The organism is Dolichospermum sp. UHCC 0352 (assembly GCF_009711925.1).
Taxonomy (GTDB): domain Bacteria; phylum Cyanobacteriota; class Cyanobacteriia; order Cyanobacteriales; family Nostocaceae; genus Dolichospermum; species Dolichospermum lemmermannii.
This window is the reverse complement of the sequence record NZ_VIKY01000233.1, coordinates 1-57,671: the sequence shown is the minus strand read 5'-3', so window position 1 is coordinate 57,671 and position 57,671 is coordinate 1. Positions and strand designations below refer to the sequence as shown.

The following is a 57,671-nucleotide window of genomic DNA, read 5'->3' as shown; positions in this document are numbered from 1 at the left end:
GTTGGGTTACTGGTAGTAGTTTAACTTCAGTTTTTGATAAAATAAATAAATGTGGTTTGACATTATTACCTCATTTTATTGCTAGTAGTTTAGGGACTGAACTAATCTACTTCAATCAAAACCAATACGCTGAAAAAGATAAAATATGGGAAAACAATCTTATGAAAACTGGATTCTCTGAGAATTTAGTTAATAACTTAGTTAGTTTTCTAAAATTAGATAATATACATTTGACACCACAACCTCAAATAGCAGATTGTCCTTTTTTAAAAAATTACTATTACCATCAACAAAATGATCTAATTGATAATCAGGCAATTTTGAAGATAAAAGAGTTAGTGAAAAAAGCTGGTATTCAAGTAAATATTAGTCAAGCAAATCCTTTATCTGGAGATCCAAACAATTGCTATGATGTTGATTTTATCCCATCAGGGACAGGTAAAAAACATATAGTTAATTTTATTTTACAGCAGACAAATGTAAGCTATCAAAACTCCATAGCCTTTGGTGAAAGTGGTAATGATATTGAAATGCTGCAAACTGTTAGACATGGTTATTTAGTTGGAAATGCAACCAGCGAAGCTAGGAAATTACATTTTCAAATAGCAGAAAATGAATATGCTAAAGGAATATTATCTGTATTAAAAACACTTATTAAATAATCAAGAGTCATGAGTCAGAATGTTTGATATATTACATCCCACATTCCGCAATTATGAAACGCCATATTTTTGGTATTTTTTGTGTAATCCTGAAAAAGCTGAATTGTTTATAACTCAATCAGTCTTAACCATATTTACATAAGAGTAAAGCCACCGTTAATACATAAATATTGCCCTGTAACAAATCTGGACTCATGACTGGCGAAATAAAGCACTGCTTCAGTAATATCCTGTGGAGTACCCCATTGCTGCATGGGAATTCTGACTTGGTAAGCGTCTTTTTTTTCTTGAGGAACGTTTTCATGGCGTTCTACGGGTATCCAACCGGGAGCAACTGCATTAACTGTAATACCAAAAGGCGCTAATTCGGTGGCCATGCTGCGTGTAAATCCCAGTTGTCCATTTTTGGCAGTAACGTAAGCACTGAAGTTATTAACTGAGCGGAAACAAACGTCACTACTAATATTAATAATTCGTCCCCATTGTTTTTGTTTCATGGAGGGTAAACAAATACGAGTTAATAAGTAGGGACTTTTGATAAAAAAATCCAGCATGGTTTGGAAATCTTGCCAGGTGTATTCCTCAAAGGGGATCTGGGGTTGGTTTCCTGTGGCATTTAACACCAAAATATCTACTGCACCCAGTTGAGAGGCGATCGCTTCATAAATTGCTGCTACATCTTCTTCTTGGGTAACATCCCCACGAACCAAAATAGCTTGGCAACCTTGTTGTTCAAGTTCAGCTAAAGCCTGTTTAGCCCGTGATTCGTTATTGCTGTAATTGATTGCTACCTTAGCACCTGCTTGTCCCAATTTGAGAGCGATCGCTTTCCCTAAACCAGCGGAACTTCCTGTAACTAAGGCCACATGACCATCTAAAGAAAATGACATTTAATTGCTAACCCCTGATGAAAATAATGAAATAAACTTAGACAACGGCAAATTTTTGTAATACTTGAGACAAGTTATTTAAACTCTCTTTCGTTCCCTGCTCAACATCTGATGTTTCTTCATATTCAACCACCCAATATCCCTGATAACCTGCATTTAATAGTTCTTTAATAATCGGTTCCCAGACAATTTCTCCCTCTCCAAAAGCACAGAATTGAGGACTACCATTAACCCATTGCACATCTTTCCAATGACTATAATTTACCCAAGGAAGAATATAGCGGAGTGCCATCAAAGGATCAGTTCCCTGATTCAAAAAATTAGCGGGATCATAGTTAATACCAACAGCAGGACTTTTAATACCTTTCATCATTCTGGCCACTCTTTGTCCGGTTGCAGTTGGTCCACCATGATTTTCAATCGTTATTTGAATTCCTCGTTCTTCGGCGTAATCACCGATTTTATTAAAAGCATAATGCAACAGAGGAAAAACATCTGGGAGAATATAATCATTTCTGTGATCACCAGACAATAATCTGACAAATTTTGCCCCTAATTTTTCAGCACTATCAACAAAACGCTCTACTCTTTTAATTTCTGTTTCTAACTCATTTGCATCTGAGAGTGTAAAATTATTTCTTCCTGCTATACAAATAATATCTACTCCTGCTTCTTTAGCCCAATCAGCAATTTTAGATACTGCTTGATCATCACCATCATGTAAAAGATGTTTGGGTGCTTGGGGATGAGCATTCACTTCTACTGAACGAATGCCTTGGTTAGCTATCCAGTGGAAATATTCAGGTATTTCCACTTCTCTCCAGCCCCAAGCAGCACAGCCAATATTTAGTGAATTAATGTTAGACTTTAGCATATTTTTGATTTTGGATTTTAGAAATGATGTGTATAGCTTAGAGGGTAAGCTGTCGTGCATTCAAAATGCACAACAGCAAGTCAAAAGTGAAGAAAATTTGAGGCTTATTTATTGATAGAATAACTTAATGTTTTCACAAACTTGCTCAAGTTCCTGAACGGTTAGTCCTGGATAAATAGGTAAACTCAGGATGCGGCTTGCTTGCATTTCTGCGACAGGAAAACTCCCTGCTGGATAGCTTAATTCTTTACCTGCTGTAGATAGATGAATTGGCACTGGATAATGAATTGCTGTACCGATACCGCGATCGCTCAAAAATTGACGCAATTGATCACGCCGTTCAGCTTGAATCACAAAGGTGTGGTAAACGCATTTTTCCCACTCTCGTTCCCATGGCATTATGATTTGGGGAATACCCGCAAGTTGACTTTGGTAATAGTGAGCATTTTCTTGACGTTGCTGTGTCCATTCCTGGAGGTAACGCAATTTAACTAACAGAATAGCTGCCTGTAGAGTATCTAAGCGAGAATTATGAGACCACATCACACAGTCATCACGAGTTCGTAAACCAATATTCCGCATAATTTTTAACTGGTCATACAGTTCGGAATCATCCGTTACTATTACTCCTCCATCTCCACAAGCATTTAAGTTTTTCAGGGGGTGTAAACTGAAACAACCCACTATTCCCAAAGAACCTACTCGTTGACCTTGATACTCAGCCAGTACAGATTGGGCGGCATCCTCCACTACAGCTATTCCATTTTCCTGGGCAATATCTAAAATTGGTTTCATGTTACAAGGTCTTCCCGTCAGATGTACAGGGATAATTGCCTTTGTTTTGGGAGTAATAGCTGCGGCGATTTTAGTTGGATCAATATTGTAATCATCGCCCACATCAACGAATACAGGTTTAGCACCAAGTATGCGAATACAGGTAGCTGAAGCCACGAAAGAATTAGGGACAGTAATAACTTCATCACCAGAACGAATACCAAGTGCTTTGAGTGCAAAAATTAAGGCATCTGTCCCAGAATTAACACCAACTGCATAACGAACGCCACACAATTGAGCAAACTGACGCTCAAACTCTGCAACTTGCTCGCCTAAAATAAAGTTGCCATCATCAAGGACTTCACCCATTGCTGCTAGTAACTCAGACTTTATGGCAGCGTGTTGACTTTTAAGATTAACGAAGGGTATTTGATTAATGGTTAATAGTTGTGACATTTTTAATATCCCAATATATTGATAACGACTTCACGGATGTAACCAGACTGACGATGTTCCCAGATATAAATATCTTGTAAACGTCCTAGCTGCAAAAGACCTTGAGCAATCGGAACTTGTTCAGAGGTATGGGTAAGGGCAGAGCGAATATGTGCCGGCATATCATCTAAACCTTGTCCGGCTAAAAGATATTGACCATTTTCGGGAACTAACTTCGCAAAAAAGGTTTCCACGTCGGGTTTGGCATCTTCTTCTTGAATCAATAAACTGGCGGAAGTATGACGGATAAAAAGGTTACAAATTCCTGCTGTAATTCCTGATTCTGTAATGACTGCTTGGACTTGGGGCGTAATTTGACATAGAGATTTACCAGTAGTTTGTACCTTGATTGATTGTTGGTCAAGTCTTATAGATGAGTTGGTCATTTTTATTCCTTTCCTAAATGCTCAAACCACGATTTTGTCTCTTGCTGAATTGTTTCTGGTGTCCAAACTGGAGCATCTCGCCAAAGTTCAATATTGGCTAACATTTCACTTACACCTTGACTTAAAGGTACTTGAGGTTGCCATTTTAAAAGAGTCGTAGCTTTAGTAATATCAGCCCAAGTACAATCCGGTTCTCCTGGGCGTTTGGGAATGTGAGTAATTTCTCCTGCTAATAATTTCACCAGTGTTAAAACGCTTTCAGATTTACCAGAACCAATATTAATAATTTCCCCGGTAATATCCGATTCAGCAGCTTTGATAAAGGCTGCTACTACATCACTAACGAAGGTAAAATCTCTCGTTTGCATTCCATCTCCAACAACAGTAAAAGGGGTTTTCGCTAGTTTTTGAGCTAAAAATACGCCAAATACTGCACCATAAGCTCCTGTGGTTCTGGATCTTGGTCCATACACATTAAACAATCGTAAAGAAAGGGCTGGAAGTTGATAAACTTGCGCCCAGTGCATGACTAATTGTTCACCTAAATATTTTGTTAAGCCGTATGGATGTTTAGGATGACAAGGATAGGTTTCTGATGTGGGATATTGATTAGGAATACCATAGCAAGTGGAAGAAGCTGTGTAGATAAATTTTTGGATTTTAGCAGTACGACAAGCTTCTAAAAGGACGAATGTACTATGTAAATTGGCATGATAATATGCTCCTGGATTTTGGATTGAGGGAACTAAATCAGCTAATCCTGCTAAATGAAATACCCAGTCAATATCTGTTAATATGGATGGGGAAATATCAGCAACATCTTGCTCAATAAATGTAAATGTGGAATAGGTTTGAGCCACTTTTAAATTAGCTGTTCTTCCTGTCACCAGATTATCTAAACCAACGACACTATGACCTGATTTGAGGAGGAGATCACACAAGTGGCTACCAATAAAACCAGCAGCACCAGTGACTAAGCAATGTTTAGGAGAATTTAATTTACTGTTCATACAAAATTAATAATCTGTTAGTCAAAATTTAAATTTTCATCAAGCTTTATGATCATCTAATTTACATTATCAAATTCTATTTTTTGTCATTTTATCAACCATTCTACTTAATTCTTCACAATTGACAATGATATCTTCATTCTTTACCTCACAAAACATACAAGCATAATCGAATCCTAATCCTTTAGCAACTGTATAATAGAAATGGCTAATTTTCTGACCAAAAAGTTCAATTAAATTTAAATTTTGGGAGAAAATAATATTTGTTACTCCACCACCATGAGGAGCAATAATAAATTTAGCTTGAGCAAACAATTTTACTTGGTCAGCAAAATCTAAATCTTCTATAACATAAGGTACAAAATCCATTTTATCGAGAGTATTGCTTACTTCTTCTTCATTCAAAATGCGGCGAGCATTTGCTTTTTTACGAGAAATAAAAATATTGGGACTCAAAACCAGATTTGGATTTGCATAACTATCTACGTTACTAAGAATACGTTCTCTTACCCAATGACAAGCTTTGATAGAAATACGTCCTCCTTCACGTCTTTTAGAGCAAATAACTAATTCATTAACTTTAGCTCTATATCCATTCCATTGGATATAATTTTCTAGACCATAACCCATCAATTCTAAAGAGCGAATTTTCCAACTAGGAATATCTTTATCAATTATTAAGACTGGTTTTTTACCTGTTTTTTGAGAATAATATTCAATGGCTTCTAATCGAGTTAAAGCTTCATATATCCAATGAGCATATAAATGACTCCAATAATTAACAAATGAACAAGCTAAATCAAAATGTTCTATATTAGCTATAGGGGCAATATATTGAGAATTGAAACCAGCCTTCATTGTAGAAATAGCAGTGTGTTCTAAAACATCTACTCTATCTAAAACTGTTTCTAAAATAATATTTTTATCCTCAGTAAAACCAATCCCATAAATTCCCAATAACTCAACGTTTTTGACAACCGCAGCAAAAGGATTAGTAAATTCAAAGCTACCTTCTTTTTCTCTAAATGCTGCGGGAATTTCTTGATAACTTATAGCTGGTTCAATTTGAATAATTTCATCATATTTTAACTGATAAAGATTATTCTCTGCTTGACATTGCTGGAGTAAATCTACTCTAGTAATTAAATTGCTGTGTAGATAGTTAAATAAAATTGAATAAATCAATTTGAGAATAGGTAATTGTTCATATTCCGCTTCTAACTTAGGAATATTATTCTCCATTTTATCTTTCTCCATCTCCTCAGTCATCGTGATGAGATTTTCGTCAATGTATCTCAATAAAATAGGATATATGAGTTTAAATATTAGCAATTCTTGAACATAACGCCCAACTTTATTCATCTGCTTGTAAATCTCTCTGTTTTGTATGGGACAGCAAAATAATTTGCTGGTTTTTTAGTAAAAGTTTAGTAAAATTTAATGAATATTTAATAAACATATTCTCAAATTCATTAAATAAAAAACTTTAGTGCTTCCAGGTTATCCAACCGAGCAGAAACTTGTAATTCTTTAGGAATAAAAATTTCTGGACTGAGTAAATAAAATTTACCGATTCCTGCGGCTTTAGCAGCTTGCATATCCGATATTCTATCACCAATTAGGATTGAGCTTTGCAAGTCTATAGGATATTTCTGACAAGCTTGTTCAATCATTCCTGGTAACGGTTTACGACATCGGCAGTTTTGACGGTAATTAGATATAGTTGATTGGGGATGATGTGGGCAGTAAAACACATCCAGTATTGTTATATCTTGGTTATTAAATTGCTCATACATCCAGACAGTAAGACTTAAAAAATCTTGTTCAGAATAGTAACCACGAGCAATACCTGATTGATTTGTGATCACAATTAGCTTATAACCTAAATCTTGTAGTAGACGACAAGTAGCAAAAATGCCATCATTAAATTCAAACTGCTCACATCTAAAAACATAGTGATGATCAATATTAATTACTCCATCTCGATCAAGAAAAGCCACTTTAATCACTGGTAATTATTCTCCTTTAGATTCAGATCCCCGACTTCTGATATCATCTGATAATTTATGGTGATGATCACAGAAGAATTCGGGGATTTTTTTCTTATTTTAACATTTCCTCAACTTTGTTCATGATGCCAATAGTATCAATACCTTGATGGGGGAGTTGTTCCCAAATTCCGCTACAACCTTCTTGATGAGTTCCCATATAGGCATATTTGGGAGAAAACCCTCTTTCTAGTAACCATGAACCAAAACGGATACCTAAACCTGTACGCCGATTTAAGGATTCAACTACTAAAACAAAGGGTGTTGAACCAATTTTTGCCATGATTTCTTCATCTACTAGATTCAATGTGGATTTATTGATTAAACCGACATTAATTCCCTGTTTTTTCAGGATTTCTACTACTTCTAAGGCGCGGTAAAGTACCTCTCCAAAGCTAACGATATAGCCGGCTGTTCCTTCTCGTATTACGTCATCTTTTCCAGGAATAAATGTATAACCATCTGCAAATAAAGGTTTACTATTTGTATCCAGAATATCGGGTACTGGGGAACGGCTAGAAAAGAGAAATCTTAACCCTGGTTGATCAAATACAGTTTCCACACAAGCTTTCATTTGATGTCCGTCGGCGGGATAATAGAGACGGGTTTGATAAGCGTCTTCTAAACCGTTATCGGCAAACATATTATTTAACCCAAAATGGCAGGTGTTATCTCCTAATTCATCTATCCCACTATGGGAAAATTGACAAAGAACGTTGGATTTATTAAGCCGTGCCATTGTAATTTCAGAAATACACATTTCCAAAAAGGCACTATAAGTGCTGAAAATGCCTTGTTTTCCTGCTTCCATGCCAAATCCTGCCGCCGCAGAGAAGTTTCCTCTTTCCATGATGCCGCCATGATAGAAAATCTCTGGATAGGCTTGACTAATTTTATTGATACCACAGGATTCTCCTAAATCACTGTCAATACACATTACCTTTTCTCGCCGTTCTGTGGGTGTCATTTGACTGAGAAGAGAGACAACGGTAGCATCAAAAATATGGCGTGTTTTGCTGCTAGAACCCGTAAAAGAGTAGGTATGTGTGAGGGGAATAACTTTTTTGAGGTAATTGACGGCTGATGTATGTCCGCGAGTTTCTAAATAGGCGATCGCTAACTCTGGTGATAGGGCATCATGTCCTAAAGGTGTGCCTTCTACTCCAACAATACCGGGAGTCATAGGACGTTTATTAATTACTGCTACTGGTCCATTAATAGTGACAGCTTGACAGAGACGAGTATATAAATCATCTAAATCTTCCCCTGCTCCAGTTAATACAGTTAATCCATGTCCAGCTAAAGTTTGACCGACGTTATAACCCTTGAGATAATCTGTTGGATATCCGCTACAGGTGGAATTGTTATCATCAATAATTAATTTGATATTGAGATTTTTAGCCACAGCTAAACGGGCGGCTTCGGCATTATTTCCTTCTTGCTGTGAACCATCTGAACCCAAACAGAATACTACTTGATGAGGATGTGCGATCGCTACTCCATTCACATAAGCCCAGAGGTGTCCTAATCTTCCCGAACTAAATTTTACACCAGGAGTGCGTCCTCGTTCTGGATGTGCAAGTAGTAATGAATAGGCTTCTCGATAATGCAGGAGATTTTCTGCATCAAGATCACCCTGTAAAGTTGCCATTAAATATTGTGTAGCAACGCGGTGTCCTGCTTCATCAAAGAAAATTGGCACAAATTTATCTGCTACTCCCCGAAAGAAAGCATCTAAAATCATCACTTCGGGAACTGTATCATAAGCTCCTCCTGTATGACCGCCCACACCTTTGGCTGCTGCTACAGCGGTAAAAAAAACAATAGTATCTCGACAAAGTTGAATATTAGCTTTCAGAATTTCTCTTTGTTCATTAGTCAAAGTTGAATTAGTCGGGTCTAACTTCAAAGACTTGTAAACATCCAAATCAATAGGAAAGCGAAGAGTTGTTAAAGTCATTTTTTTGTTCCTTTTGATTGTTGAAATTATATCTAGGGTAGGCATTGTACAAACAATACCTTGTCCACATTGAAAAAAGCCTTGATTCGTAGATGGGTTGCGCTGTCGTTTAAGCCAACAAAGCATAAAATGGCTAAGGTATTGATATAGGAATCCGGTTTGATTCTTGAATTTTCCTGCGTAGGAGGGCAAGAGGATTCCAGAATATTAAGGTGTACCGAGTTTTGTATGGCTACGCCACGCAAGCCATCAAAAATCAAATAGGAGTCCTATATATTTGACATTTAATCCTTGCCGTAAAATTTCAAACCATCCCAAATACCCATCACACCAGGATAAGGACTATGGTAAACATTATCCATTGTCTGAATTTTATCAACTAAGTTGGGATGAGAATTTCCCACAGCAATTCCCTTTAATCCTGTTTCAAATAGGGATAAATCATTGAGAGTATCTCCACAAGCTATGGTTTCATCTGCATTAAACTTTATTTCCTCCAAAAATTTCAAGAGAGTTGGTCCTTTAGAAACTCCTTTGGGCATGACATCAAAATAAAAATAGATATTATTATAAGATGAGATAATGCAATCAAATCCGGCATTGATTACTTTTTGGATGGTGTTAGGTTGCAATTTTTCAGAATCATAATAGTAAGATACACGATACTTAGGATTGACTGCCTGTAGTTTTAATCCTGGTTCATTTGCTAATAGGGTTTTAATTTTTTCGTTAGCATTATTCCATTGTTTAATTATCCAATATTGTACAGGATAAATTGGCTCAAATGTTTCACCATGTACAATAGTTGTTCCCACATCACCAATGATATAGTCAGGTTTAGGAATATGAGGATTTTCTATTAATAAGTTGCTGATCCAGTCCAGTTCTCTGCCGGTGACATATACTAAAAGTAGGCGATCGCGTTGTTTTTCAATATATTGATAAAATTCAGATTGTTGTTGTTGAGAACCACCTAAAAAAGTGCCGTCTAAATCAGTTGCTAAAAGTAGTGATTGTTGATATTTCATGACTTAATTAACCAATAATTAATCCGCTACGGGGTGGAAGTTTAAAGTTAATAAATTCGGCTTCTTTAGTCCAGTTTTCTTGACTGGAATGATATGTAAATAATGTTTGTTTGAGTTGATTTTGCCATGATGGTTGAATACTCGCCATTGCTATTTCATTACCAGCATTTACCGCAATTAATAAAATTTCTGTTTCTAACCTTCTAGCGAAAATATAAACTTGTCCTTGAGCGGACAAGGTATGATATTCACCTATTCTTAATGCTGGATGAGAAAGACGGAGTTTAATTAATTGACGATGATATTCAAGAATATCTTGATCCCACTGTTTTTTATCAGGAAATCCTTTACGACATTCTGGATCATAACCACCGTTTAAACCGACTTCATCGCCGTAATATATGCAAGGTGCGCCGGGAAAAGTCAATAATAGTAATGTTGATAAATATAAACTGGGGCGATCGCCTCCAGCTACATCAATTAACCTAGCTGTATCATGATTATTAATACCATTAAGTTGAGTTAGTTGAATTTCCCAAGGATAAAGTTGCAGTAATTGATTAATTTCCTCCCCATATTTAGCCGCATCCGCAGGTGGTGGTGGTGCATATTCAGCAAAATGACCTTTTACCTGGCGATCGCCGACAATAAAGGCAGTGGTAGCATTAAGAAAGGGTAAACTTGACACGCCATCAAATTGTGTGCCATCTAACCACTCAGTTGCATTCATAGGAATTTCTCCCACAATATAGGCTTCAGGATTAATTGCTTTGATTCTTTCCCGAAACTCTTGCCAAAAACCAGGAGTCTTAATGTAATCTGCTGAATCTAAACGCCAACCATCTGCACCTAATTCAATCCAATATTCAGCTACACGCATAATATATTCGCGTACTGTTGGATTATTGGTATTTAACTCTGGTAAAGCTCTAATTCCGTTCCATGAATCATAATTAGCAGGCAGAGATTCATCATAAGGTGAAAGAGGCCATCCTTGAATTTTAAACCAATCTAACCAAGGGGAATTTTGACCATTTTCTATAACATCATTGAAAAAATAAAAGCCCCTACTAGCATGATTAAAAGTTCCATCCAAAACGATTTTAATACTACGATTATGAGCAGCTTTTAATAAACTTGTAAATGCCTCCTCTCCTCCCAATAAAGGATCAACTTGATAATAATCAAGGGTATGATAACGATGATTACTAGCTGAGGTAAAGATAGGATTTAGGTAAATTGCATTAATACCCAAATATTGTAAATAATCGAGATTTTCAATCACTCCCCACAGATTTCCTCCTTTATAGCCATGAAATGTCGGAGGAGCATTCCAATCTTCTAAAGGCAGATTGAGTAACCAATTTTGATCTACTGGAACGCTCCTAGCAAAGCGATCAGGAAATATTTGATAAAAAACTGCGTGTTTCACCCAATCAGGTGTATGAATCTGCATAAGTAACTTGATGATTATGGTTTAATTGCGGTGAAAATAAAGCTCCTAAGTAGCCATCATGAACTGCGTACACCACGAGGAATGAAAATAAGCCCTTTCACCTTCCCCAATTTTCAAGTCAGATGGGCATGAATATTTATCTTTAGGATGAGGCAGGAGCTATGAGAAAAAAGGGTTAAAGTATCGTTAATCTTTCTTCACATAGTTTGGTTTTTTCGTACCTACTCAACTTATTTATGAATCATGGTTACACATAACACACCGGAATGGCATCAGTATGCTTTTCTCCCGGAGTTGGTGGACGCAGAGGACAAGGTTCATTAGGCCATATAGTTCGATCTTCATAGATAAAGATTTGATTGACATCAGAAAAATCTTGAGAAGTATATTGTTTAACAACAGAGAAGAAATCTAAATAGCGATCATAATAATCTTCTCCCGGACATCTCACATGATCCCATTCATTAGGATTAGCTTCTGGATATTCTATAGTCTTTTTACCCAAAATAGGAACCGGTAAAATCGCAATACCATTTGGTTTAAGGACTCTTCTGATTTCTGAAAGTGCTTTATAGTCATCTGTAATATGTTCAAGAACATGACAAGCAGCAACAAAATCAAAGGTTGCATCTTCAAAAGGTAAGTTAGTCATATCGCATTTAACATCTACACCTTCCATCATTAAATCCGCACTAACATACTCCTTAAATAAGATTTGGAAAGTTTTCCGAAAAAATCTTTCTGGTGCAAAATGTAAGATCTTTTTGGTTGAGGGATCATAGTCTTTAAATAATTCGTCTAACACTAGCTTCTGTAAACGGTGTCTTGTCCAAGAGCGACACCTAATACATCTTTCATGCTTTGCTGTTGAACCTGTTGACATTGCTAAATCTCGAAAAGGTCCATAATAACCACAAACAGGACATTTGAATTTTTGTTTGCTAAAATTTTCTATGCGGAACTTGAGTATATTAAATTCTAACTCGGTTTGTTGTTTAAAATTTTCCAGGAAAGATACTGTCATTATTCCCACCTTAATATCATAGTTTTTGATGGCTAATTATTATTATTTTTGTGATTCCCAGTTTAACGAAAGATGGTTAGGGAGAGAAGTCTCAGTTGATCATCCCTCCTTTAGTTTGAATTAGTTTATCAATGGTTTCTTGAAAGAGTTCATCCGTCACCATGATGCCTTTATGAGATTGATTTCTAAAGGATAGACATAAATTAGCCGCATAAATAGGAGATTTTAAAGTTTGTTGATACAGTTGAATAATCTCCCTTTTATCTTCCACTATGGCGTGCATCAGAATAGGACTAAAAAGCCCCATATTCATAAATAGTGGTAATTCGATAATTTCATGAAGTTTGCTTAAAAATTTGGTGCTAACCGCTAATCTGGATAATCTCCCTTGTTGATTTTTTACCAGGGATTTAGTCCCATATATGTAAAAATCTAAAAAGCTATTCTTTTGCGTAAAGTAAACTAATGAATTGGTGACTTTTTCAGTACAAAATATCTCTCCTTCTCCAAAGTTTTTATCATCTTCTGTATCCAACCAAACTTCACGACAAACTAAATATTCTTCTGTCGTTTCAATGTTTAAATTATCGGGATCAAATACTACCACATCAGCATCCATCCAAATAGTTTGCTCATATCCCTGTTCTAAAAATTTTTTCGCTATTTCTAATCTAGCTAAATCAGCAATAACGTTAATTTTACCTTGAGATTTATCTATATACCAATCGGGAACGTAGTTAAAAAAGTTATCTTCTCTTCGGTAGTCAAAGCCTTTTAATTCTGCCCAATTTTTGACTGTTTGCATACAAGTTTCCAGCCAATTTGGTGTTTCGTTTCCCCGATAGGATTGATAAACAATGGTTTTCATATCAATTATTCTCTGTAAAATCCAAAATATTTTAATCCTTCTAAAATGCCATTTGCAAAGTGACTTTTTGCCAGATAGCGATTCCCCGGTGGGGAATTTTCATGCCACTCTAATATTTCTGGCTGGGCATTACCAACGATAATAGCAGGACAAAGCATATTTTCAAACATCGCCAGATCGTTACTTGAATCTCCGCAAATAACAGTTTGTTCATTGGTAAAACCTAAACGTTGTTGCACAAAAACAGCAGATGCAGCTTTATTAGCTGACTCAGGCAATATATCTAAAAATGCACCACCAAAAGCGTCGATCATTTGTACTGCTAAACCATGATTTTGCCAAATAGCTTTTAATCGCGGAAGTGTTACTGATAATCCTTTAGTATTAGTATAATAACTAACCTTAAAGTCCGTTTGTTCTAAGGGAGATTGGGGGACTAGGCAAGGAAATCGGCTGGTTATTTCTATTACTTGTTCTCTATCCCAACCCAGGGAGATTTTGTTTGTCCACTCAGAATCGGGGGTTTCACTACCTGGGTAGTAAATTTCTGTACCCGTTGCCAGGACGAGTATATCAGGTTCTAAGAGTTCTTTTTGAGCGATCAGTTGTTGATAGAGCGGGAGAGATCGCCCTGTGGTGTAACAGATAACTGTACCGTCAATGCGGCGCTGTTTACTTAACCACTGATTTAACTTCTTTAAAGCTAGATCATCACCAACTAAAGTCTGATCTAAATCAGTCACAAATAAAAATTTTGCCACCTTTATTATTGTTATTAATATTTTAAACTGTACATTTAAGTAGGTGAAGACAATAAAACCAAACTGTGTAAAGAAACGTAAAATCGCCCAAAACCTCTTTACTCTTGCGTTTTGCCTTGCTATAACGACAATTTTCAACGCCAACCTACTTATTTAAAATTTACTCGTTGATCATACAAAAATATTACTACTTTATTGCTTTCTTAATATTCTTTAAAGATTTTCTGAAAATAATGTTAATTGGCATTAATTGAGTAAGTCATAAAAATTTATTCTTTAGATATTCTTTATATTTTCTTTAGATTTCAAAAATAGAAAAAATAGTATACATGAACAATACCTTTTCCAAATTAGAAAAAGTCTTGATTCGTAGGTTGGGTTGTGGAGCGTTAGCATTGCGAAGCAATAGAATGAAACCCAACAAATCCGTTGGGTTGCGCTGTCGCTTAACCCAACCTTGTATCTTAGAGATATGTGAGAAGAAGTGGTAGACCGTCCCAACCTGGGTCAGAAAAGACCGCTTTGTAGCAAGGCTTAGGTATACATAAAACAATGACATTAATTACTTGATAGTGTTTATGAATAAAGTACAGCAGCGACTTCATCCATTTTCTAATGATTACTTCCAGCAACTATCTACCCTGGGTGAGAAATTTCAAGTCACAGATCATCAAGGTAAATCTTTTGCTAATTCAGAAGGAATTGATATGGCTGCGGCTTTAGTAGAAAAGCAAAATCAGCAGTGTCGAAAAGTGATATTTATCGGTAATGGAGGAAGTGCAGCCGTAGCTAGTCATCAGGCTATTGACTACTGGCGTAATGGTAATATTCCCGCGATTTGCTTTAACGATGGTGCTTTGGTGACCTGTATTAGTAATGACTTTGGCTACGAACAAGTTTTTAGCAAACCCATTTCTACATTTGCTCAGTCTGGAGATGTTTTGTTTGCAATTAGTAGTTCTGGACAATCACAAAATATTCTTGCTGGTGTTTACCAAGCACTAAAAATGAATTGTCATGTGATTACACTTTCAGCCTTTCAACCTAACAACCCCTTACGTCAACTTGGACATCTAAATTTTTATGTTCCCACGATGTCCTATGGTTTTGCAGAAATCATGCACTTATGTATTTGTCACTGCATTATTGATGGCTTGGTAGAAGGTGCTTTACCTAGTGCAAATGTGAATAACTATCTCAGTTTAAATGAACTAAAAGTATCCTAAAATATTCATCCCATTTATATATAGAAGAAATTCTATCTGTGGTAAACAACAAGATTTAATGATTGCATATTAAATATATGTGACAAGAACTAGAATTGTAGACCTCTTTCTTCAAAAATTGTCAGATATCTAAACCTAGAATCATCAAGTAAATAATGATGTTCTAGTTCTGAATTGTTCGATTTTTCTGTGAACTTTTGTACCAAGATTAGCAATGAAATAAAGATGCAATTAGAAATATATAGAGAAAAAATTATTGACTTTGAAACTTGTGCAGAAGTATTCACTATCTACCATCAAAAAGGACGGAAAATCGTTCTCTGTAATGGGGTATTTGACTTACTACATCCCGGACACATTGCTCATTTACAAGCGGCTAAAGCAATGGGAGACTTATTAGTAATTTCCCTAACTGCTACTCCTTATATTAACCGAGGACCAGGAAGACCAATATTTTCTGATGAGTTGCGTGTTAATTCTATAGCTGCTTTAGCTTGTGTTGATTATGTAATTTTAACTCCCGCCGTCACAGCTTTGGAAGTAATTGAGAAAGTGCGTCCTCATATTTACTGCAAGGGAGATGAATATGCGGAAACAGAGAAAGATGTAACCCACAATATTGATAAAGAAATCGCTCAAGTAAGAGCTTACGGAGGTGACATTCGCTATACTCAAGAAATTACTTTTAGCTCTACACGACTGATTAATAATTATCTTGATGTTATCCCTCCAGAATTAAAACGTTATGCCAATGATTTTAGTCAACAATATGCTTTTGAGGATATTAGAAATGCGATAGAAGCAATGCAGGATCTCAATGTTTTGGTGTTGGGGGATATTATTATTGATGAGTTTGTTCACTGTACAGTTCAGGGATTAACCTCAAAAGGAAGAGCGCCATCAACCCGCTTTGTGAAAAAAGAACAACATTTGGGGGGAGTTTTTGCGATCGCTAACCATCTCAGTAGTTTTGCCAAATCTGTCACCCTAGCTAGTACCATTGGTGATGAACCAAATGTACATCATTTGATTGCTAATCATATTGATGGTACGCTGCATCTTAATTTACATTGTGTAGAAAACTATTCTACAGTAACAAAGTGTCGTTATATTGAACAACAAGGGAAAACCAAGGGTTATACCCAATTATTTGCGATTAATTCCATAGACGAAGAAGGACTAGCACCCCAAGAACGAGAAAAACTTTTAGATGCTTGGGAAAAACTGTTAAAAAACTGCGATTTAGTGGTTTTGGCGGATTATGGTCATGGATTAATTGATGCTGAAGCAATTGAATTAATTCAATCACAAGCACCATTTTTAGCCTTAAACTGTCAAACTAATAGTGCTAATTACGGTTATAACCTAATTAGTAAATATAAGCGAGCCGATACATTTTGTGTAGATGAACAGGAAATTCGTCTGGCATTTTCTAATCGTTATGGTAATCGAGAAGAGTTACTAAAACGGTTGCAATATCATTTAGGAGCGCAACAAGGTTGGTTAACTTTAGGATCTGCTGGTTCTTTGGGAATTAATACTCATGGAGAGATGGAAATTACTCCGGCCATGACACAACAAGTCAAAGATACCACCGGGGCTGGAGATGCCTTTTTTGCCCTAGCCAGTTTGAGTGCTAAGTTAGATTTGCCTGTGCAGTTAGGATCATTTTTAGGAAATTTGGCCGGAGCGATCGCTGCCAATGTTTTAGGAAATGAAAAGCCTGTAGACAAGGGACGCTTATTAAAGTTTGCTAAAACAATTTCCACATTTTAAAAGATAATTAAGGAGTAAATCAATGAATCCAATTCAACAAGTTTTAGTGACCGGTGGTGCTGGTTATGTAGGAGCTATTTTAGTTCCTAAACTTCTGCAAGCTGGATATGGAGTTAAGGTAATAGACTTGTATCTTTATGGCAAAGATGTATTAAATGCCGTTAAAGATCATCCTCATTTAGAAGAGATTGAAGGCGATATCCGCGATCGCCAACTTCTAGAAAAAATCATGCCAGGATGTGATGCTGTCATTCATTTAGCTTGTATTTCCAACGATCCCAGCTTTGAATTAGATCCAGACTTAGGCCGTTCGATTAATTATGATGCCTTTTTTGACTTAGTAGACGTTGCCAAAGATGCCGGAGTGAAGCGGTTTATTTATGCTTCTTCCTCCAGTGTTTACGGCATCAAAGAAATAGAAAATGTCACAGAAGACTTACCCTTAATGCCTTTAACAGACTATTCTCGTTATAAGGCTTTATGCGAAGAAGTCTTATTGAGTAAACGAGAACCAGGTTTTGTTACCTTAGTTTTGCGTCCTGCTACAGTCTGCGGTTATTCCCCCCGTCAGCGACTAGATTTAGTGGTGAATATTCTCACTAACCACGCAATTAATAATGGTAAAATTACAGTTTTTGGTGGTCAGCAAAAACGTCCCAATATCCATATTGAAGATATGACCGATCTGTATCTAAAATCTCTACAATGGTCAGATGAAGCGATTGACGGTAAAATATTTAACGCTGGCTATGAAAATCATACCTTGATGGAAATTGCCGAGATGACCCGTCAAGTAGTGGGAGAATCTGTAGAAATTATGACTACACCCACCGACGATCTGCGTTCATACCATATTTCTTCAGAAAAAATTAAGCAAGAACTGGGATTTGTCCCTGCACATACTATAAAGGAAGCGATCGAAGATTTAGCTTCAGCATTTAAAGCTAATCAGATTCCCAATTCTCTCACAGATACTCGTTACTATAACGTGAAAGTAATGAAAGAAATTAATTTCCGGTAAAACTTACCCCAAACAATCATCTGTAGGGAGGGAACAGGCCGTTTAACCCTACAGATAATGTGTAACGTTAAGGTTGGGAAAAGACCTGTTTTTAAGTATAAATCCTTCTACAAGAGATCGTATGTTAGCGATCAATGTAGAACCCGGTGTTGTCGCTTTTTATGAAGGAGAAAATACCTTTGATGAAGTACATAGAGGATTAATTGAAGAAGGATTTTGGCTATTAAGTCTCAACTTACAGAACCATTCTCGAATTAAGCAAAGCACCCGAAAAGCACTCTCTGATAAATTTGATCAGCAGCAGATTCCACCCATTCAATTTGATCAATTACCAGGGAGTCCTATAGTAGTGTGTTAATTCTGAATCCCTTATCCCATAAGACTTCATGCACAAAATGTGTCGCATATTTTTATGAGAAAGTGCCTGGAACAGATGCTTTCGGTGTAAACTACGGTAACACCAATAATTTCCCAGGAAATCGCTCCAAAACACACAAAATTAACATACTAGCTATGAACCCTATTTTGCAACAAATTCAACACCATGCTGCCGCTCTACCGATATCATCGCAAGCGGAGTTACTGAATTATGCTGTTTACTTAGAACAAAAAGCACGAGAAAAAACGCCTATCACTTCAAACCAAGCAAGGCGCGAAGGTTTGGCGCAAGCATTGACGCAGGCGGTGGCGTTAAATCCTTTTGCAGAAATTGCTGATCCAGTTGTTTGGCAGCGTGAACAACGTCAAGATCGCAATTTATTCGGGAGAGACAATGCTGATTGATAGCAATTTAATTATTTACGCCACTCAGCCGCCATATACGCAGTTGCGTAGCTGGTTGGTGAATTATGCCACGCATTATTCTGCGATTAGGGAACACCAAAAAATAAATTACCCAATTTTGTGGGATGGTCATCCTGCCCGTCCTTGATGATTAGCGGGCAATTCGTCCCGCACCACAAGAAATTTTTGGGTATTTTTTTAATTGGAAGTCCCTTAATCAGCTTCAGTAAACATCGCAATCAAGCGATTCGCTGGTTTAGCCATTGCCACATACAAACTTTTTGGTAAAGACCATTGATTACCGGGCTTATTGGGGTCAAGATAAAACTTGCATAAACCTTCAATAAATTGTTTCATTTTGGAGATTTCATAACCCCATGCTTTTAATGATGGTAAAACTTCCGTTTCTACTATTGTTAATAATTCATCTCGTTTGCTAGTTACTCTCATGGCATTAAAAATAGTCCATGCCATTTCTAATGCTTCCAGAGTACCATCATTACCTCCTTGATAAAACCATTCAATATCAAAATCAATCATTCGCACATTTCCCTGGGTATCAATCATTTCATTCCCAGTCCAGCGATCAGCATAAATAATTCCCTGTCTGTGAGCTAAATTCATTTCTTGTAGAACCTTCGGCAAAAATTTGACTTCTCCAGTTTCTAGAAATTCCAACAAAGTTTTCCCTGTTACATATTCAATCAGCATCCAATCTTGATCTGCATGGATTAATTTAGGAACTGGTAAGCCGACAGCTAATGCCCGTTTGATAAAATCAACTTCATCTCCAATATTTCTGAGTTTAAAAGAACCGCCATTTTGGATAAAGCCAGTGGCTTCATACATATACTGCATATAAGCATCACCAGCTTCAGTGGAAATATCCCGTCTGGCACGAAAAACGCAGCGATCTGTGGCTGTTGTAATCAATAAGATATGATTAAATAATCCTTCTGATTGGGGTTTTTCTATTGTTGCTGTTTTACCTCCAGGTAAATAAGCTAAAGCACTTTCCAATCCCTGAGCGATATTTGTTGGTAGTGTATTCTTTAAATTTTCTGCAATTGAATTTTTCATTAGCTTTAACCAATACTTAATTTTAAACTAATTGCTAAGAAATCAAAAAACTCAGCCAGAATTTGATCATAGTGAGAGGCAAATTCAAGCTGATTAATTTCCTCTCGACTAAAATAGGCTAATTTTTGTCCTTCGTGTAGGGTTATTTGAGAAATATCTAAATCCAGCCGAGTCCAAAAAATGTGTTCATCACATTCTTGCCAAAAATAAGACTTAAAGAATTTAATTTCGCCTAATTCCAGTTCCATTTCTTCAACTAATTCTCGGCGAATAGCTGCTTCTGCAGATTCATTTTTCTCTATATATCCTCCCAGGAATGCCCAAGTGTTAGGAAAAGGAATAGAGCTTTTATTATCTCGAAGTACAAGTAAAACTTGCTGCTGACTGTTGAGAATAATTATGTCAGCCCCTGGCGCTTCTCTCATTTTAACTCTAATTTAATAAACTTTAATTATTATATGATCAAGAACTAAAATTAGAAAAATAATCTTTATTCTTTAATGTTTTCATCAAAGGTCAAAAAGAAGGACAGCAAGTGGTAATTAACTCACTAATACCAAATTAAGATGAAACTGCATAGAATAAGATTTCAAGAATAATTGACCGCAGATAAACGCAGATGTAACCGCGTTAGCGGCTTCCCGTAGCTTGCGTGGCGTTCGCGGTAGCGTGCCGGAGGCATCAGCCATAGGGTATGCAGATAAATACGGATGAATTAATGGATTTCATGATTCTGTGCAGCCTTACATAAAATTGGTATAACTCACTTCCCTCTTTAAGCCGATTTAATTTTCAACAGTTGTCAGAGAAACTGCATTAACTTCAGTATCACTACTCAAAGATTTTGGTAAATACACTAGCATTGTCACCATTTTGGCAAACATAAATAATATAATGGATAGCCACAAAAGATAGTTGTTGTGAAAATACCAAGCTGCTATAGCTGATGGGATAAATCCCAAAGTAGCAGAGATCAAACTGACATTACGAACAATTTTCCCTTCTGCTAATCCTAAGAAATATCCTTCCAGCATTGAGGCAACAGAATTGAATATAAGTATGAAGCATAAACACCAAATATAGGTATCAATATGTTCAGTAATTTCCGTATGGTTGGTTAATATGCCAAAGACAGCCTGGGGAAAGAAAACACAAATTGTAGCTACAGTGAGTCCTATCAATAAGCTGCTGGCAACTGAAACTTTCAGCAAGGGTAACAATTTCTCTTTTGAATCTTTACCTTTCAAGTTTCCGCTTAAGGTTTCGGTAGCAAATCCCATTCCGTTAGTTAAGTAAACATTTAGATGTGTTATCTGTCCTAATAAAGAATTTTGGGTAAAGAGTATCGTTCCCATCATGGCACTCAGATTACTAAAAATAGTAAAGACAGACATCTCACTTATAGTTCTAATCAAGATATCTCTATTGAGAGCCAACATAGTTTTCAACTCTGAAAAATCCATGATTTGTGGGCTAACTGCGCGGATTTCTTGCCACTGAACTTTCCGACTAGCTAAGAGGATGCCGATAAACAACATTAAGTATTGGCTAGATGCTTGAGATACTCCAGCCCCTACACTATTCCAACCCCATTGAATAATAAATAAGTAGTTTAAAATTATATTGGCTGCATTGCCAATAACTGAAAGTACCACAACCTTACTATTCTCCTCTCGTCCCAGTAACCAACCAATGAGAACGAAGTTCAGTAAAACAGCAGGCGCTCCCCAAATGCGAGCATTGAAATAGTCAATGCCGGCAGCTTTAACATCAATATCAGCACTCAAGAGCGAAAAACCTACCTCTCGCAAAGGATACTGCAAAATTAACAGTACGATACCTAATCCCAAGGCGATTAAGCCATTGCGTAGTCCCACTAGCAGTGCAGCCTCTTGATCATCTGCTCCCACAGCTTGAGCGGTTAACCCAGTGGTTCCCATACGTAAGAACTCAAGAATCAAATAGACGAGGTTAAACAAGATATTAGCTATGCAAACCCCTGCTAAGGCATCAATTTCTTGCAGATGACCCAAAAAAGCTACACTGATTAAACCCGCTAGAGGAATCATCAGGTTTGAAAGAATATTAGCGATCGCAAGACGGTAGAAACGAGGGAGAAAGTCATACTGTTCTGTTCGTGTTAAGTTCATGAGTTAATTCAGTATTTAGCTTACTGGTTGGATTTTAGACCGAGTTGAGTCGAGATATAGACGAATTTGTTACCCGCTTGAGTTCCTCGATTCTTAAGTCCTCATCAGCAGTAGAATTGTCAACAAAGGTATTTTCTTGCCCATAATTAACACTTAGGAGTGCAGGTTCTGGTATTTCAGTATCCGGTATTAAATTATCAACAGAGCCACTTATCTACCCATTATTACTACCTTGAAGCAGTGGTTCTCCTGAAACTGGATCTAGCTGTGTGCCATTCCCAACAAACGCGCTCTGTAACGCGTTGTTAACAACTTCCTCTGCTGGTTCTGGTGTTACCATAGCTGGTGTGCCATCCTCAACAGAATCTATTTGCCCCCCGTTATTGCCATTTGGGGTTGATGTTTCTGGTAAAACAGGGGATTGTTAATCGCCAAAAGCCTGAAACGACGGATTTTCGTTCATGCACATCATGGTTAATTTGTACAGTGCGTAAGTCCTAGTAACAATCTTTTTCCCCATAAATCTGGTTTTCCATAAATCTGGTTAGTTGGGTTTCTGGTTTCATATCTAGCATACTGGAAATTGGTGTAGGAAAATCTATTTGGTATAAAGCTAGTTCCCATTCAAACTAACTTTTTGAGCATTCAAACTAAATAGACTGTTGAGGAACTGTAAGATCCACCAATTTGATAGCCTCTACAATTTCCCTGACAGGAGGACAAGATAGCTAGAAGGTAGATAAGGCAAGCTCCATAGCTCTTTGCCCTTTGATGTAATCCTTCAAACGATAGCGGCTAAATCGCATTAGTTCTTCTATACTTTTTTGGAACATTTGATGTACCCCACGTCAAAAATCTCAACTTACTGATGGGGATGTAGAAACCCCATCTTCAACGAAGTAAGATGGGGTAGTTTATGTAATGTTACGCATTTATGGCCAAAATAGCAAAAGTTTTGATTGGAGTTAATTGATTGTCGGAATTGCTCTTATCAACGAGTCCCAAGCCATTTATAGTTGAAATTATCTGTTAATGCTTAAAAAATTGTGAAAGCTATTACTTTACTGGGTTCTACTGGCTCAATTGGGACGCAAACCTTAGATATCGTCTCTGAACACCCCGATAAATTCCGCATCGTTGGATTGTCCGCTGGACGGAATGTGGAGCTATTCGCGGCGCAAATTCGCCAGTTTCGTCCCCAAATTGCCGCCATTTCTGCTGCTGAAAAGTTACCGGAACTCAAAGAAGCCATTAAAGACTTAAATCCTCAGCCCATTTTACTGGCTGGGGAAGCGGGAGTCATAGAAGTTGCTCGTTATGGCGATTCTCAAACAGTAGTTACTGGTATTGTTGGTTGTGCTGGCTTATTACCGACCATTGCAGCTATTGAAGCGGGGAAAGATATTGCTTTAGCCAATAAAGAAACTATCATTGCTGGCGCTCCTGTGGTGTTACCTTTGGTGAAAAAACACGGGGTGAAACTATTACCAGCAGATTCCGAACATTCTGCTATTTTTCAATGTTTGCAAGGTGTTCCTAAAGATGGTTTACGGAAAATATTACTTACTGCTTCCGGTGGTGCTTTTCGAGATTGGCCTGTGGAAAAGTTACCAGAGGTAAAGGTTGCTGATGCTATTAAACATCCTAACTGGTCAATGGGGCGAAAAATCACGGTAGATTCGGCAACTTTGATGAATAAGGGTTTAGAAGTAATTGAAGCTCATTATTTATTTGGAGTAGATTACGATAACATCGAAATTGTCATTCATCCTCAAAGTATTATTCACTCGTTAATAGAATTACAAGATACGTCTGTTTTAGCTCAACTTGGTTGGCCAGATATGCGTTTACCTTTGCTTTATGCTTTATCTTGGCCGGAGCGAATTTACACTAATTGGGAAAGATTGAATTTAGTTAAATCTGGTGATTTAACTTTCCGTGAACCAGATCATCACAAATATCCTTGTATGGGTTTGGCTTATGCTGCGGGTAAGGCTGGTGGTTCTATGCCGGCGGTGTTGAATGCGGCTAATGAACAAGCTGTGGCGTTATTTTTAGAAGAGAAAATTCACTATTTGGATATTGCTCGCTGTATTGAATTTGTCTGCGATCGCCATCAAAATGATAACACACAAAATCCCTCTTTAGATGACATTTTAAATGCTGATAAATGGGCTAGACAAGAAGTTTTCACAGCTATGAAAAAGGTAGCAACTCAACCACAGATAATTTCTGTTGGTTAAAAGTTAGCATAATCCTACACTGTACCGAATAGGATTAGTGTAGGATTATATTTTATCTATTTTCTTGGGTTACTCTAGAGATACACCTTATTGTTTATCAAAAAAATGCCAATATAGTTTTGTAGTTGTAATTTTTAGCTTTTCGTCTACCGTTAATTAACCCTTGCACCTAATAAATGTTTGCTGCGTCAAATCAACTGCTATGGTCTATGATAGGCTTGCTCCTCACAATGGGTGGTACTTTTCTAGAAGCCTATGGTATTACCGCACCTTGGAACTGGAGTCAGCACGGAATTGGGACCTTTTCATTAGGTGTCAGCTATCAAATTGGTGCAGTGCTGTTAGTAGGCTGTTTAGGAGGTCAAAATGCTGGTGCGCTCTCGCAAATTGCCTATTTAGTCATGGGATTAACCTTACTGCCAGTATTTGCCGAAGGCGGCGGTATCGGTTATGTTAAGCTATCTCAGTTTGGCTATTTGTTGGGTTTTATTCCCGGAGCTTGGATTTGTGGTTATTTAGCCTTTAAAGCTAGACCTCGGCTAGAAACTCTGGCTTTTAGTTGTTTTTGTGGCTTATTCACTGTTCACATCTGCGGTATTGCTTATTTAATTATTAGTTATATTCTGCCTTGGAAAGGAACAGAAAATTTATCCCTAATTCAAGCTATCCTCAAATACTCCTGCTTTGCACTACCAGGGCAACTAGTAGTTGTTTGTGCTGTCACCATAGTAGCTTATCTGCTACGACATATAATGTTTTATTAGTCATTGGCCATTGGTCATTGGTCATTGGTTATTGGTCATTGGTCAGTAGCAAAGAAGAACAACTGACAACTAACAAAGAACAACTGACAAATTTATTATGCGGATAAAAAATCGCTTCTTCTGGATTGCTGCTTTGATAGCATTTTTATTAGACCAATTGACAAAATACTGGGTAGTGCAAACCTTTAACCCAGGACAAACACTGCCCTTACTCCGGGGGATATTTCATTTCACTTATGTTACTAATACAGGTGCAGCTTTTAGTTTATTAAGTGGCAAGGTAGAGTGGTTACGGTGGCTATCTTTAGGTGTAAGTTTAGTATTAATGACCATTGCATTATCGGGACCATTGTTAAGTTTTTGGGAGCAATTGGGTTATGGTTTGATTTTAGGAGGAGCAATGGGCAATGGTATTGATAGATTTGCCTTAGGGTACGTCGTTGATTTTCTCGATTTTCGATTAATTAATTTTGCCGTATTTAATTTGGCTGATTCTTTTATTAGTATTGGCATTGTCTGTCTGTTAATTGCTTCATGGCAACAAACACCAAGTAATTAAAATTTTTTATGAGTTCCCCCCAACCTCCTCAAAAACCAACAACTCTACTTGGTCAAGTGACTCAAGCAGTAAGTACTATTCAAGCTAGAGTAAGTTCTTCCATAAAGCTCAAACCCAACGCTAAAGTACCAAAACTGTTAGTACATGATGCCGGGGCAAATACAAGGGAAGAACATAATCTGTTAGGCGATCGCCATATTCTCGGACGTAGTTCTAAATCTTGTGATTTCGTCGTCCGTAACCAAGTTGTCAGCGCAATTCACCTCTCACTCTCGCGGGATTCCACCCAAAACACTTCCGCTTTCACCATCAAGGATGAAAACTCCACCAACGGTATTTATCTGGGCAAAAGGCGGATAAATGCTCTAGAACTGCGTCATGGTGATGTTATTACCTTGGGACCCCCTCAACTAGCTGCTTCTGTGAGTGTGCAATACATAGACCCACCAGATTGGTATGTGAAAGCTGCTACTTGGACAGCCTATGGGATCGGTGGTGTTACAGTTTTGATTGCCTTGTCCATAGGTGTAGAATGGATGAAATTTTCTGTCAGACCCTTACCTACAGCGACTAAAGCCCCTGTGGTTGTTTATGCCCGTGATGGCTCAACCCCACTGCGTGAGCCGCGAAATATCGCTCACACAGACCTGAAAAAAATATCTGACTTTGGACCATATTTGGCCTCTGCTGTTGTAGCTTCCGAGGACAGTCGTTATTATTGGCACTTTGGGGTAGATCCCTTGGGTGTGTTGCGAGCCTTACTGATTAACAGTCGTAGCGGCGATGTCCAACAGGGAGCAAGTACAGTTACCCAGCAAGTAGCTCGGAGTTTATTCCGTGAATATGTAGGTAGTCAAGACTCTTTAGGACGGAAAGTAAAAGAAGCTGTCGTCTCCCTCAAGTTAGAAACTTTTTACAGTAAAGATGATATTTTACTAACTTACTTAAATCGAGTCTTTTTAGGCGCAGATACTTCCGGTTTTGAAGATGCAGCTAAATATTATTTCAACAAATCAGCCAAAGAATTAACTCTGGCCGAAGCAGCAACCTTAGTAGGGATTTTACCTGCTCCCAATGCCTTTGATTTTTGTGGCAGTGGTCCGCGGAAACTCGGAGCAGCCGATTATCGGAATCGAGTCATTAAGCGACTGCTGGAAATGGGTAAAATCACCCAAGAAGAAGCCAACCGCGCCCGTCGTTCTACCGTCCAAATTAGCCCTAAAGTTTGTGAAAGACAAGCCAAAACCATTGCGCCCTATTTTTATGATTACGTCTTTCAAGAACTGACATTAAGACTAGGTCCGGCAGCAGCAAGAGAAGGTAACTATATCATTGAAACCCAACTTGATCCAGCTATCCAAGCCAAAGCGGAAACAGAGTTAAAAAATTCCATCACCAAAGACGGCTCGAATTTTGGTTTTTCCCAAGGGGGAATGGTGACTCTCAACGCGAAAACTGGGGGTATTGTCGCGATGGTAGGAGGGACTGATTACAGAAAAAGCCAGTTCAATCGCTCTGTGCAAGCCCAACGTCAGCCAGGTTCTACGTTTAAAATTTTTGCTTACACTGCGGCCATGGAAAAAGGGATTTCCCCATATAGAAGTTATTCTTGTAGTCCTTTAACTTGGCAAGGTTTTACTTATAGACCCTGCCGATCTGGTGCTGGTGGTAGTTTAGATATAGCAACTGGCTTGGCACTTTCAGAAAACCCCATTGCTTTGCGGGTAGCAAAAGAAATTGGCTTGAATAAAGTAGTAGATATGGCGCAGCGGTTGGGTGTGAAATCTGATCTGGAGGCAGTTCCAGGCTTGATATTAGGTCAAAGTGTCGTTAATGTTTTAGAAATGACCGGGGCATTTGGAGCAATTAGCAATCGTGGAGTGTGGAATCCTCCTCATGCTATTAGTAAAATTCGAGACAGTAGTGATTGTAAGGATCTTAAAGATCTACAAACCTGTCGGGTAATTTACTCTTTCGATACCGATCCAAATGGTAACAAACGAGTTATCAAAAAAGAAGTTGCCAATCAAATGACTACTTTGATGCGGGGAGTAATTACTAATGGTACAGGTCGTAGCGCCGCTATTGGTTTAGGGGAAGCAGGTAAAACCGGGACAACGAATAATAATGTTGATCTCTGGTTCATTGGTTTTATTCCCAGTCGTCAACTTGTCACCGGCATTTGGCTAGGAAATGATAATAATTCCCCTACATCTGGCAGCAGCGCCCAAGCGGCACAACTTTGGGGTAATTATATGGGGAAAATTACTAAATAATTAAAAATTAATAATTAAAAATTAAAAAATTGGATTCTTCTTTTTTAATTTTTAATTTTGCATTTTTAATTACTTATACTTATATCCTTTCCAAGGTTTGACTTCTAATTCACCTTTAGGGGTAAAGACTACTCGAAAATGAGCTAGTGCTTCTTTATTATCGGGTGCAGCTACATTTGAGCCATAAACTGATTGGAACATCTGGGGTAAAGGTGTCTCCCGGAAGTAGTCAAAAGCAACTTGGTTGAGTGGTTCATAGTCAGCAATCACACCTTCTTTATTCACCGCTACTCGATATTTCAAGTTGCTGGCAAAGGTGGGAGTCACACTCCAATTTTGACGAATTGTACTATACAGCTTTTGATTTAGATCTGTGATTTTACTGGTGTCAGTAATTTTTTTGCCAGTTACTTCTGGTGTTTTGGCGTATCCTAGCCAGGGACTAATTTCTAAAAACCTTTTTTGGGTAAATACGACTTTGAATTGAGCAATAGGTTCATTCGGGACGCGATTAGCAGGATTATGGAGCAGTTTAGGTAGTGGTGTTTTATCTATTGCGTCACTAGCTTTCTGATTGACTGCTTTATAACCAACGATACTACCATCGGCGGCGACACCTAAACGATAGACTAAATCCTCTGGCAATTCTGAGCGATTTACCCAAGCTGGATGAATTTGGTTATAAACTTGGCGATTTAATGCCCGTAATTGAGATGGATCTTTTATTTCTGGAACTGTCTTTAAAAGTGTTTCTAAATCTTGAACTGCGGTAGGGGTTGCTGATGTTGTGGGTGTAGTTGTGGGTGTAGTTGTAGGGGTTACTGCTACTGTGGGCGTGGGAATAGAAGTGCTGGACTCAACCCCTGGGTTGACTTGAGGTGGACTGATTTGAGGTGCAGGAATTAAGCTAAAAGCCAATGCAGCTACGGCTAGACTGGATACGCCCATGGTAGCCGGGATTGCCTGTTTGAGTAAGGTTTGATTTGAACCACTATAACTGCGATTAACTGGGTGTAGTTCTAGGGATAATTCTGGTAAAGTCTGGCTGTCAGCAAAAAACTGATCTACGGCTTCAACTAAATCAAATAATTGGACTGTGTTCAGGACAATTTGAATGGGTTGTCCTTCGCTGGTGTTTCCCCCCATGTCTCCTGTGATTTCAGTGTGAACAGTTAATCTGTGGCTGTTGCTGTTAATTTTTTGTAATTCAACTAACTCTGAATTATGATTCTGAACTTGAGGGTTGGGGATATTGCTTAAAACTTCTTGGGCGTAGGCGCTGACTGCTCTAACTAAGCTTTCAAAAAATTCCCTGCCACCAACAATGGGTTGAGTATAACTAGATATATAGCATTCTGCATTCACTAATATAGATAGTTGGGGACGCAGTTCTTGAAAGTTAGCAGTCTGTGTCATGTCACTTAACCCCTCTAGGAGCAGGGTACAATTAGGCAAACTATATTTACGTTGGATATTCATAAAACCTCGTGGGAAGTGGGAAACTCAGTCCCTTTAGGGACCAGAGGGATAGTATGGCTAACGCCACGCTACGCTATCGACATGGCTCACCAGCCGCGACTCAAGGGATTTTAATCCCCGTCAATCTTAAAATGCGTAATCATAGCCATCTTTGCGGTGAATGATTTTGCAGTATTTATAACTAATACCCTGAACTAATTTTGATGCAGAAATATTGAAAGAACCTGTTGCTCTAACTGCAACACGACCAATATATTTACCGATTTTCTTCCCAGTAGTAACAATTGCTTTCACAATATCACCGGTCTGAAAACCTTTGACAAATTTAATTCTCGGCACATATCGAGATGGAAAACCAAACTTGTCAGTCCGACACATTTGACGAGTTCCATGCCCTGTTGCTTTGATTAGCAAAGGCTTGTTCGTTAAAATTTCCAATTCTCCAATTTGTCCAACACAAGCAGCATCTAGCCAATGAGTTTTAGGAAAGTTTAATCTAGTTCGGTTGAACTTAGTTTGACCACCAGAACCAGTGAAAACGGGTAAACCAGTTTCTTGAAGTCGGCTAAACAATGCCCAACGGGTAGAGTTCACAGCCGCCGCATCTTTTAAAGGTCGTTTTGCTTGTGCCAGAATACATTTGAGAAGATCCGGTTTCTTAGCCAGGAAGTCTTTAATATCCTGAGTGCCTTTTTTGATATTGCACTTCTCGCAAGCAAGACAAAGATTAGAAATCCGATTAGTGCCACCTCTGGCTTGAGGATGAATATGCTCAACTTGCAAGGGAACATTCTCAATCCCACAGTAAGCACATTTTCTCTGCCATTTCTCAAGTAGATACTCACGGACTTCGTACCCGGACAAAGTGCCTTGCTGATATTCAATACCTGATATTTCTGGATTGTCTATTTGTTGCAAGTCAAACCTGACAAGCTCTTGAGATATCCTTGTGATGGGAATAAACTTAATGAGTTTGTTAACCCAAGTTAAGGTAGTCTCAACTCGATGCTGCAAACTTGGAGCTAACCAATTTTCTGTCCTAGTTCTATTCAAGAATCTGGCTTGACGATAGCGAGTATGGCGGTTTCGTCTCCCCCTGCGGAGTGAGCGACGGGATTCTAGGGAAGCTTTAATTGCACTTCCTCGATGAGAAAGTTCTACACCAAAAATGATTTTCTCTCCCTGAACCAATGCTATGCCCGTAGTTTTTGAACCAGGGTCTATTTTGAGTTCTATCGCTTGGTTAACAATATCTGAGCATGACTTGTTTAAGATGATAGTAAAGGGGTACATCCTAAATAAAGCAGCTTTTCCAGAATCCAATAATTTCCTTGCTACCGAGGGATGACAAGGGCTTAAAGGTTGTTTGTTTGTGTCGAGAACTAATGCGTAATTTGACATTTCTGCCTCTCTGATTGCTCAGGTGATGTTCGCTTTGACCTTGTTATCTGAGCTTTTTAGGCTTGCAACACTGTTTCAGTGACTTTAAAACTGTTTAATTACAAACGACAGAGCGGAAAACTAGTGAAGCAGCGCGGTCTTGGGGGTTTCCCCCATGAGCGACTGCTGAACCCCGAAGGGGCGTCGCATTCTCCGGTGTCTTGACTCAAATAACGGCTACCCTACCCTACGGGACGCTTCGCGAACGACTACGCTCAGGGTGGTCTGGTCAGTACAGCTTGCTTGATTACTCTTACAAGCTCAGTGGCTTTAGCCCTGAGTTACTGACTTCTATTTATTCTACCTCACCGTCAAAAAGAGAAATCCAGTACCGTTGCATTCCCGCTGTACCTGTACAAAATAGTAATTTTCCTAATAAGTCTATAGCTAGTTCATCTAATTTTTCATTAGAAGTTAATGCTAGGACACCGGAACGACGGGAATTCATCCGACTTTTAAAATGCGCTCTAAACCTTTCTAGGTAATTAGCTAATCTTAAATTTTGTTCTGGGGGAATCTGCTTCTCAGCCAATTGTTGATATATGGTTAGTAGTTGGCGGATCACAACTGTTAAGCGTCGAGAAATGTAGCAGGCAATAACTACTAACGCTTTGGCTTCTAAAATATCTAAAGGCCGGCGACTATGCGCTCTCCGCATGGGGTTAGATGCTCGCATCCGCCATAAGTTTACCCGATTTTTGATGATCCCTTGGAGGTCTAATTCTTCAGCAAAGGACAAAATGGCTTCAGAACCGCCTATTTCTAAGGCTTCAATGGCTAGTAACATCAAATCTATTTGCAATCTAGTTCTGGCTGGACATACCTGACCAGCGATCGCTGGATCTGGTAAAGTATCCAAAATCATGGGCATTCCCTGAGCTTTTGGGATGTTTAAAGATGTGACACTAGCAGAGACGTTCATTCTATCAAATACCTTATACGTTTCCAATAAACTGATTTACTTATCCGTCCACCGCTAATTGCTGGCGCGATATGGCAGTTCAATTATATACATTACTTAGTTTTTCTACCCAAATATTTGCATATACATTAAATTTTCAAATTCTTGGTGATCGTCAATGACATTATAGGGTAGGATTTGGCAGAGATTAGGAAAATTTTCGCTTCTTGCCCTTTGTTTCTTCATTGACCACTAACTACTTAGGTAAATAATATGGATTTAAGATCTCTGATTCGTGAGATACCGGATTTTCCTAAGCCGGGAATTTTATTTCGAGATGTCACTACTCTATTAAGCGACCCGGACGGATTGCGTTATACTATTGATTTTTTAGCACAAAAATGTTCTGAAATTGAACTTCAAGTAGATTATATTATTGGTATGGAGTCAAGAGGGTTCATTTTTGGTGCGCCTGTTGCTTATAAATTAGGTGCTGGTTTTATTCCTGTTCGGAAAAAAGGGAAATTACCGGCAGCGGTTCACTCAATTGAATATCAACTAGAGTATGGTACAGATACATTAGAAGTACATCAGGATGCTTTAGTGCCAGGTAGCAAAGTTTTAATTGTGGATGATTTGATTGCTACTGGTGGCACTGCCAGTGCAACAGCTAAGTTGGTACAAAAGATTGACTGTGAACTGATAGGGTTTGGGTTTATCATCGAACTAATGGATTTGCAAGGACGGAAACATTTACCTGATGTCCCTATTATCTCACTGGTTCAATATTAGAAAACATAATTGACAACTGACTAATGACTAATGACTAATGACAAATACAAAAATTTCCTTGGATATAAGTCGAGACTGGCTAATTAGGCGAGTTACGGATGAAACTTTTATTTATGTGATAAAACGGCTTTTACAGGCGCTATTGACGATTTTTTTAGCGTCTGCTTTGTCATTTTTTATTATGAAGTTGTCTCCGGGAGATTATGTAGATACCCTGCGGCAAAATCCGAAAATTTCACCAGAACGGATTGAGGAAATTAGGCGACAATTTGGTTTAGATAAATCTTGGCCACAACAGTTTGGATTTTGGTTAAAGCAAATTTTGACAAGGGGTGATTTTGGTACAAGTTTTGTTTATCAACGTTCTGTATCATCGCTGCTATGGGAACGAGTTCCAGCCACGTTGTTATTAGCGATCGCTTCTTTAATTATCACATGGGCGATCGCCATTCCTTTAGGTATTCTCGCTGCTGTGAAACAAAATCGCCGAACTGACCAAGTTTTACAGATAGTCAGTTATGCTGGTCAGGGTATTCCCAGTTTTATTACTGTTTTATTTCTACTATTCTTTGCTCAACTGACTACTCCACTTTTTCCGGTGGGTAATATGACCAGTATTAATCATGCAGACCTGACATGGTTAGGTAAAATTCTCGATATCGCTTGGCATTCAGTTTTACCACTAATTGCTTTAAGTATTACCAGTTTTGCGGGTTTGCAACGAATTATGCGTGGTCAATTATTGGATGTTTTACGCCAAGATTATATTCAAACTGCTCGCGCTAAAGGACTTCCAGAAAATCGGGTGATTTATGTTCATGCTTTGCGAAATGCTATTAATCCGTTAATTACTTTATTGGGTTTTGAATTAGCAGGTTTGTTAGGTGGTGCATTTATTACGGAGAATTTCTTTAACTGGCCGGGTTTAGGAAAGTTAACTTTACAAGCTGTTTTAGCTAAAGACCAATATTTGGTAATGGCGAGTTTAGTAATGAGTGCAGTATTATTGATTATTGGTAATTTAATTGCTGACTTAATTTTAAAAGCAGCAGATCCTCGAATTAAGTTAGAAGATTTGAATTAGTTAGTTGTCAGTGGTCAGTTGTTAGTTGTCAGTTGTCAGTGGTCAGTTGTTAGTTGTCAGTTGTTAGTTGTCAAATGGTTTATTATATTATTCGTTCAAGAACAGATGGTAAATATCTCACAGCCCGTGTTGATGATGCTACATCAGGATATTTATTATTATTTAAAGAAGATTTCGAGGCTTTGAGTTATCTCAATACTCATGCTGCTGATTTAGCCAGCCGGTTGACTGTAGAATCTCTTGCTAGTTCCCAAATAGGTAGTTTGATCAAACGTTGGAGTTTTGCTGGTGTAGGCATTGTTAATGATCCTTTATTACCAGAAGTTGAGTTTTTACAGCATATTTAAAGCATAAAAGATTTGGATTTAATGTAGGGGTAGCGCCCCCGTGCCTACCCCGGTATTTGGGGCAACCACAGGGGGTTGTCCCCCTACAAAATTAATTGGTTTAGGGATTTTTAAAATGTTCAATTAATTTTGCCCGACTACTTACAGCGGTTTCCGCTCTTATGAGGTACAAAGTTGAATCATGAAACTCTTGTAGTGCGGGCATCTTGCCCGCTAGATATGTACCTCATAACACCGGGAAGTGCTGTATATCACTTTTCACTTACAGTCCACCAGGCCAAAGCATAAGGTTGAGTAGATTCATTTACCTGCTTCTTAAATTGCACCCGAATTTTATAATTCCCACTAGTAGGAACTGGACAAAAAATATGTTCCACACTATCAACCTCACTCACAGAATCACAAACCACAACTTCATTATTTTTCCCATTTTCCTTAACTAAATAAACATCAAGATTATTTAATCCTTTATCTATAAATGTTTCCCCTATATCATATTCCTGATTATTATTTTTATCATTTAACTCCACCAAACGATCCCAAATTAAAGTAATAGCCACAAAACTATTTTGTTTCAAACCTTTTTGTAGAGCATATTCCCTAGAAGAATTAGCATTAACAATACCATAATCCCAACCAATAGGCGGAACAGTTGCATTAGGTTTCCATTCACCACCATTCAATTGTTGATAAGCTCGAAAAGCATTTAAATGACCTGCTCCCATTTGAGCATCTAGGGGAATTTTAGGATTTTTATAAGCGTCCGTTGCTAACCAATCTTGATTTTGTTTATCAATTAAAGTCCTCGTCATTCCCAACCGTAAACCATCACCACTGTCCTTTATTTTGTCCGCCGAATTGAGTAATATTGCTTTCATGACTTGATGACGACGAGCATCAATAGTCCAATTCCGTTGTTTAGTTCGTAATTGTCTATCCACAAATTCCTGTAATAATGCCACCGTAGCCGTAACTTGTGGGGCGGCAAAACTCGTACCTGTAGATTTATTTAACTTACCATCAGGATTAAGTAAAGGAATATTAGTCCCAGGAGCAACTATATTAATTGCACTTCTCCCCCCAATATTAAATTCTTTCCCAGCTAAACGATTTTCTATACCTTGATTAATACTAGCCAAATTAGAAACGTGAACTTTATTAAAAATTCCCTCGCGTTCTGAGGAAAAAGCCACATTAATTGCGTTAAAATTATCTGTAGGAATGGGAATCCCGCCTTTGCCTTGATTGCCAGCAATTGAATATACAACATCATGAACCCGGCTAGACCAGTCAATACATAATGTTAGTAAAGCATTACCATCTAACATAGCTTCTGGTCGGGGATCACGCTCTAGAGGTTCACCAAAACTAAAATTAATCGCCCGCACATCACCACCGTTTTGTAATGCAATGTGTTGTGCTGATAAACACTCCTCCGGTTGACCGATTTTTTTTGTAGATCCGACAGCAGAAGAATATAGTCGAGCGTTTGGTGCGACACCAGGAAAAGCCTTATCTTGACTTACCATCACACCAGAAACATTATAGGCATGAGGATCAACACCAACATTTGATTTAGCCGGGACATTGCGTGAAAACACTGCAAATGGAGATACAGCCCGATTTTTAGATACTGCTTTATCCCAGCCAAACATCCCCGGACGACCAATTTCCACTTGACCAATAGCAATTTTCCGCCCAGTCAAATTATAAGGAGCTTGATGTAGTTTCAGCGCATTAATACCGTTAGCACCTAAAAAATTGCCAACCTTGACACCTGCAAAGACTGGTAAAGTCAAGCCAGAAAAACCTAAACTCCAAAAAAGTATCCAATTTTTGTGCATATTTTGGGGGAAGAGGGGGAAGTTTTCTGAAAAATTTGAATTTTGAATTAATTTTTAATAATTTCTCCATATTTTGTTACGATACTTACAGACGAAGACGCTTAAAACCCACTAGCCATGACCCAAAATTCATCTCAAAAGCCTATAGTTATCGCTCCTTCTATCCTATCAGCAGATTTTAGCCGTCTGGGTGACGATATTCGCGCCGTAGACAAAGCGGGAGCAGATTGGATTCACGTTGATGTAATGGATGGACGTTTTGTCCCTAATATTACAATAGGTCCTCTGATTGTGGAGGCGATTCGTCCAGTTACCACCAAACCGCTGGATGTCCACTTGATGATTGTGGAACCAGAAAAGTATGTAGAAGGTTTTGCTAAAGCTGGCGCTGACATTATTTCGGTACACGCAGAACACAACGCATCTCCGCACTTGCACCGCACCCTGGGACAAATCAGAGAACTCGGTAAAAAAGCTGGAGTTGTCCTTAATCCGGGTACACCTTTGGAGTTAATTGAATATGTCCTAGAATTGTGCGATTTAGTGCTAATTATGAGCGTTAACCCCGGTTTCGGTGGTCAAAGCTTTATTCCTAGCGTAGTTCCTAAAATCCGCAAGTTACGTCAAATGTGCGATGAACGCGGTTTAGATCCTTGGATTGAGGTTGACGGGGGACTAAAAGCTAATAATACTTGGCAAGTTTTGGAAGCTGGAGCTAATGCTATTGTAGCGGGTTCGGCTGTATTCAATGCTCCTGATTATGCTGAGGCAATTACCAATATCCGTAACAGTAAGCGTCCGAGTCCAGAATTAGCTGCTGTTTAATTTAATACTTGTGATTAAGTAAGACTCAGATCCCCGACTTCTTTGAGAAGTCGGGGATCTATTTTATTACAGCAAGCCCTAAATAAACCTAATTCATCTCCTTTACCACATTTTACTCCCTGATAAAACTTCGACATCCCTGGCTTAAATCCCACATTCCGCACCCACAACTGTCACACCTCAAGGAAACGGATGTATTTAGTACATAAGAACTAACTGCTGAGAGAATTTGTTGAAGCTAAATAGGAATTATTACTATTAAGTTAGAGATACAGTTAAATATTTACGACTAAGTATGAAATTATTGGTTCTGAGGTTATTTTGATAGAAAACTTAGTTAAAAATCATTGAAAGGTTTATCCTCAATTACGATGAAAAAACTCAAAAAATGTGTTGACTCAACAGAAAAATGAGAAAATACAAAACAGATACTTTTGTGGAGTTTCTGTTGTCATGTTTAATGTAAGTAGGTTGGCATTAAAAATTGTCGTTATGACAAGGGAACAGGGAACAGGGAACAGAGAAGAGGTTTTGGGAGATTTTACTTTTCGTTACATATTACTCTTCGAGAAGCCGCTTCGCGTCTACGGTTTTTTTCCGTTCACCTACTTAGACTAACAATAAAATTATATTATATTTTTTGCCAGAAACCACCCTTATTCTTTATTGCTTCTTATTGAGAATATATTTGAACCAACTTTCCTATCTAAAATTTATTTTTTTATAGATAAATGTATTTTTTTACTCCTTTTTTATCAATTTACCTCCGTAATCACCGTTTGTGACAGTCAAGGGTGCGGAATGTGGGTTAAATCCTTGGTTTTTAAGAATTTGTATTAATAACAACAATATTTCTAGTGTCAAATACTGCTGTTCACTCAAATCCTTTCGGAAAATTGTTTGATATGATTGTGGTAACATTTTTTGCTTTGGGGGCTTCCTTATCCCTATTTTTTTACCCCCTTATTTTCTCAAATTATTGCCATATCTCATCTTCAACCGCCTTGTCACCCGTTAAGATTAATTAATTCAGTATGATAACTAATACTTTTAGGCATTGTCTCGACTCCTGTAATGATTTTTGCCCCCATTTTATTGAGTTGTTGCGCCATGACGGTAATGCGATCGCTCTCCATCTGATGCTAACATTTTCGTATTAACAACAAGTTCTCACATATTCTTGAAAAACTGGAGATAATTTAAACAGAATTTTATCTTCTTTGATTTTGGTTACTAAATACCGTTGTTGTAAGGATTGTAAACCATTATTAAAATCAACTGAGGATAAATTTAAACTTTGTCTTAATTCTTCTCTGGAAATAGGGTTTTCAAATTTACTTAGTTCTAATACTATTTCTTGTTCTTGGGTTGATAAATGGTGAAATGTCTCTTGAAAATGAGATTCCATTTGATTGGTAATATGTAAAGTATTTTCACCTAAAAAATCAACAACTTGACCATCATAATTTTTATGGATTAATATACTAATACTTTTTAAATACAGTAAATTACCTTCATATAATTTGATTAATTTTAACCAACTATCCTTATTTTTTAATCCGGTATTTTTGAGAATTTCTGGATTATCTAAACCTGATAATTCTAAAGATTTAATAGGATATAGTTCTTCATCTAAACATTCCATTTCTGGACATTGTTCTTGACTAATTAATATGACACTACTTTGATGTTGGGTTTCTGTAATCATTTTGAATAAGGTTTGATAATCTTGATATTCTGGTTGATATTTTCCCGCGAATTGACTAGGAATAAATATATTTTGTAAATCATCCAGGATGATTAAACATTTTTTATTTGTGAGAATATCAAACAATTGTTTTAATTTATCATTTATTGTTGGTAATGAGTCTAATTTGTGATGTTTTAGTAAATCATCAAGTAATAAATTTAAAGATTGGGGAAATTTTAAACTTCTCCAAACAATAGCATCAAACTTTTGTTGATGTAAGTCTATAAATCTTTTAACGAGTGTGGTTTTACCAATACCGGATAATCCTAAGATGGAGATTAAATGAGTATTTTGATTTAATATCCAATTAGAAAGGGTTTGTAGTTCTGTTTCTCTGTTGTGAAAGTTGATGATTTGGGGTGCTAGGGTTAAATCGTGATTATTTGATTTAGGTTGAGTATTTATATTAGTTTCTTGAGGTTTTTGATTAGAATGATTTAAGGTTTGTGTCTGACAAAAATTATGATTATTGCTATTTATATTATAGACATCTAACGAATTTGGACATGATTCAATATTTAATCTTTCAAAAGTAGAACGAAAATTAGTTTTTTTAATATCTTCACCTAATGCTTTGGATAAAAGTTGCCATAATTCAGCGCCTATATCTCCGACATGATTTTTAGTAGCATTAAATTCTTGTGCAATATCATCATAGGTGCGTCTTTCCCATGTTCCCTGAACTACAGCAGTTTGAACGTCGTCTAAATGCTTTCCAGTTTTTTCAAAGACTATCTTATCAACAAATGTTACAACTTCGTTTACATTCATAGAATTTATACAGTGTAAAGCTTTTAACCATTATAGATGAATATTGTTCAATTTTTTCCTATCTTTTCCGGTTTTTTTCTTAATATTTTTTAATAAAACAACCGTATAAATCCGTTTATATCAGAATGATTAAAATACTGATATTTTGGCATACTCAGACTTAGTGAAGGGTTAAATTTGTACAACCAGATAAATTAAGTATTTCAATAAAATTAAGTACAAGAGGTTCAAAATCAGTATGGGAGATCATATATTAGATACAACTTTAATGTTAAAAGTTTTATCAAGGCTTTATCCTCAACAAGTTTGGGGTGCAGAGTGGCTACACAACAATGTTCGTAATAAAGCTGAAAAGAGAATGATTCTCAGTCACTATATTATTGAATATAGGGGACAACCAGGGGGTGCTGGCAAACAACATACATGGAAAATATATAATAAAGATATTAATGATGTTAAAGCAAAAATTAGGTTAGATGAGGCTGTAAAGTCTAAAACTCCAGGTTTAATTCCTACTCAACAGCCACAATATCAATCTTCTGGATCTACAGATGAAGCGTTTACTTGGAATGGTTTGCAATTACGTTCTCCTGCTGAACAGAAAATTGCTGAAGAATTGGAGAAAAGGCAAATTTTATTTTTTGCAAATTCTAGATGCAGAATTACAACCAGGATTGGAATAACAGAAACTAAAGAAGCTGATTTCTTAATTTATTATAAAGGTAATTCACGAATACTAGAAGTTGATGGACAAGAATATCATCAGTCAGCCGCAAAAGATCATCAAAGAGATAGACTTTTTGAAAGAAATGGTATTAGTTGTACACGATTTACAGCAAATGAATGTTTAAATGATCCTGCTAATGTTATTGATGAATTTTTGGAATTATTTGATGTCACTCAATTTCCTGCTGAAGTTTATAAGAATGAAAGTATTAAAACAGGGGTAAGTGCGGAAGAAAAAACAACAACAATAGATATTAATGTAAATCAAAAAACTGCACCATCTCCGCGACCTGTGAAAATTGTACCAGATCCAGATGTTATTCCCTTTTAGCAAGTAGGTTGGGTGGAGGTAACGAAACCCAACATTCAGAATCTATAGTTAAAGGAGTATCTTTTAAACATCCTGATGTTTCTTCAAAAAAATTAGCAGGCCAACCTTTTCCTTTTGGTTTATTGTCCTGTTGAAAATTATCACTAGGTTTTAAAATAATAGTAATGGTTAAATCAGTATTAATAATATTTACAGGAATATCTAAATGTAATATTCCATCTTGACCAACATGAGAATTTAAAGTTATTGTTTCCATATAATTATTTATTTCAAAGTTCATCAATAATTTTTTCTGTTTTGTTAAAATTAATCCCTAAAATTACAGATAATGCTTGTTCTAATTTAAATAAATAATCATCTTCTAAATGACCAATAATTTTGTTAATTCTTAATTTATCTATTACTCTAATTTGCTCACATAAAATAACTGAATCCTGTTTTAAGCCTCCAATATTAGCGGGTATAAATACATGAGATGTTAAAATAGTTTGTCGAATTTTTGAAGTCAAAGGTACAATAATTGTATGAGGACTAACTTTATTCGCTGGATCTATTTGTACAATTACAACTGGTCTAATTCCTGCCTGTTCCGTTCCTCTAACTGGATTAAGATCACATAAAACAATATCTCCTCTTTTTATATCTACCACTTAATTTCTCCTTTTGCCAATCTATCTTCATAATCTTCTAAATTAGAAAGATAATCATTAAAATCAGATTCAGCTATTTCTAAAGATTCTCCGACATTTGGATATAGTTTTTCATAACCATTAAATAATTTTCTTTTAGCTAATTGCTCAAATAATAAATATTTTTCTTCACCAGAAAGAGACTCAATTGATTCCACAATTTTATTGATAGTTTGATTCATAAAACATCTCCTATTGTTTATGGTATTGATATTATATCACAAACCACTTAACCTATCCCCTAATAAATTTCCTTTTTGTAATTCCGTAGTAAAAAACTGAGTATCAGAGCGAATATCTCGATACTTTTTGGCTAAATATTTTAAATTCCTCTGATATTCAGTAGTTAAATCAATATTAATTAAGAAAGACTCATTCTGCATCAATTCCTTCCCACATTTTTTCTAAAGGTATTCTTTTTCCTGCCTGCAATTTGGGTACGAGTTATGGAAGCGATATAATAGTATTATTTTCCTACTGTTACAGTCAGTTTATCCAACTCTAAAATTTCATTCTTAAATTGTTCCAATAATTGAAAAAATAAATCACAAGCTAATTTTTCATCCTCTACTTGAGACAAAATAATACTTTCCCAACCTTCAGTAGAATTAATTTGATATTTTCCTTGTATCCATTTCTGAAATTGAGCAAATTGTTTTTCTTGTTGTGTTAGTTGTAACCCTAACTCACCTCTGGACATACTGTAACCCATCAATAACATTTTTAACCGAGTTATAGATACTTTTCCTAAATACATTCCTGGGCGTTGTTTAATTCTAGTTAATAACTCATAGAGATATTCTTGACTATTTTTATTACCATTAGCGATAGTTATATCTAGCATAATTTTCTCCTGAATATTGATTAAAAGTTTTCTTCAATGACTATTAACTCTTGTCCTAAATGAATTTTACCAAAAAATTGAAAATTAGCTAACCATTCTACCTTTGCTATTCCTTGAGGATGATGATTGTCAAAAACAATTTCTATCCCATCTATTATAACCATAACTCCTTCATGATATCCTGTTTCTGAAATGGCATCACCTCCAATACTATCATCATAAAGAAAACAATTACGATAATCTAAATCAGCTTGTGTATTAATTGTAATTAGTTTGCCTTGGATTCCTACCAGTTGTAAATAGTTTTTTATAGCTACAGCACATTGAACACATTGTAAATTAGCATAACTGTTAGCTATTTCTGCTAAATATTGTTTTTGTTTTAGTGTTAAATACTTCATTCATTTTTAAATTTACTACTTAATTTCTCCTTTTGCCAATCTATCCCCCTTTACCCTGTCCCTAAAAACTATTGACAAATTTCCCGTAATGTGATTGTGAAGTTGGGATAAGAAATAGCAGCAGCTTCAGCGCGGTGAATGGTGGTTGTACCAGTAGCGTTAAGGGCTGCGATCGCTAAACTCATGGCAATGCGATGATCTGTATGGCTATCTACTTCCGCACCGACTAAGGGAGTACCGCCGGTGATTTCCATCCCGTCGGGTAGTTCGGTGATTTTTGCCCCCATTTTATTGAGTTGTTGTGCCATCACGGTAATGCGATCGCTCTCTTTGACTCTTAACTCCTCCGCATCCCGAATAATGGTTGTCCCCTCAGCAAAAGCCGCTGCAACTGCCAAAATGGGAATTTCATCAATTAACCTGGGAATGATATCACCAGCAATCGTACAGCTTTTTAAACCACCGGAACGGACGCGAATATCAGCCACAGGTTCTCCCGCTACTTCCCGTTGATTCTCTAGTTGAATATCTGCCCCCATGAGTTCTAATGCTTCTAAAATACCGGTGCGGGTAGGATTGACACCGACATTTTCGACTACCAAATCTGAACCAGGAACGATCGCCCCCGCAACTAACCAAAAAGCCGCTGAACTGATGTCACCGGGAACAATTACGGTTTGTCCGTAGAGTTTCGCCCCACCTGTGATCGTGACGCTATTGCGGTCTGGATCTATACTTAATTCTGCTCCATAAGCCCTTAACATTCGTTCACTGTGATCCCGTGATAAAGCGGGTTCAGTAACGGTGGTTTGTCCTTGGGTGTTTAAACCCGCGAGGAGAATGCAGGATTTAACTTGAGCCGAAGCAATGGGAGAATGATAATGAATGGGTTTTAGAGCCTGTCCTTGAATGGCTAGAGGTGCTAAAGTGTTGCCTTTGCGTCCCCAAATTTGCGCTCCCATTTGTTGCAGTGGTTTGACGACACGGGACATGGGACGCGATCGCAAAGAACTATCACCAGTCACCGTGAAAAATCGCCCTGGATGGGATGCTAATAAGCCCAACATCAACCGCATCGTTGTCCCAGAATTACCCGCATCCAAGACGTTTATAGGCTCTTGAAAATTGCCTAAACCGATGCCTTTGACTTTGACTAATTCTGTGTTTAAGTCGGAAATTTCCGCACCTAAAGCCCGAAAACAAGCCGCAGTGCTACGGGGGTCTTCACCTAACAGCAGTCCTTGAATTTGAGTTTCACCTTCAGCGATCGCACCCAACATCAAAGCGCGATGAGAAATAGACTTATCTCCAGGAATTCGGATACGTCCCTGCAAAGACAATCCAGAGGCAGGGCGCTGAATAATTAAGTGATCAGAAGAGTTTGCTTGAGTTTCTAAATTAATAACAATAGCTGACATTAGGATACAATGACTTTTGAATAGAATAAAAGCTAAACAGCGACTTGTTTATCACTATTCACTTCCAATTTAGTATCCTACCGCTTTTTGGCAACTATAATCCTTCTTTCGGTAGATAGCAGGTGACAGGTAATACCATATTGAGTGGTTTAGATTAACAAATCAAAATATTTGCTAACGATGAAGCAGGTTTTACTATTTATTAGATATCTTGCTTAAATGTCTTGTGTTTTGTTGCTTTCACCAAAAACGTCAGCCGTAACGTTAAATAACAGGCAAAACTGGCAATTTAGAAAATCGCTCAACTTTTATTCTTTATTTGTAACCCCTCACACTCTCATGCTAACTCACCACCGCAAACCCGTATGTTTATCAATGATTTCCACGGACTTACCGATTTGGTCTGTGGTTGACACTGCTGGAACTTTAATCCAAAAGAATACAGATAAATTTCATTTACTATTAACTGCACCACCTCTGATTAGTTGTGAGGTAGGCAGTTATTTAAATCCAGAAGATACAATTTACCCAACTAAAAACAATTTTTCTCCTCCTAGCAGTCCCAGAATTTTATGGCTGGAAATTTCATCTCGGCGGTTAATTATGACAATGCAAGGTAATGCACAAGTCAGTTACCGCCACTTTTGGGAATTAGGTGTTTATGGCATTAGTCGTTTCTGGTTGCCAAATGAATCATTACAACCCCATCAACCTATCCGTTTGCGTAATTTTACCAAAAGTTTTACTCTTAGCGGGCATCCTTTTCCAGAGAATCTCCGTTTAGAATACGAATTGTGGACAGGAAAAATCCAATTAGGGTGTTATATTCTCAATTTGGAAATTCAGCATTAAAGGGAACAGGGAACAGGTAAGAGTTTTACCAATTACCAATTACCAATCACCAATCACCAATTACCAATCACCAATTACCAATCACCAATTACCAATTACCAATCACCAATTACCAATCACCAATCACCAATTACCAATTACCCTTAATAACTAGGATCATTACCTGATTTCCATTTGATATTGCAACCAATACTGGGCTTTTGTTCACTTATTACAGGTTGATTATTTAAGACTGCGGTAATAGCTGCTCTTAGATCTTTACCTGTAACAGGTTGATTATTACTAGGACGACTATCATCTAATTGTCCACGATAAACGAGTTTTCTATCGCTATCAAATAAAAAGAAATCTGGTGTACAAGCTGCTGTATATGCTTTTGCCGTTTCTTGGGTTTCGTCGTAACAGAAGGTAAAATCAAACCCCAGTTCTATAGCCATGTCTTTTAATGATTCTGGGGCATCATTGGGATAATTTTTAGCATCATTAGCACTAATGGCAATAATCCCTAAGTCACTATTATTGTAATCTTGATCTAATCTGGCTAATTCTTGTTGAATATGCTTAACAAATGGGCAGTGACGACAAATAAACATGATTAACAATGCTTTTTTATCGGCAAAATTATCAAGAGAAATTATTTTTCCAGATACTACTTCTGGTAGATGAAAATCTGGTGCTTTCGTGCCTAGAGGCAACATTGTGGAAGCTGTTAAAACCATAATTTTTTTAAATGTTTTGATCAGGGTTTTTTCTAATAATAGAATAATCCATCTTGATTTAGGAAAATTACCCAATTCAAATACATAACTTATTAAAAAATTTGAGTATATTATGAGTTATGTAATTAAGTTATGGGAAAAAGATCAATATTCCCTCTTCCCTGCTATAATGACTGACCGTTGATTGAAAATATTTTAATAATGATCACTTGGTGTTCCTTGCTAATTAAACAATGGGGTAGGATGACAAAACTCCTATCTTTGTTCTGTCTTTGTCTATTATTGGTTGTTAGTTGTACTCCTAAACAGCAAACAAATGCACCACAGCCTAATGCTATAAATGCTCCTGCGGGTGATGGTCGGATTACCGTAGGGACAACGGAAAAGCCAAGAACTCTTGATCCTGCTGATGCGTATGAATTGGGATCTTTGAGTTTAGTATTTAATATGAGCGATCGCCTGTACACTTACGAACCAGGTAGTACAGAAATTAAACCACAATTGGCCACAGCATTACCAAAAGTGAGTGCAGATGGTTTAACTTATACTATTCCTATTCGCCAAGGAGTAGTATTTCATGATGATACTCCCTTCAATGCCAAAGCAATGGAGTTTAGTCTGCAACGCTTTATCGAAAACAAAGGTAAACCATCCTTCCTACTTTCCGATACCGTAGCTTCAATTAAAGCCACAGGAGAGTATGAGTTAACAATTAAACTGAAGAAACCCTTTGCAGCTTTTCCTTCATTGTTAGCATTTTCTGGAGTCTGTGCGGTTTCACCAAAATCCTATGAAATTGGGGCGGGAAAATTTAAACCAAATATTTTTGTAGGAACTGGTGCTTATAAATTAGCCAAATATGGAACTGATTCCTTAAAGTTTGATGTATTTGATAAATATTGGGGAACAAAACCAGAAAACAAAGGTGTCAATGTCCAAATTCAAACCAGTCCAGTCAACTTATTTAATGCCTTTAAAACTGGTGCGATAGATGTGGCTTATCTATCCTTACAACCAGATCAAATTCAGAGTTTAGAAGCAAGTGCAAAAAAGGGAGATTGGCAAGCTATATCTGCTCAAGGTAGTGTAGTTACTTATCTGACTTTAAATCGCAATCAAAAACCTTTAGATCAAGTAGAGGTAAGACAAGCGATCGCATCATTAATTGATCGTAAATTATTAAATGATCGGGTATTATTATCACAGGCTGATCCGCTTTACAGCATGATTCCCACCACCTTCAATGTTTCCCAGCCATTGTTTCAAGATAAATATGGTGATGGTAAATTTGCAGAAGCCAAAAAATCCTTAGTCGCTGCTGGTTTCTCCCAAGAAAATCCAGCAAAAGTGCAAATTTGGTATCCTGCAAGTTCAATGACGCGCAGTTTAGTTGCACAAACCTTAAAATCCCTCGCTGATACTAAAATGGATGGTATTTTGCAATTTGAAGTTAAAACCGTAGAAGGTGCAACTTTCTATAAAGAAATTTCCAAAGGTTTATATCCCAGCACCTTAACTAATTGGTATCCAGACTTTTTAGATCCAGACAACTACGTGCAGCCATTTTTAGCCTGTGAACAAGGTTCAGTTGCTAAAGGTTGCGAAACAGGTGGTAGTCAAACTCAGGGGTCATTTTATTATAGTGAAGCTATGAATAAACTCATAGATCAACAACGCAAAGAACAAAATCCTGAAGCCCGGAAAAAAATATTTGCCGACATTCAAACCCAAGTATTAACTGATGTTCCCTACATCCCTTTATGGCAAAGCAAAGATTTTGTATTTGCTCAAAAAGGCGTAGCCAATGTCAATCTTGATCCTACCCAAAACCTAATTTACAAAACAATTAAAAAGTAGGTATTGGTAATTCCTTCCAGACTCCGGTTCTTCCTCGTTCCCAGACTCCGGCTGGGAATGCCATTCTCTCGTTCCCAGACTCCGGCTGGGAATGCCATTTAGAGGCTCTGCCTCTTGTTAATTAGATGAGGCAGAGCCTCAAGGCTGCATTCCTTGTCAGAGACAAGGAACGAGGTTTTTGTGAATTTTAAATTTTTAATTAATAAATATGTCTCGTTCTAAAGCATTACAGTATTACATTTTTTCCCGGTTGCTATTTGCACCATTGCAACTATTCACTATTATCACCATTGTTTTTCTTTTACTTAGAGCTACGCCAGGAGATCCCGCAGATGCTATTTTAGGAGGAAGAGCGCCAGAAAGTGCGAAAGAAGAATTAAGAAAACAACTTGGTTTGGACTTACCAATTTGGTTACAATATCTCAATTATTTAGGTAAATTACTGCAATTTGATTTAGGAACTTCTTTAACCAGTCGCGGGCAAAATGTAGGTGAAATAATTGGTCAATATTTTCCAGCAACCGTAGAATTAGCATTTGCGAGTATGGCTGTGGCGCTGATTGTTGGCGTTTTAGTGGGAACTATTTCCGCTTCTCGTCCGGGAACTGCTTTTGATATTGGGGGGCGGTTATTCGGGATTATTACCTATGCACTACCGATGTTTTGGGCAGGTATGTTATTACAATTAGTTTTCTCAGTTCAATTGGGTTGGTTTCCTAATTCTAATCGGTTTCCTCCTAATCTTCCTGCACCTACAAATATTACTGGTTTATATACAATTGATAGTTTATTAAGTGGGAATTTAAGTCAATTTTTTACAGCTTTACATCATTTAGCTTTACCAAGTTTAACTTTGGGAATTTTGCTGAGTGGAATTTTTGAGCGCATTGTCAGGGTTAATTTAAAACAAACCTTAAAGGCTGATTATGTAGAAGCGGCTAGAGCGCGGGGAATTTCTGAAAATAAGATTTTAGTTTCCCATGCTTTAAAGAATGCCTTAATTCCTGTAATTACAGTATTAGGATTAACATTTGCTTCCTTATTAGGTGGAGCAATTTTAACAGAGGTGACATTTTCCTGGCCAGGGTTAGCAAATCGTTTATATCAAGCTATTTCCGACCGCGATTATCCTACAGTTCAGGGGGTGTTAGTATTTTTCGGGGCAATTGTTGTGAGTGCGAGTATTTTGATTGATATTCTCAATGCTTATGTAGATCCGAGAATTAGATATTAGTTATGTAGGTTGGGTTGACGCAAGGAAACCCAACATTATTAAACATAAATTATTAAAACATTTGTTGGGTTGCGCTGTCGCTTAACCCACTCATAATCATCTTTGCACACTACGAGGATCAAGAGCATCACGCAAACCATCACCTAAGACGTTGAAAGACAAAACGGTGATAATAATTAGAATTGCTGGTGGTAGAATTAGCCAAGGTTGTAACACTAAAATAGAAGCATTACTAGCTAAAGAAAGCATATTTCCCCAAGAAGGATCTGGTTGTTGTATACCTAAACCAATTAAACTTAATACTGCTTCTGCTCCAATAAAACTAGGAATTGTTAAAGTAGCAGAAATAATAATGTAAGTTGCAGTTTGTGGTAAAACATGACGAACAATAATATAAATAGGATTACCACCCATTACCTTTGCTGCTTGCACAAATTCGAGTTCTTTGATTGATAATACCTGTCCGCGAATTATCCTCGCTAAACCTGCCCAACTAATTACAGAAGTAATCAAAATAATTAGTAAAAATCGCTGAGTGCTGGTTAATTTTGGACTCAAAATACTTGATAATGCTACTAATAAATAAATACTCGGAAAGGTCATCAAGACTTCTGCTAAACGCATGATGATACTATCAATTATTCCGCCAAAATAGCCGGAAATACCACCAATAAGCAATGCCAATGGATAGGTAATGATAATCCCGAAAATACCAATAAACATACTAATTCGACCACCATGTAACAAGCGACTAAATTGGTCGCGTCCTTGTTCATCTGTTCCCAAAATATTCAATTTTGCGTCACCAATAACGCCAAACAAATGCCAATTTAAAGAAATACCCGGAATAATTGTGACTTCCTGCCATTTTGGAGGTAGGGAAATACTCAAATTAAATAATTGATATTTTGTCCCAGTCACAAATAATCGTAATGGTGAAGGTTTTGTCTGATCTATAATTATTTTTCTTTCCCCAGTTTCTAAGTTAGTATCGCCTTGTGTTGTAGGATATACGTGGGGTCCAATAAACTGCCCTGATTGAGATACCCAATGAATCTGAGTCGGTGGGAGTAGTGAACCATTGGTTTGTGAATCATAAGGGTTATAAGGAGCGATGAAATCAGCACCAATTACTGCTAAATACAAAGAGAAGAGGACAATTGCCCCAGTTCGTGCTAGAGGGTTTTTGTTGAGTCGTTGCCACCAATTCATAGTTTTTGATGTAAAAGTTAATGTTGATTAATTGTTGATAAAAGTATATATCAATAGATTAGATCAAAAACCGCAAACCTATTTTATGAATAACCTACATCATCATCGCTCACAATTTCCCGCTTTAAGTAATAAGCTTTATTTTAACTACGGAGGACAGGGTCCAATGCCGCAAATGGTTATGGATGCTATCACCCAATCTCAGGCACATATTCAAAGTATAGGTCCTTTTGGGAGTGATGCTTATGCTTGGATCGCACCGCAAATACAAGCCAGTCGGGAAGCTATTGCATCTACATTAAATGTACCAAGTAACACAATTACTCTCACAGGTAATGTCACGATAGGTTGTAATATTGCGATGTGGGGGATTGATTGGCACGCAGGTGATCATCTGCTTCTTTCCGACTGCGAACACCCTGGAGTAATTGCTACAGCCCAGGAAATTGCCCGCAGGTTTGGAGTAGAAGTTACCACTTGTCCCTTAATGGCTACTTTAAATGAAGGTGATCCTATCAGTATTATTGCTGAAAATCTCCGTCCCAAAACTCGCTTAGTAGTTTTAAGTCATGTTTTGTGGAATACTGGTCAAGTTTTACCTATTGATAAGATTGTCGAAGTATGCAGAAGTAATAATTCGCTGTTATTGATAGATGCGGCTCAATCAGTGGGTGTGATTCCTTTAGATTTAACTGCTTTGGGTGTAGATTTTTATGCCTTTACTGGTCACAAATGGTTATGTGGTCCTGCGGGTGTGGGTGGTTTATATGTGCGTCCTGAAACGAGGGAAAGTTTGCACCCTACCTTTATTGGTTTGAGTGGGATAATTACTAATAATCAAGCCCAACCGACGGGTTGGCAACCAGATGGACGCAGATATGAAGTATCCACTTTACCAACTTCATTATATGTGGGTTTAAAGCAAGCAATTACAATTCATGAACAATGGGGAACAGCACAGGAACGATATGAGCAAATTTGCCAAAATAGTAATTATCTCTGGCAAAAATTAAACTCTTTACCCAATGTCAAATGTTTAAAAAATTCACCTCCAGAAAGTGGATTGGTTTCTTTTCAAGTAACTAATCAACCTAGTTTTAAATTGGTGCAATCTCTAGAGTCTGAAAATATCTTAACACGAACAATTGCCAATCCTAATTGCATTCGGGTGAGTGTTCATTATCTAACTTTAGAGTCGGAAATTGACCAATTAATAGCAGCAATATCAAGTAGGTTGGGTTGTGAAACGTGAACGTATCCCTGCGGGACACTGCGTGAACGCGGAGTAATAGCTTTGGGGAAAACCCAACAAAACAAATGATTTTTAATGTTGGGTTTTCTTGCATCAACCTAACCTACACGAATACTTTTTAACCTTTTTCTTTTGAAATCATGGAACGACCAATTATATATATAGCAATTACCAATCACGGTTTTGGTCATGCTACCCGCACAGCTTCCATAGCTAACACTATCCAAAAGTTATGTCCTGAAGCGTTATTAATTCTAGTTACTACTGCACCTCGCTGGTTACTAGAATCTTATATAGAAGGTGATTTCATTTTACGTCCACGGGCGTTTGATTTAGGTGTTGTTCAAGTTGATAGTTTGACAATGGATAAATCAGCAACTTTGGAAAAACTACGAGAAATTAAAAAAAATCACAAATCCTTAATTGCTTCAGAAGTTAATTTTATTCGTCAAAATCGCGTTAATCTCATTTTGGCAGATATTCCTTTTCTCGCTGCCGGATTTGCTGAAGCTACAAATATCCCCTGTTGGATGATTAGTAATTTTGGTTGGGATTTTATCTATCGAGATTGGGGAGGAGAATTTACAGAAATGGCTGATTGGATTAGTGATTGGTATGGAAAATGCGACCTTTTATTTCGTCTTCCTTTCCATGAACCTATGTCAGCATTTACCAACATTACAGATGTAGGCTTAACTGGTGGTTTTCCCCATTTTTCTATTGATAAATTACGCACCAATTGGGGAATAAGTACACCTCCAGAAAAAACAATTTTACTAACATTTGGGGGTTTAGGTTTACAAGCAATTCCCTATACAAATATCAACAAATTTCCCGATTGGCAATTTATTACTTTTGATGCTTCAGCCCCAGATTTACCTAACTTAATTAAAGTTACAAATCGTCAATACCGTCCTGTAGATTTTATGCCAATTTGTGGCAGAATTATTTCTAAACCTGGTTATGGGACATTTTCAGAAGCCACCCTTTTAGATGTACCAGTGGTAACTATACCTCGTGATGATTTTGCCGAAGCTGCTTTTATGTTAGCAGGAATTACTAATTACAATCATCATCAAATTCTCACAGTACCGGAATTTTTTCAAGGAGATTGGGATTTTCTTTATCAGTCACCCCAACCACCGAAGCAAACTAAAATCATTGATAAAAATGGCAATGAAACAATAGCTAAAGCTGTGATAGATTATTTGTAAGTATTCAGATCCCCTACTTCTACCATTGATTCATTATTTATTGATATCATTGAAAAATTAGTCGGGGATATTACACCATGAGGATTATGACCCACTACCAAAAACTATTAAGAGTTTCCACCCATGGAAAATCATTTCACAATATTACCGCCAAAATTGAAGCTATTGTTGCTGAATCTGGTATAGAAACTGGGCTTTGTAGTTTATTTTTACGTCACACCTCAGCTAGTTTAGTAATTCAAGAAAATGCTGATCCTGATGTATTAGTTGATTTAGCTAATTTCATGGCCAAAATAGTCCCAGAAGGAAACCATTACATTCATGATGCTGAAGGACCAGACGATATGCCAGGACATATCCGTACAGTTTTAACCCATACCTCCGAACAAATTCCCATTAATCGTGGTCATTTGGTATTAGGAACATGGCAAGGAATCTATGTTTGGGAACATCGTCAACAGAATAATGTGAGAGAGTTAGTAGTTCATATTTCTGGATAGATTTAGTATATCAATCAGAATTAAATTGTGATCATTTATGTCCTGGTTTATTCAATTCCAGTCGAACCAAAACGATAACCTTTACCATAAACAGTATGAATCATTGGTGTTTTACCCACTCCTTCTACCTTGCGACGCAACAGACGAATTAAAGCCGCAATCACATTACTATTAGGTTGTTCCTCATTTTGCCATAAATGCTGCAAAATTTGACCATGCGTCAGTAATTTTCCAGCATTTTCCATGAAGTATTGTAACAACTGACTTTCTTTTTGAGAGAGTTCTATGATTCTCCCATGACGATAAGCTATTTGATTTTCTATATCAAGTTCCAAATCGGCTACAACTAGCTTTCCTGTGGTGCTACTATAAGATTCTGTACCAGTACGACGTAACAAAGCCCGGACTCTTGCCAGTAATTCCCGCAATTCAAAAGGTTTGACTAAATAATCATCAGCGCCCGCGTCCAAACCTTGTACACGGTCATCCAGGGTATCTTTTGCCGTGAGAAATAGTACAGGAGTTGTTTTACCTTGACGGCGTAATTCCTGACAAATATCTAACCCTGTTTTTCCCGGTAACATCCAATCTAAAATCAGTAAATCATAACTGCCTATTTCTGCCAAATTACTGCCACTTGTCCCATCATAAGTAGCATCAACACTATAACCTTCACGGGTCAAGAGACGACTTAAAGGGTCAGTTAGCTCAACTTCATCATCAACTAATAAAATTTTCATTCTGTTGCTAATGGCAATATAGATATATTCTCAATATAGTGAACTGCAAACACATTAAGAATACCAAAAAAAAGAATGTTAACTGTTGCAATACCAAAAGGGGGACTACTTGAACCTAGTCTCCGCATATTACAATCTGTAGGATTAGATTTTAGTGCTTTCTTAGAATCAGGAAACCGCCAATTACAAATTACTGATGCTAGTGGACAAGCGAAAGCCTTATTAGTGCGAGCGCAAGATGTGCCTGTTTATGTAGAATATGGTCAAGCACAATTGGGAATTGTCGGCTACGATGTTCTCAGAGAAAAACAGCCCCAAGTTGCCCAATTAGTGGATTTGAAATTTGGATATTGTCGAATGTCTGTAGCTGTAAAAGCGGCTAGTTCCTACAAATCCCCGTTAGATTTACCGGCCCATGGTCGAGTTGCTTCTAAATATGTAAATTGTGCGCGAGAATATTTCCAAGGTTTGGATTTACCGATAGAAATTGTCCCTTTGTATGGTTCTGTGGAATTAGGTCCAATTACGGGAATGTCAGAAGCAATTGTTGATATAGTTTCGACGGGAAAGACTTTAAAGGAAAATGGTTTAATTGAGATTGCGACTTTGTATGAAAGTACAGCCCGGTTAATTGTTCACCCTTTAAGTTATCGGTTAAATACAGGTAATTTAGATAAATTAATTGCACAAATGCGGTCAGAAATGCTCACCACAGCTTAATTAAATCTTAGATACCCGACTTCTTAGAGAAGTCGGGTATCTTAATTTTAGGGCTTTTTGACGGCACTAAGTTGGTCTAAAATTTCCAAAACTTCTTGTTCAAATGCAACTTGAGCGCGGTTAGTTTTTCCACCAATATATAAAGTTTTGCCTGTTTGTAAAGCCCAAATTTGAGAATGGGAAAAATAACTCATCACCACACCTAACATTAATAAAGCAAAACCAGTATAAACAATAGGAATACCAGGATCAAATTTGATTTGTAAACCCGTGCTACCCATGACATCAAGAATTTGCAAATTTACCCCATTTACAGGGATAGACATTCCTGCCCGCACAGTATTTATTAACTTACCTTGAGCATCATAAATTAATACCATGCCTTGCAAATCTTTGGCTAATAGGGAAACACCTTCACTTAAATCTGGTTTAGTCGGAATCCAAGTTCCCCAAAGTCTACCCTTACCTTTGGTGTCTAATTGTGCCATTGGTAATTGGAAAATTGGGCTTTTATTTAATCTCACCCGAACGCTGGAAATTCCCCAATCTGTTTGATAGAAAACCACACCATGATAACGCAGCGGTTTGTTAACATAAATCTTCTCATGGTTAACTTCTTTGCCCTCATTATTCAGCACAGACATATCTGAATAAAATTGGTCAATTCCTCCCGTCGGTGTGTAATCAATCCAAAAGCGATTGACACGCACAGACCAATCTTTCAACACATCTTGAGAAGACCAAGCACCAGCATCAACAATATTTTTTACCTGGAATGTATCGCCACTAGAAATCATTTCTTGAGCCATAAATCCCGTCATTGCTCCCCAAATTCCCCCCAGCAAAATAGCGACAATCCCAATGTGGACAATAATTGGTCCCAATTTACCAATTATACCTTTGCGGGCATAAAGAATATTATCTTTTTCCTGAAAAATTCGATAACTTTTTTGCTGCAAAATTGGCGTAATTGATGGCAAAGAAACACCCTCCAATTCAGCACTTAAAGCTAATTTTGTGAAGTTGCGAGGTTCTTCGTAATATTTCCACTTTTGAGCAGCTTTGAGGGCTGGTAATTGACGAGTAAAAGTACAAGCCGTTAAACTAGTTCCAAATAAAACTAATAAACTCAAAAACCACCAAGTTCTATATACATGATCTAACCCAACTACTTGAATAACTTTCCAAGAAAGGAAACCAAATAAAGCAGGATGTTCTGGATAATTAGATTGGTAAAAATCAGGCAATTGCCCCTGTTCGATTACCGTACCACTCACACTAAATAAGGCAATAATTAACAATAGAATAATTGCCAAACGTAAATCAGTTAATACAGGCAAAACTTCCCGACGGATAAAACGCCCCGGTATTAACCACCAACTTAATTCTGTGGATGTTGTCTGATCTGAAGTCATTGCTTAGAAACTACCAATAGGAATCCGAGAAAGTAAAGAAAAAACACCAAAGCCTACTAATAATACACCGCTAATAGGATTTATCCAACCAGACCAACGGCGCAATTCTAATAGTTTTTTAATGGCAGCAGTAAACGTACCTGCTAAAATTAATGGAGTTACATATCCGGCTGTATAAGCAAGTAGTAAAACCGCACCTAAAACTAAATCTTGAGTATTAGCAACCCAACCTAATAGACTAGCTAAAACTGGTGTGCTACAGGGGGAAGCAACTAACCCAAATGTTAAGCCGATAGAGTATGAACGGACTCCGGGAGGTAAGTCTTGAGAAATCCAATTTGTTTCATTCAAAGAAGGAAATTGGATGGGTAATGCTTCTAATAAGTTCAGTCCCATAATAATAGCGATAATACTGACAATAATTGGTAAACCAATTCCTATCTGTCCATAGACTTTACCAACTAAACCTGCGACGATGCCCATTCCTGCTAATGTAGTTGCTAATCCCAACGCAAACCAAGTTGATTGGGCTGCTGCTTGTAAGCGAGTTTTAGCTTCATAACCGCCAATATAGCCAATGGTAATGGGCAGCATAGACAGCATACAGGGCGTAAGGCTGGTCAGCAAGCCAGCCGCAAAAATAATGGCAATGCTCACGAAACTCAGGTGGGTGAGTTGGTTCGCAACAAGGGTGTTGGCAAATTGCTCAAGTTGATAAATTTGGGTTTCTAGAGTTTCTAGCATGAGGATATTTAAGTAGAAAATGCTTACTCTGCTTGAATTTTAACGTATTTTGGATCATGAAATCATAAAAGTAAGTACCGTGAGGTAAATCATACTCCGGATTTTTCAGGAAAGTTGTTGAATTTATAGTTAAGATTACTCAAAATCAGATTAATGATTTTGAAAGTTGCCTTAGTGGCACATTATTAACAAATACACATTGGAAATCAAAAATACTCATTCAGAAGGAATCTACCACCATGACTCGCAAAATCAACAAAGTTTTTCAACAATCTGGAGTTATTCCCTATCGAATCAACGATGGAAAAGTTGAAGTTTTATTAATTACTACTCGTAGCCGTCAAGGTTGGGTAATTCCTAAAGGGGGACTTTGTAAAGGTATGAGTCCCCATGATTCAGCAGCGAAGGAGGCATGGGAAGAAGCCGGAGTTGTCGGTAGAGTCACAACTGAAGAGTTAGGTAATTATAAATATCGAAAACGGGGGAATACCTATCAAGTAAATTTATTTTTATTACCTGTGGAAACAGTATTAGAAGATTGGCCAGAAGCTACCGCAAGGGAAAGAAAATGGTTAGAAGTTAACCAAGCTGCTGAATTAGTCAAGGAAACTTCACTAAAAAGAATTATTCAAACTTCATGGATATAGACACATATCCAAAATATCCAGATCCCTGACTTGTTTAAGAAGTCGGGGATCTTATTTTAAATCATCTCAAAGGCTAAATTATGACTTTTGAGAAAATTATGAGTGAAATGATCTACCACATTTGTATCACTCAATTCTAAATTGTAAAAATCTACAAAATCATGATCAAAATATGGGCCTGCGTGCCAAGTTCCCATATCTAATTTAATAAAACAATTTCCGGGAATCCGAAAAGCTGCAAGTTCTGATAACCCAGGTGCATTCGTATCATTATTAGCTGGACAAACTGCCATTAACCAGTCTTTACTATCCAATGAACCTAAACATTGAGTACATTTGACATGACGAGTAATTTGGTGAAATTTCCGTCCGTTTTTCTGCAACCGCATAATATAAAAATGAGGAATACCATTTTGTAAATTTAACTGGGCATCTTCTTGATCAAAATTTTTCCCATCTTTACTTGCATATATTACCTGTCCATAAGGTTGAAAATTTTCTGGTGTAATCAATTGAGATGGTAATTCTTGTATTTTTGATAATGTACTCATAAGATCACGCGGTAAGCGGGAAACTCAGTCCCTTTAGGGCTGGGTTACTGACAACTTCTTTATTTGATGGTTTACATACAATCTAACAACGCCTGTTTAAAGTTTGTCCACTTAAACCGGCTAAATCAAATGCTTTAGACAAACCATAATCGCCTATTTTAACTCCTGCCTAGGCAAAGTTAATTTCTATAGCTTGACACTCCCCGGTCTAAAGACGCGGAGATTCTATAGAGAGTTTCAGTCTATATCCCTCAGTTA

Annotated in this window: 60 protein-coding genes (1 of these 60 running past the window's edge); 24 read left to right on the top strand and 36 right to left on the bottom strand. The window is 37.3% G+C overall.

Going from position 1 to position 57,671, the window contains the following annotated elements; genetic code table 11:
• Positions 1-662, top strand: partial view of an HAD-IIB family hydrolase gene (locus tag FJR06_RS16945; RefSeq protein WP_015078117.1) — the 3' portion only. Its footprint begins 181 nt before the window's first position; the window shows 662 of its 843 coding nt (coding positions 182-843); its start codon lies off the left edge, out of view; the stop codon is at positions 660-662.
• Positions 663-796: 134 nt separating this feature from the next.
• On the opposite strand, the gene FJR06_RS16940 is transcribed toward FJR06_RS16945, so the two are convergent.
• From FJR06_RS16940 to FJR06_RS16880, 13 genes are all read right to left on the bottom strand, one after another.
• Positions 797-1,552 (bottom strand): SDR family NAD(P)-dependent oxidoreductase, encoded by a 756-nt coding sequence (locus FJR06_RS16940; protein ID WP_015078118.1) that lies wholly within the window; start codon positions 1,550-1,552, stop codon positions 797-799.
• 37 nt (positions 1,553-1,589) lie between these two features.
• On the bottom strand, positions 1,590-2,426 hold the full coding sequence (locus FJR06_RS16935) for a sugar phosphate isomerase/epimerase (protein WP_015078119.1): 837 nt from the start codon (positions 2,424-2,426) through the stop codon (positions 1,590-1,592).
• 108 nt (positions 2,427-2,534) lie between these two features.
• Positions 2,535-3,656 (bottom strand): DegT/DnrJ/EryC1/StrS aminotransferase family protein, encoded by a 1,122-nt coding sequence (locus tag FJR06_RS16930; RefSeq protein WP_015078120.1) that lies wholly within the window; start codon positions 3,654-3,656, stop codon positions 2,535-2,537.
• 2 nt (positions 3,657-3,658) lie between these two features.
• Positions 3,659-4,081, bottom strand: coding sequence for a secondary thiamine-phosphate synthase enzyme YjbQ (locus FJR06_RS16925; RefSeq protein WP_015078121.1), 423 nt, complete (start codon positions 4,079-4,081; stop codon positions 3,659-3,661).
• Positions 4,082-4,083: 2 nt separating this feature from the next.
• Complete coding sequence (locus FJR06_RS16920) at positions 4,084-5,091, bottom strand: SDR family oxidoreductase (protein ID WP_015078122.1); 1,008 nt, start codon at positions 5,089-5,091, stop codon at positions 4,084-4,086.
• Between the two features lie 69 nt (positions 5,092-5,160).
• Positions 5,161-6,453, bottom strand: a complete 1,293-nt coding sequence (locus tag FJR06_RS16915) for a DUF563 domain-containing protein (RefSeq protein ID WP_168651864.1) — start codon at positions 6,451-6,453, stop codon at positions 5,161-5,163.
• 110 nt (positions 6,454-6,563) lie between these two features.
• Positions 6,564-7,100: a D-glycero-beta-D-manno-heptose 1,7-bisphosphate 7-phosphatase gene (gene gmhB, locus FJR06_RS16910; protein WP_015078124.1), complete on the bottom strand. Its 537-nt coding sequence runs from the start codon at positions 7,098-7,100 to the stop codon at positions 6,564-6,566.
• A 94-nt stretch (positions 7,101-7,194) separates the two neighbouring features.
• Entirely contained in the window at positions 7,195-9,099 is a 1,905-nt protein-coding gene (locus FJR06_RS16905; protein ID WP_041457491.1) for a transketolase C-terminal domain-containing protein, read from the bottom strand.
• Between the two features lie 284 nt (positions 9,100-9,383).
• Entirely contained in the window at positions 9,384-10,127 is a 744-nt protein-coding gene (locus FJR06_RS16900; protein WP_015078126.1) for an HAD-IIB family hydrolase, read from the bottom strand.
• Positions 10,128-10,134: 7 nt separating this feature from the next.
• Positions 10,135-11,583 carry a glycoside hydrolase family 13 protein gene (locus FJR06_RS16895; RefSeq protein ID WP_168651863.1) on the bottom strand — a complete coding sequence of 483 codons (1,449 nt, stop codon included), beginning with the start codon at positions 11,581-11,583 and terminating at the stop codon, positions 10,135-10,137.
• A gap of 247 nt (positions 11,584-11,830) precedes the next feature.
• Positions 11,831-12,607, bottom strand: a complete 777-nt coding sequence (locus tag FJR06_RS16890) for a class I SAM-dependent methyltransferase (protein ID WP_168635296.1) — start codon at positions 12,605-12,607, stop codon at positions 11,831-11,833.
• Positions 12,608-12,698: 91 nt separating this feature from the next.
• Positions 12,699-13,475: a hypothetical protein gene (locus tag FJR06_RS16885; RefSeq protein ID WP_168635297.1), complete on the bottom strand. Its 777-nt coding sequence runs from the start codon at positions 13,473-13,475 to the stop codon at positions 12,699-12,701.
• 5 nt (positions 13,476-13,480) lie between these two features.
• Positions 13,481-14,236 (bottom strand): sucrose-phosphate phosphatase, encoded by a 756-nt coding sequence (locus FJR06_RS16880; RefSeq protein WP_168651862.1) that lies wholly within the window; start codon positions 14,234-14,236, stop codon positions 13,481-13,483.
• A 578-nt stretch (positions 14,237-14,814) separates the two neighbouring features.
• On the opposite strand from FJR06_RS16880, the gene FJR06_RS16875 reads away from it, so the two are divergent.
• The 6 genes from FJR06_RS16875 (at position 14,815) to FJR06_RS24460 (ending at position 19,190) form a co-directional block, all read left to right on the top strand.
• Positions 14,815-15,462, top strand: a complete 648-nt coding sequence (locus FJR06_RS16875; protein WP_168651861.1) for an SIS domain-containing protein — start codon at positions 14,815-14,817, stop codon at positions 15,460-15,462.
• A gap of 225 nt (positions 15,463-15,687) precedes the next feature.
• Positions 15,688-17,238 carry a PfkB family carbohydrate kinase gene (locus FJR06_RS16870; protein ID WP_168651860.1) on the top strand — a complete coding sequence of 517 codons (1,551 nt, stop codon included), beginning with the start codon at positions 15,688-15,690 and terminating at the stop codon, positions 17,236-17,238.
• Between the two features lie 22 nt (positions 17,239-17,260).
• Positions 17,261-18,259 (top strand): NAD(P)-dependent oxidoreductase, encoded by a 999-nt coding sequence (locus FJR06_RS16865; RefSeq protein ID WP_015078133.1) that lies wholly within the window; start codon positions 17,261-17,263, stop codon positions 18,257-18,259.
• 121 nt (positions 18,260-18,380) lie between these two features.
• The gene (locus tag FJR06_RS16860; RefSeq protein ID WP_015078134.1) at positions 18,381-18,617 is read left to right on the top strand and encodes a hypothetical protein; all 237 of its coding nucleotides are present in this window, start codon (positions 18,381-18,383) and stop codon (positions 18,615-18,617) included.
• 155 nt (positions 18,618-18,772) lie between these two features.
• The gene (locus tag FJR06_RS16855; protein ID WP_041458174.1) at positions 18,773-19,042 is read left to right on the top strand and encodes a hypothetical protein; all 270 of its coding nucleotides are present in this window, start codon (positions 18,773-18,775) and stop codon (positions 19,040-19,042) included.
• Complete coding sequence (locus tag FJR06_RS24460; protein ID WP_254434444.1) at positions 19,032-19,190, top strand: hypothetical protein; 159 nt, start codon at positions 19,032-19,034, stop codon at positions 19,188-19,190. The genes FJR06_RS16855 and FJR06_RS24460 overlap by 11 nt, the downstream gene beginning before the upstream one ends.
• Positions 19,191-19,255: 65 nt before the next feature.
• Here FJR06_RS24460 and FJR06_RS16845 read toward each other — a convergent pair whose 3' ends face one another.
• The 4 genes from FJR06_RS16845 to FJR06_RS24745 form a co-directional block, all read right to left on the bottom strand.
• Positions 19,256-20,122, bottom strand: a complete 867-nt coding sequence (locus FJR06_RS16845; RefSeq protein ID WP_015078136.1) for a protein kinase — start codon at positions 20,120-20,122, stop codon at positions 19,256-19,258.
• Positions 20,123-20,127: 5 nt separating this feature from the next.
• The gene (locus FJR06_RS16840) at positions 20,128-20,547 is read right to left on the bottom strand and encodes an NUDIX domain-containing protein (protein WP_015078137.1); all 420 of its coding nucleotides are present in this window, start codon (positions 20,545-20,547) and stop codon (positions 20,128-20,130) included.
• A gap of 360 nt (positions 20,548-20,907) precedes the next feature.
• Complete coding sequence (gene gntT / locus FJR06_RS16835) at positions 20,908-22,272, bottom strand: guanitoxin biosynthesis MATE family efflux transporter GntT (RefSeq protein ID WP_015078138.1); 1,365 nt, start codon at positions 22,270-22,272, stop codon at positions 20,908-20,910.
• Positions 22,273-22,486: 214 nt separating this feature from the next.
• Complete coding sequence (locus tag FJR06_RS24745; RefSeq protein WP_256369513.1) at positions 22,487-22,612, bottom strand: hypothetical protein; 126 nt, start codon at positions 22,610-22,612, stop codon at positions 22,487-22,489.
• Positions 22,613-23,318: 706 nt separating this feature from the next.
• Between FJR06_RS24745 and FJR06_RS16825 the strand changes: the two genes are divergently transcribed.
• From FJR06_RS16825 to FJR06_RS16810, 4 genes are all read left to right on the top strand, one after another.
• Positions 23,319-24,515, top strand: coding sequence for a 1-deoxy-D-xylulose-5-phosphate reductoisomerase (locus tag FJR06_RS16825; RefSeq protein ID WP_015078139.1), 1,197 nt, complete (start codon positions 23,319-23,321; stop codon positions 24,513-24,515).
• A 176-nt stretch (positions 24,516-24,691) separates the two neighbouring features.
• Complete coding sequence (locus FJR06_RS16820) at positions 24,692-25,279, top strand: biotin transporter BioY (protein ID WP_015078140.1); 588 nt, start codon at positions 24,692-24,694, stop codon at positions 25,277-25,279.
• Between the two features lie 97 nt (positions 25,280-25,376).
• The gene (gene lspA / locus FJR06_RS16815) at positions 25,377-25,838 is read left to right on the top strand and encodes a signal peptidase II (protein WP_015078141.1); all 462 of its coding nucleotides are present in this window, start codon (positions 25,377-25,379) and stop codon (positions 25,836-25,838) included.
• Positions 25,839-25,846: 8 nt separating this feature from the next.
• Entirely contained in the window at positions 25,847-28,114 is a 2,268-nt protein-coding gene (locus FJR06_RS16810; protein WP_168651859.1) for a transglycosylase domain-containing protein, read from the top strand.
• Between the two features lie 69 nt (positions 28,115-28,183).
• On the opposite strand, the gene FJR06_RS16805 is transcribed toward FJR06_RS16810, so the two are convergent.
• The 3 genes from FJR06_RS16805 to FJR06_RS16795 form a co-directional block, all read right to left on the bottom strand.
• Positions 28,184-29,593, bottom strand: a complete 1,410-nt coding sequence (locus FJR06_RS16805; protein WP_168651858.1) for a DUF4335 domain-containing protein — start codon at positions 29,591-29,593, stop codon at positions 28,184-28,186.
• A 126-nt stretch (positions 29,594-29,719) separates the two neighbouring features.
• On the bottom strand, positions 29,720-30,994 hold the full coding sequence (iscB, locus tag FJR06_RS16800; RefSeq protein ID WP_168651857.1) for an RNA-guided endonuclease IscB: 1,275 nt from the start codon (positions 30,992-30,994) through the stop codon (positions 29,720-29,722).
• 334 nt (positions 30,995-31,328) lie between these two features.
• Positions 31,329-31,955, bottom strand: a complete 627-nt coding sequence (locus tag FJR06_RS16795; protein ID WP_015078145.1) for a DUF3038 domain-containing protein — start codon at positions 31,953-31,955, stop codon at positions 31,329-31,331.
• Between the two features lie 252 nt (positions 31,956-32,207).
• Between FJR06_RS16795 and FJR06_RS16790 the strand changes: the two genes are divergently transcribed.
• From FJR06_RS16790 to FJR06_RS16780, 3 genes are all read left to right on the top strand, one after another.
• Positions 32,208-32,726 carry an adenine phosphoribosyltransferase gene (locus FJR06_RS16790; RefSeq protein ID WP_168651856.1) on the top strand — a complete coding sequence of 173 codons (519 nt, stop codon included), beginning with the start codon at positions 32,208-32,210 and terminating at the stop codon, positions 32,724-32,726.
• A 37-nt stretch (positions 32,727-32,763) separates the two neighbouring features.
• Positions 32,764-33,810, top strand: coding sequence for an ABC transporter permease (locus FJR06_RS16785; RefSeq protein WP_015078148.1), 1,047 nt, complete (start codon positions 32,764-32,766; stop codon positions 33,808-33,810).
• 74 nt (positions 33,811-33,884) lie between these two features.
• Positions 33,885-34,157: a hypothetical protein gene (locus FJR06_RS16780; protein ID WP_015078149.1), complete on the top strand. Its 273-nt coding sequence runs from the start codon at positions 33,885-33,887 to the stop codon at positions 34,155-34,157.
• Positions 34,158-34,408: 251 nt separating this feature from the next.
• Here FJR06_RS16780 and FJR06_RS16775 read toward each other — a convergent pair whose 3' ends face one another.
• Complete coding sequence (locus FJR06_RS16775) at positions 34,409-36,001, bottom strand: S8 family serine peptidase (RefSeq protein WP_168651855.1); 1,593 nt, start codon at positions 35,999-36,001, stop codon at positions 34,409-34,411.
• 117 nt (positions 36,002-36,118) lie between these two features.
• On the opposite strand from FJR06_RS16775, the gene rpe reads away from it, so the two are divergent.
• On the top strand, positions 36,119-36,826 hold the full coding sequence (gene rpe / locus FJR06_RS16770) for a ribulose-phosphate 3-epimerase (protein ID WP_015078151.1): 708 nt from the start codon (positions 36,119-36,121) through the stop codon (positions 36,824-36,826).
• A gap of 1,007 nt (positions 36,827-37,833) precedes the next feature.
• Here rpe and FJR06_RS24740 read toward each other — a convergent pair.
• Both FJR06_RS24740 and FJR06_RS16765 read right to left on the bottom strand, forming a co-directional pair.
• Positions 37,834-37,962 (bottom strand): hypothetical protein, encoded by a 129-nt coding sequence (locus FJR06_RS24740; protein WP_015078153.1) that lies wholly within the window; start codon positions 37,960-37,962, stop codon positions 37,834-37,836.
• 20 nt (positions 37,963-37,982) lie between these two features.
• Positions 37,983-39,347 (bottom strand): ATP-binding protein, encoded by a 1,365-nt coding sequence (locus FJR06_RS16765; RefSeq protein WP_168651854.1) that lies wholly within the window; start codon positions 39,345-39,347, stop codon positions 37,983-37,985.
• A 238-nt stretch (positions 39,348-39,585) separates the two neighbouring features.
• Between FJR06_RS16765 and FJR06_RS16760 the strand changes: the two genes are divergently transcribed.
• Positions 39,586-40,404, top strand: a complete 819-nt coding sequence (locus tag FJR06_RS16760) for a DUF559 domain-containing protein (protein WP_168651853.1) — start codon at positions 39,586-39,588, stop codon at positions 40,402-40,404.
• Here FJR06_RS16760 and FJR06_RS16755 read toward each other — a convergent pair.
• The 7 genes from FJR06_RS16755 to aroA form a co-directional block, all read right to left on the bottom strand.
• Positions 40,391-40,660 (bottom strand): hypothetical protein, encoded by a 270-nt coding sequence (locus FJR06_RS16755; protein WP_168651852.1) that lies wholly within the window; start codon positions 40,658-40,660, stop codon positions 40,391-40,393. The two genes, FJR06_RS16760 and FJR06_RS16755, sit on opposite strands and share 14 nt — an antisense overlap.
• Before the next feature lie 13 nt (positions 40,661-40,673).
• On the bottom strand, positions 40,674-41,054 hold the full coding sequence (locus tag FJR06_RS16750) for a type II toxin-antitoxin system PemK/MazF family toxin (protein WP_168651851.1): 381 nt from the start codon (positions 41,052-41,054) through the stop codon (positions 40,674-40,676).
• The gene (locus FJR06_RS16745; RefSeq protein WP_168651846.1) at positions 41,048-41,275 is read right to left on the bottom strand and encodes a hypothetical protein; all 228 of its coding nucleotides are present in this window, start codon (positions 41,273-41,275) and stop codon (positions 41,048-41,050) included. Before FJR06_RS16745 ends, FJR06_RS16750 begins: the two co-directional genes overlap by 7 nt.
• Before the next feature lie 36 nt (positions 41,276-41,311).
• Positions 41,312-41,476 carry a hypothetical protein gene (locus FJR06_RS16740; RefSeq protein WP_174783496.1) on the bottom strand — a complete coding sequence of 55 codons (165 nt, stop codon included), beginning with the start codon at positions 41,474-41,476 and terminating at the stop codon, positions 41,312-41,314.
• 83 nt (positions 41,477-41,559) lie between these two features.
• Positions 41,560-41,937 (bottom strand): hypothetical protein, encoded by a 378-nt coding sequence (locus FJR06_RS16735; protein WP_168636440.1) that lies wholly within the window; start codon positions 41,935-41,937, stop codon positions 41,560-41,562.
• Positions 41,938-41,957: 20 nt separating this feature from the next.
• Entirely contained in the window at positions 41,958-42,338 is a 381-nt protein-coding gene (locus tag FJR06_RS16730) for a papain fold toxin domain-containing protein (RefSeq protein ID WP_168651850.1), read from the bottom strand.
• Positions 42,339-42,406: 68 nt separating this feature from the next.
• Positions 42,407-43,756, bottom strand: coding sequence for a 3-phosphoshikimate 1-carboxyvinyltransferase (gene aroA / locus FJR06_RS16725; RefSeq protein WP_168651849.1), 1,350 nt, complete (start codon positions 43,754-43,756; stop codon positions 42,407-42,409).
• A 339-nt stretch (positions 43,757-44,095) separates the two neighbouring features.
• Between aroA and FJR06_RS16720 the strand changes: the two genes are divergently transcribed.
• Positions 44,096-44,608, top strand: a complete 513-nt coding sequence (locus FJR06_RS16720) for a hypothetical protein (protein ID WP_015078161.1) — start codon at positions 44,096-44,098, stop codon at positions 44,606-44,608.
• Between the two features lie 143 nt (positions 44,609-44,751).
• Here the strand turns inward: FJR06_RS16720 and FJR06_RS16710 are convergent, their stop codons facing one another.
• Complete coding sequence (locus FJR06_RS16710; RefSeq protein ID WP_015078162.1) at positions 44,752-45,327, bottom strand: thioredoxin family protein; 576 nt, start codon at positions 45,325-45,327, stop codon at positions 44,752-44,754.
• A gap of 243 nt (positions 45,328-45,570) precedes the next feature.
• Between FJR06_RS16710 and FJR06_RS16705 the strand changes: the two genes are divergently transcribed.
• Both FJR06_RS16705 and FJR06_RS16700 read left to right on the top strand, forming a co-directional pair.
• Positions 45,571-47,184, top strand: a complete 1,614-nt coding sequence (locus tag FJR06_RS16705) for an ABC transporter substrate-binding protein (protein WP_015078163.1) — start codon at positions 45,571-45,573, stop codon at positions 47,182-47,184.
• 208 nt (positions 47,185-47,392) lie between these two features.
• Positions 47,393-48,418 (top strand): ABC transporter permease, encoded by a 1,026-nt coding sequence (locus FJR06_RS16700; RefSeq protein ID WP_015078164.1) that lies wholly within the window; start codon positions 47,393-47,395, stop codon positions 48,416-48,418.
• A gap of 96 nt (positions 48,419-48,514) precedes the next feature.
• Here FJR06_RS16700 and FJR06_RS16695 read toward each other — a convergent pair whose 3' ends face one another.
• Positions 48,515-49,630: an ABC transporter permease gene (locus FJR06_RS16695; protein WP_015078165.1), complete on the bottom strand. Its 1,116-nt coding sequence runs from the start codon at positions 49,628-49,630 to the stop codon at positions 48,515-48,517.
• Between the two features lie 85 nt (positions 49,631-49,715).
• Between FJR06_RS16695 and FJR06_RS16690 the strand changes: the two genes are divergently transcribed.
• The 3 genes from FJR06_RS16690 (at position 49,716) to FJR06_RS16680 (ending at position 52,596) form a co-directional block, all read left to right on the top strand.
• A complete protein-coding gene (locus FJR06_RS16690; RefSeq protein ID WP_168631775.1) occupies positions 49,716-50,882 on the top strand; it encodes an aminotransferase class V-fold PLP-dependent enzyme in 1,167 nt (388 codons plus the stop codon).
• Positions 50,883-51,022: 140 nt separating this feature from the next.
• The gene (locus tag FJR06_RS16685) at positions 51,023-52,096 is read left to right on the top strand and encodes a glycosyl transferase (protein ID WP_168631774.1); all 1,074 of its coding nucleotides are present in this window, start codon (positions 51,023-51,025) and stop codon (positions 52,094-52,096) included.
• An 86-nt stretch (positions 52,097-52,182) separates the two neighbouring features.
• Entirely contained in the window at positions 52,183-52,596 is a 414-nt protein-coding gene (locus tag FJR06_RS16680; RefSeq protein WP_168651848.1) for a secondary thiamine-phosphate synthase enzyme YjbQ, read from the top strand.
• 47 nt (positions 52,597-52,643) lie between these two features.
• Here FJR06_RS16680 and rppA read toward each other — a convergent pair whose 3' ends face one another.
• Positions 52,644-53,336: a two-component system response regulator RppA gene (rppA, locus tag FJR06_RS16675; protein ID WP_015078169.1), complete on the bottom strand. Its 693-nt coding sequence runs from the start codon at positions 53,334-53,336 to the stop codon at positions 52,644-52,646.
• Positions 53,337-53,411: 75 nt separating this feature from the next.
• Between rppA and hisG the strand changes: the two genes are divergently transcribed.
• Positions 53,412-54,056 (top strand): ATP phosphoribosyltransferase, encoded by a 645-nt coding sequence (gene hisG, locus FJR06_RS16670; protein ID WP_015078170.1) that lies wholly within the window; start codon positions 53,412-53,414, stop codon positions 54,054-54,056.
• 47 nt (positions 54,057-54,103) lie between these two features.
• On the opposite strand, the gene FJR06_RS16665 is transcribed toward hisG, so the two are convergent.
• Both FJR06_RS16665 and FJR06_RS16660 read right to left on the bottom strand, forming a co-directional pair.
• A complete protein-coding gene (locus tag FJR06_RS16665; protein WP_168651847.1) occupies positions 54,104-55,471 on the bottom strand; it encodes a cytochrome c biogenesis protein in 1,368 nt (455 codons plus the stop codon).
• Positions 55,472-55,474: 3 nt separating this feature from the next.
• Positions 55,475-56,215, bottom strand: coding sequence for a cytochrome c biogenesis protein CcdA (locus tag FJR06_RS16660; protein ID WP_015078172.1), 741 nt, complete (start codon positions 56,213-56,215; stop codon positions 55,475-55,477).
• Between the two features lie 239 nt (positions 56,216-56,454).
• Here FJR06_RS16660 and FJR06_RS16655 point away from each other — a divergent pair, with 239 nt between their 5' ends.
• The gene (locus tag FJR06_RS16655) at positions 56,455-56,862 is read left to right on the top strand and encodes an NUDIX hydrolase (protein ID WP_015078173.1); all 408 of its coding nucleotides are present in this window, start codon (positions 56,455-56,457) and stop codon (positions 56,860-56,862) included.
• Positions 56,863-56,918: 56 nt separating this feature from the next.
• On the opposite strand, the gene FJR06_RS16650 is transcribed toward FJR06_RS16655, so the two are convergent.
• Entirely contained in the window at positions 56,919-57,413 is a 495-nt protein-coding gene (locus tag FJR06_RS16650; RefSeq protein ID WP_015078174.1) for an ureidoglycolate lyase, read from the bottom strand.
• Between the last annotated feature and the right edge of the window lie 258 nt (positions 57,414-57,671).

Coding starts and splice junctions, on each gene's coding strand:
- FJR06_RS16940 (WP_015078118.1), bottom strand. CDS start 1,552: ATGTCATTTTCTTTAGATGGTCATGTGGCCTTAGTTACAGGAAGTTCC.
- FJR06_RS16935 (WP_015078119.1), bottom strand. CDS start 2,426: ATGCTAAAGTCTAACATTAATTCACTAAATATTGGCTGTGCTGCTTGG.
- FJR06_RS16930 (WP_015078120.1), bottom strand. CDS start 3,656: ATGTCACAACTATTAACCATTAATCAAATACCCTTCGTTAATCTTAAA.
- FJR06_RS16925 (WP_015078121.1), bottom strand. CDS start 4,081: ATGACCAACTCATCTATAAGACTTGACCAACAATCAATCAAGGTACAA.
- FJR06_RS16920 (WP_015078122.1), bottom strand. CDS start 5,091: ATGAACAGTAAATTAAATTCTCCTAAACATTGCTTAGTCACTGGTGCT.
- FJR06_RS16915 (WP_168651864.1), bottom strand. CDS start 6,453: ATGAATAAAGTTGGGCGTTATGTTCAAGAATTGCTAATATTTAAACTC.
- FJR06_RS16905 (WP_041457491.1), bottom strand. CDS start 9,099: ATGACTTTAACAACTCTTCGCTTTCCTATTGATTTGGATGTTTACAAG.
- FJR06_RS16900 (WP_015078126.1), bottom strand. CDS start 10,127: ATGAAATATCAACAATCACTACTTTTAGCAACTGATTTAGACGGCACT.
- FJR06_RS16895 (WP_168651863.1), bottom strand. CDS start 11,583: ATGCAGATTCATACACCTGATTGGGTGAAACACGCAGTTTTTTATCAA.
- FJR06_RS16890 (WP_168635296.1), bottom strand. CDS start 12,607: ATGACAGTATCTTTCCTGGAAAATTTTAAACAACAAACCGAGTTAGAA.
- FJR06_RS16885 (WP_168635297.1), bottom strand. CDS start 13,475: ATGAAAACCATTGTTTATCAATCCTATCGGGGAAACGAAACACCAAAT.
- FJR06_RS16875 (WP_168651861.1), top strand. CDS start 14,815: ATGAATAAAGTACAGCAGCGACTTCATCCATTTTCTAATGATTACTTC.
- FJR06_RS16870 (WP_168651860.1), top strand. CDS start 15,688: ATGCAATTAGAAATATATAGAGAAAAAATTATTGACTTTGAAACTTGT.
- FJR06_RS16865 (WP_015078133.1), top strand. CDS start 17,261: ATGAATCCAATTCAACAAGTTTTAGTGACCGGTGGTGCTGGTTATGTA.
- FJR06_RS16860 (WP_015078134.1), top strand. CDS start 18,381: ATGTTAGCGATCAATGTAGAACCCGGTGTTGTCGCTTTTTATGAAGGA.
- FJR06_RS16855 (WP_041458174.1), top strand. CDS start 18,773: ATGAACCCTATTTTGCAACAAATTCAACACCATGCTGCCGCTCTACCG.
- FJR06_RS24460 (WP_254434444.1), top strand. CDS start 19,032: ATGCTGATTGATAGCAATTTAATTATTTACGCCACTCAGCCGCCATAT.
- FJR06_RS16845 (WP_015078136.1), bottom strand. CDS start 20,122: ATGAAAAATTCAATTGCAGAAAATTTAAAGAATACACTACCAACAAAT.
- FJR06_RS16840 (WP_015078137.1), bottom strand. CDS start 20,547: ATGAGAGAAGCGCCAGGGGCTGACATAATTATTCTCAACAGTCAGCAG.
- gntT (WP_015078138.1), bottom strand. CDS start 22,272: ATGAACTTAACACGAACAGAACAGTATGACTTTCTCCCTCGTTTCTAC.
- FJR06_RS24745 (WP_256369513.1), bottom strand. CDS start 22,612: ATGGTAACACCAGAACCAGCAGAGGAAGTTGTTAACAACGCGTTACAG.
- FJR06_RS16820 (WP_015078140.1), top strand. CDS start 24,692: ATGTTTGCTGCGTCAAATCAACTGCTATGGTCTATGATAGGCTTGCTC.
- lspA (WP_015078141.1), top strand. CDS start 25,377: ATGCGGATAAAAAATCGCTTCTTCTGGATTGCTGCTTTGATAGCATTT.
- FJR06_RS16810 (WP_168651859.1), top strand. CDS start 25,847: ATGAGTTCCCCCCAACCTCCTCAAAAACCAACAACTCTACTTGGTCAA.
- FJR06_RS16805 (WP_168651858.1), bottom strand. CDS start 29,593: ATGAATATCCAACGTAAATATAGTTTGCCTAATTGTACCCTGCTCCTA.
- iscB (WP_168651857.1), bottom strand. CDS start 30,994: ATGTCAAATTACGCATTAGTTCTCGACACAAACAAACAACCTTTAAGC.
- FJR06_RS16795 (WP_015078145.1), bottom strand. CDS start 31,955: ATGAACGTCTCTGCTAGTGTCACATCTTTAAACATCCCAAAAGCTCAG.
- FJR06_RS16790 (WP_168651856.1), top strand. CDS start 32,208: ATGGATTTAAGATCTCTGATTCGTGAGATACCGGATTTTCCTAAGCCG.
- FJR06_RS16785 (WP_015078148.1), top strand. CDS start 32,764: ATGACAAATACAAAAATTTCCTTGGATATAAGTCGAGACTGGCTAATT.
- FJR06_RS16780 (WP_015078149.1), top strand. CDS start 33,885: ATGGTTTATTATATTATTCGTTCAAGAACAGATGGTAAATATCTCACA.
- FJR06_RS16775 (WP_168651855.1), bottom strand. CDS start 36,001: ATGCACAAAAATTGGATACTTTTTTGGAGTTTAGGTTTTTCTGGCTTG.
- rpe (WP_015078151.1), top strand. CDS start 36,119: ATGACCCAAAATTCATCTCAAAAGCCTATAGTTATCGCTCCTTCTATC.
- FJR06_RS24740 (WP_015078153.1), bottom strand. CDS start 37,962: ATGGAGAGCGATCGCATTACCGTCATGGCGCAACAACTCAATAAAATG.
- FJR06_RS16765 (WP_168651854.1), bottom strand. CDS start 39,347: ATGAATGTAAACGAAGTTGTAACATTTGTTGATAAGATAGTCTTTGAA.
- FJR06_RS16760 (WP_168651853.1), top strand. CDS start 39,586: ATGGGAGATCATATATTAGATACAACTTTAATGTTAAAAGTTTTATCA.
- FJR06_RS16755 (WP_168651852.1), bottom strand. CDS start 40,660: ATGGAAACAATAACTTTAAATTCTCATGTTGGTCAAGATGGAATATTA.
- FJR06_RS16745 (WP_168651846.1), bottom strand. CDS start 41,275: ATGAATCAAACTATCAATAAAATTGTGGAATCAATTGAGTCTCTTTCT.
- FJR06_RS16740 (WP_174783496.1), bottom strand. CDS start 41,476: ATGCAGAATGAGTCTTTCTTAATTAATATTGATTTAACTACTGAATAT.
- FJR06_RS16735 (WP_168636440.1), bottom strand. CDS start 41,937: ATGCTAGATATAACTATCGCTAATGGTAATAAAAATAGTCAAGAATAT.
- FJR06_RS16730 (WP_168651850.1), bottom strand. CDS start 42,338: ATGAAGTATTTAACACTAAAACAAAAACAATATTTAGCAGAAATAGCT.
- aroA (WP_168651849.1), bottom strand. CDS start 43,756: ATGTCAGCTATTGTTATTAATTTAGAAACTCAAGCAAACTCTTCTGAT.
- FJR06_RS16720 (WP_015078161.1), top strand. CDS start 44,096: ATGCTAACTCACCACCGCAAACCCGTATGTTTATCAATGATTTCCACG.
- FJR06_RS16710 (WP_015078162.1), bottom strand. CDS start 45,327: ATGGTTTTAACAGCTTCCACAATGTTGCCTCTAGGCACGAAAGCACCA.
- FJR06_RS16705 (WP_015078163.1), top strand. CDS start 45,571: ATGACAAAACTCCTATCTTTGTTCTGTCTTTGTCTATTATTGGTTGTT.
- FJR06_RS16700 (WP_015078164.1), top strand. CDS start 47,393: ATGTCTCGTTCTAAAGCATTACAGTATTACATTTTTTCCCGGTTGCTA.
- FJR06_RS16695 (WP_015078165.1), bottom strand. CDS start 49,630: ATGAATTGGTGGCAACGACTCAACAAAAACCCTCTAGCACGAACTGGG.
- FJR06_RS16690 (WP_168631775.1), top strand. CDS start 49,716: ATGAATAACCTACATCATCATCGCTCACAATTTCCCGCTTTAAGTAAT.
- FJR06_RS16685 (WP_168631774.1), top strand. CDS start 51,023: ATGGAACGACCAATTATATATATAGCAATTACCAATCACGGTTTTGGT.
- FJR06_RS16680 (WP_168651848.1), top strand. CDS start 52,183: ATGACCCACTACCAAAAACTATTAAGAGTTTCCACCCATGGAAAATCA.
- rppA (WP_015078169.1), bottom strand. CDS start 53,336: ATGAAAATTTTATTAGTTGATGATGAAGTTGAGCTAACTGACCCTTTA.
- hisG (WP_015078170.1), top strand. CDS start 53,412: ATGTTAACTGTTGCAATACCAAAAGGGGGACTACTTGAACCTAGTCTC.
- FJR06_RS16665 (WP_168651847.1), bottom strand. CDS start 55,471: ATGACTTCAGATCAGACAACATCCACAGAATTAAGTTGGTGGTTAATA.
- FJR06_RS16660 (WP_015078172.1), bottom strand. CDS start 56,215: ATGCTAGAAACTCTAGAAACCCAAATTTATCAACTTGAGCAATTTGCC.
- FJR06_RS16655 (WP_015078173.1), top strand. CDS start 56,455: ATGACTCGCAAAATCAACAAAGTTTTTCAACAATCTGGAGTTATTCCC.
- FJR06_RS16650 (WP_015078174.1), bottom strand. CDS start 57,413: ATGAGTACATTATCAAAAATACAAGAATTACCATCTCAATTGATTACA.